This window comes from Acidovorax sp. Leaf73 (assembly GCF_916855635.1).
Lineage (GTDB): Bacteria > Pseudomonadota > Gammaproteobacteria > Burkholderiales > Burkholderiaceae_C > Acidovorax > Acidovorax facilis.
In genome coordinates this window covers 1-56,125 of record NZ_CAKASI010000002.1, presented here as the reverse complement: position 1 = coordinate 56,125, position 56,125 = coordinate 1, and the positions used below count along the sequence as shown (strand labels likewise).

Annotated in this window: 52 protein-coding genes and 1 rRNA gene (1 of these 53 cut by a window edge); 15 read left to right on the top strand and 38 right to left on the bottom strand. The window is 65.5% G+C overall.

Going from position 1 to position 56,125, the window contains the following annotated elements; all coding sequences use genetic code 11:
* Positions 1-2,551 carry the 5' portion of an excinuclease ABC subunit UvrA gene (uvrA, locus tag LPA35_RS06680; protein ID WP_228896067.1) on the bottom strand. The gene continues 3,323 nt to the left of window position 1, outside the view, so the window shows 2,551 of its 5,874 coding nt (coding positions 1-2,551); its start codon is at positions 2,549-2,551; the stop codon falls past the left edge of the window.
* A 183-nt stretch (positions 2,552-2,734) separates the two neighbouring features.
* On the opposite strand from uvrA, the gene LPA35_RS06675 reads away from it, so the two are divergent.
* Entirely contained in the window at positions 2,735-3,850 is a 1,116-nt protein-coding gene (locus LPA35_RS06675) for an ABC transporter substrate-binding protein (RefSeq protein WP_121421238.1), read from the top strand.
* Positions 3,851-4,022: 172 nt separating this feature from the next.
* The gene (locus LPA35_RS06670; RefSeq protein WP_370641374.1) at positions 4,023-5,144 is read left to right on the top strand and encodes an ABC transporter substrate-binding protein; all 1,122 of its coding nucleotides are present in this window, start codon (positions 4,023-4,025) and stop codon (positions 5,142-5,144) included.
* A 164-nt stretch (positions 5,145-5,308) separates the two neighbouring features.
* On the opposite strand, the gene LPA35_RS06665 is transcribed toward LPA35_RS06670, so the two are convergent.
* Positions 5,309-5,500 carry a hypothetical protein gene (locus LPA35_RS06665; RefSeq protein ID WP_055393051.1) on the bottom strand — a complete coding sequence of 64 codons (192 nt, stop codon included), beginning with the start codon at positions 5,498-5,500 and terminating at the stop codon, positions 5,309-5,311.
* Between the two features lie 304 nt (positions 5,501-5,804).
* The gene (locus LPA35_RS06660) at positions 5,805-7,466 is read right to left on the bottom strand and encodes an MFS transporter (RefSeq protein WP_228896065.1); all 1,662 of its coding nucleotides are present in this window, start codon (positions 7,464-7,466) and stop codon (positions 5,805-5,807) included.
* Positions 7,467-7,777: 311 nt separating this feature from the next.
* Here LPA35_RS06660 and LPA35_RS06655 point away from each other — a divergent pair, with 311 nt between their 5' ends.
* Complete coding sequence (locus tag LPA35_RS06655) at positions 7,778-8,269, top strand: hypothetical protein (protein WP_228896064.1); 492 nt, start codon at positions 7,778-7,780, stop codon at positions 8,267-8,269.
* Between the two features lie 99 nt (positions 8,270-8,368).
* On the opposite strand, the gene LPA35_RS06650 is transcribed toward LPA35_RS06655, so the two are convergent.
* Genes LPA35_RS06650 through LPA35_RS06635 form a run of 4 tightly spaced genes read right to left on the bottom strand, consistent with a single transcriptional unit; the run spans position 8,369 to position 11,690 of the window.
* On the bottom strand, positions 8,369-10,486 hold the full coding sequence (locus LPA35_RS06650; RefSeq protein WP_228896062.1) for a sodium:solute symporter family protein: 2,118 nt from the start codon (positions 10,484-10,486) through the stop codon (positions 8,369-8,371).
* Positions 10,483-10,743, bottom strand: coding sequence for a DUF4212 domain-containing protein (locus tag LPA35_RS06645; RefSeq protein WP_228896060.1), 261 nt, complete (start codon positions 10,741-10,743; stop codon positions 10,483-10,485). Before LPA35_RS06645 ends, LPA35_RS06650 begins: the two co-directional genes overlap by 4 nt.
* 48 nt (positions 10,744-10,791) lie before the next feature.
* Entirely contained in the window at positions 10,792-11,403 is a 612-nt protein-coding gene (locus LPA35_RS06640) for a tetratricopeptide repeat protein (protein ID WP_228896057.1), read from the bottom strand.
* Positions 11,394-11,690: a hypothetical protein gene (locus LPA35_RS06635; protein WP_228896056.1), complete on the bottom strand. Its 297-nt coding sequence runs from the start codon at positions 11,688-11,690 to the stop codon at positions 11,394-11,396. Before LPA35_RS06635 ends, LPA35_RS06640 begins: the two co-directional genes overlap by 10 nt.
* 263 nt (positions 11,691-11,953) lie before the next feature.
* On the opposite strand from LPA35_RS06635, the gene LPA35_RS06630 reads away from it, so the two are divergent.
* Both LPA35_RS06630 and LPA35_RS06625 read left to right on the top strand, forming a co-directional pair.
* A complete protein-coding gene (locus tag LPA35_RS06630) occupies positions 11,954-13,873 on the top strand; it encodes a DUF294 nucleotidyltransferase-like domain-containing protein (protein WP_228896053.1) in 1,920 nt (639 codons plus the stop codon).
* Positions 13,874-13,878: 5 nt separating this feature from the next.
* Positions 13,879-14,544 carry a 3'-5' exonuclease gene (locus LPA35_RS06625; RefSeq protein WP_228896051.1) on the top strand — a complete coding sequence of 222 codons (666 nt, stop codon included), beginning with the start codon at positions 13,879-13,881 and terminating at the stop codon, positions 14,542-14,544.
* 4 nt (positions 14,545-14,548) lie between these two features.
* On the opposite strand, the gene LPA35_RS06620 is transcribed toward LPA35_RS06625, so the two are convergent.
* The 5 genes from LPA35_RS06620 to LPA35_RS06600 all read right to left on the bottom strand — a co-directional run bounded on the left by LPA35_RS06620 (position 14,549) and on the right by LPA35_RS06600 (position 18,092).
* Complete coding sequence (locus LPA35_RS06620; protein WP_228896049.1) at positions 14,549-15,211, bottom strand: 2-hydroxychromene-2-carboxylate isomerase; 663 nt, start codon at positions 15,209-15,211, stop codon at positions 14,549-14,551.
* 3 nt (positions 15,212-15,214) lie between these two features.
* Positions 15,215-15,487, bottom strand: coding sequence for a DUF1289 domain-containing protein (locus LPA35_RS06615; protein WP_228896048.1), 273 nt, complete (start codon positions 15,485-15,487; stop codon positions 15,215-15,217).
* Positions 15,484-16,002, bottom strand: coding sequence for a YbaK/EbsC family protein (locus LPA35_RS06610; protein ID WP_055393041.1), 519 nt, complete (start codon positions 16,000-16,002; stop codon positions 15,484-15,486). The genes LPA35_RS06615 and LPA35_RS06610 overlap by 4 nt, the downstream gene beginning before the upstream one ends.
* A gap of 165 nt (positions 16,003-16,167) precedes the next feature.
* The gene (locus tag LPA35_RS06605) at positions 16,168-17,076 is read right to left on the bottom strand and encodes a hydroxymethylglutaryl-CoA lyase (protein WP_121421245.1); all 909 of its coding nucleotides are present in this window, start codon (positions 17,074-17,076) and stop codon (positions 16,168-16,170) included.
* Between the two features lie 98 nt (positions 17,077-17,174).
* Positions 17,175-18,092 (bottom strand): LysR family transcriptional regulator, encoded by a 918-nt coding sequence (locus tag LPA35_RS06600; RefSeq protein ID WP_228896047.1) that lies wholly within the window; start codon positions 18,090-18,092, stop codon positions 17,175-17,177.
* A gap of 110 nt (positions 18,093-18,202) precedes the next feature.
* Here LPA35_RS06600 and LPA35_RS06595 point away from each other — a divergent pair, with 110 nt between their 5' ends.
* The 3 genes from LPA35_RS06595 (at position 18,203) to LPA35_RS06585 (ending at position 21,166) form a co-directional block, all read left to right on the top strand.
* Positions 18,203-19,201, top strand: a complete 999-nt coding sequence (locus LPA35_RS06595) for a 3-hydroxyacyl-CoA dehydrogenase family protein (protein ID WP_228896046.1) — start codon at positions 18,203-18,205, stop codon at positions 19,199-19,201.
* Positions 19,198-20,055: a 3-keto-5-aminohexanoate cleavage protein gene (locus LPA35_RS06590; protein ID WP_228896045.1), complete on the top strand. Its 858-nt coding sequence runs from the start codon at positions 19,198-19,200 to the stop codon at positions 20,053-20,055. The genes LPA35_RS06595 and LPA35_RS06590 overlap by 4 nt, the downstream gene beginning before the upstream one ends.
* Positions 20,056-20,137: 82 nt before the next feature.
* Positions 20,138-21,166 (top strand): tripartite tricarboxylate transporter substrate binding protein, encoded by a 1,029-nt coding sequence (locus LPA35_RS06585; protein WP_228896044.1) that lies wholly within the window; start codon positions 20,138-20,140, stop codon positions 21,164-21,166.
* Positions 21,167-21,199: 33 nt separating this feature from the next.
* On the opposite strand, the gene LPA35_RS06580 is transcribed toward LPA35_RS06585, so the two are convergent.
* From LPA35_RS06580 to LPA35_RS06545, 8 genes are all read right to left on the bottom strand, one after another.
* Positions 21,200-21,658 carry a DUF3592 domain-containing protein gene (locus LPA35_RS06580; RefSeq protein WP_228896042.1) on the bottom strand — a complete coding sequence of 153 codons (459 nt, stop codon included), beginning with the start codon at positions 21,656-21,658 and terminating at the stop codon, positions 21,200-21,202.
* A 42-nt stretch (positions 21,659-21,700) separates the two neighbouring features.
* A complete protein-coding gene (locus LPA35_RS06575) occupies positions 21,701-22,621 on the bottom strand; it encodes a glyoxylate/hydroxypyruvate reductase A (protein ID WP_228896040.1) in 921 nt (306 codons plus the stop codon).
* Positions 22,622-22,691: 70 nt separating this feature from the next.
* The gene (locus LPA35_RS06570) at positions 22,692-24,719 is read right to left on the bottom strand and encodes an acetyl/propionyl/methylcrotonyl-CoA carboxylase subunit alpha (RefSeq protein ID WP_228896038.1); all 2,028 of its coding nucleotides are present in this window, start codon (positions 24,717-24,719) and stop codon (positions 22,692-22,694) included.
* Between the two features lie 2 nt (positions 24,720-24,721).
* Entirely contained in the window at positions 24,722-25,441 is a 720-nt protein-coding gene (locus tag LPA35_RS06565) for a DUF4126 domain-containing protein (RefSeq protein ID WP_228896036.1), read from the bottom strand.
* 16 nt (positions 25,442-25,457) lie between these two features.
* Complete coding sequence (locus LPA35_RS06560) at positions 25,458-26,240, bottom strand: enoyl-CoA hydratase/isomerase family protein (RefSeq protein WP_121421253.1); 783 nt, start codon at positions 26,238-26,240, stop codon at positions 25,458-25,460.
* Positions 26,237-26,746 (bottom strand): DinB family protein, encoded by a 510-nt coding sequence (locus LPA35_RS06555; protein WP_228896034.1) that lies wholly within the window; start codon positions 26,744-26,746, stop codon positions 26,237-26,239. The genes LPA35_RS06560 and LPA35_RS06555 overlap by 4 nt, the downstream gene beginning before the upstream one ends.
* Before the next feature lie 17 nt (positions 26,747-26,763).
* Entirely contained in the window at positions 26,764-28,371 is a 1,608-nt protein-coding gene (locus LPA35_RS06550) for a carboxyl transferase domain-containing protein (protein ID WP_228896032.1), read from the bottom strand.
* Positions 28,372-28,384: 13 nt separating this feature from the next.
* Positions 28,385-30,115: an AMP-binding protein gene (locus LPA35_RS06545; protein WP_228896030.1), complete on the bottom strand. Its 1,731-nt coding sequence runs from the start codon at positions 30,113-30,115 to the stop codon at positions 28,385-28,387.
* Between the two features lie 100 nt (positions 30,116-30,215).
* Between LPA35_RS06545 and LPA35_RS06540 the strand changes: the two genes are divergently transcribed.
* Positions 30,216-31,325, top strand: coding sequence for an AraC family transcriptional regulator (locus LPA35_RS06540; RefSeq protein ID WP_228896028.1), 1,110 nt, complete (start codon positions 30,216-30,218; stop codon positions 31,323-31,325).
* An 844-nt stretch (positions 31,326-32,169) separates the two neighbouring features.
* Positions 32,170-32,844, top strand: a complete 675-nt coding sequence (locus tag LPA35_RS06535; protein ID WP_228896026.1) for a glutathione S-transferase family protein — start codon at positions 32,170-32,172, stop codon at positions 32,842-32,844.
* A 32-nt stretch (positions 32,845-32,876) separates the two neighbouring features.
* Here LPA35_RS06535 and LPA35_RS06530 read toward each other — a convergent pair whose 3' ends face one another.
* The 4 genes from LPA35_RS06530 to LPA35_RS06515 form a co-directional block, all read right to left on the bottom strand.
* Positions 32,877-34,316, bottom strand: coding sequence for a patatin-like phospholipase family protein (locus LPA35_RS06530; RefSeq protein ID WP_228896024.1), 1,440 nt, complete (start codon positions 34,314-34,316; stop codon positions 32,877-32,879).
* A gap of 48 nt (positions 34,317-34,364) precedes the next feature.
* Positions 34,365-35,018, bottom strand: coding sequence for an HAD family phosphatase (locus LPA35_RS06525; protein ID WP_228896022.1), 654 nt, complete (start codon positions 35,016-35,018; stop codon positions 34,365-34,367).
* Between the two features lie 50 nt (positions 35,019-35,068).
* A complete protein-coding gene (locus tag LPA35_RS06520; protein WP_176887121.1) occupies positions 35,069-35,494 on the bottom strand; it encodes a YchJ family protein in 426 nt (141 codons plus the stop codon).
* Between the two features lie 165 nt (positions 35,495-35,659).
* Positions 35,660-36,358 (bottom strand): DUF4197 domain-containing protein, encoded by a 699-nt coding sequence (locus LPA35_RS06515; protein WP_228896020.1) that lies wholly within the window; start codon positions 36,356-36,358, stop codon positions 35,660-35,662.
* Between the two features lie 175 nt (positions 36,359-36,533).
* Here LPA35_RS06515 and LPA35_RS06510 point away from each other — a divergent pair, with 175 nt between their 5' ends.
* Positions 36,534-37,013: a DUF421 domain-containing protein gene (locus LPA35_RS06510; RefSeq protein ID WP_055393014.1), complete on the top strand. Its 480-nt coding sequence runs from the start codon at positions 36,534-36,536 to the stop codon at positions 37,011-37,013.
* A 73-nt stretch (positions 37,014-37,086) separates the two neighbouring features.
* Positions 37,087-37,449 (top strand): DUF2237 family protein, encoded by a 363-nt coding sequence (locus LPA35_RS06505; protein WP_055393012.1) that lies wholly within the window; start codon positions 37,087-37,089, stop codon positions 37,447-37,449.
* A gap of 2 nt (positions 37,450-37,451) precedes the next feature.
* Here LPA35_RS06505 and LPA35_RS06500 read toward each other — a convergent pair whose 3' ends face one another.
* Entirely contained in the window at positions 37,452-38,528 is a 1,077-nt protein-coding gene (locus tag LPA35_RS06500; protein WP_228896018.1) for a hypothetical protein, read from the bottom strand.
* A gap of 181 nt (positions 38,529-38,709) precedes the next feature.
* Here LPA35_RS06500 and LPA35_RS06495 point away from each other — a divergent pair, with 181 nt between their 5' ends.
* Complete coding sequence (locus tag LPA35_RS06495; RefSeq protein ID WP_228896016.1) at positions 38,710-39,360, top strand: response regulator transcription factor; 651 nt, start codon at positions 38,710-38,712, stop codon at positions 39,358-39,360.
* Entirely contained in the window at positions 39,360-41,921 is a 2,562-nt protein-coding gene (locus LPA35_RS06490) for an ATP-binding protein (protein WP_228896014.1), read from the top strand. Before LPA35_RS06495 ends, LPA35_RS06490 begins: the two co-directional genes overlap by 1 nt.
* 3 nt (positions 41,922-41,924) lie before the next feature.
* Here LPA35_RS06490 and LPA35_RS06485 read toward each other — a convergent pair whose 3' ends face one another.
* The 12 genes from LPA35_RS06485 to LPA35_RS06430 all read right to left on the bottom strand — a co-directional run bounded on the left by LPA35_RS06485 (position 41,925) and on the right by LPA35_RS06430 (position 54,502).
* Complete coding sequence (locus tag LPA35_RS06485; protein WP_228896012.1) at positions 41,925-43,706, bottom strand: hybrid sensor histidine kinase/response regulator; 1,782 nt, start codon at positions 43,704-43,706, stop codon at positions 41,925-41,927.
* Between the two features lie 208 nt (positions 43,707-43,914).
* Positions 43,915-45,045, bottom strand: a complete 1,131-nt coding sequence (locus tag LPA35_RS06480; protein ID WP_228896011.1) for an acyl-CoA dehydrogenase family protein — start codon at positions 45,043-45,045, stop codon at positions 43,915-43,917.
* A 140-nt stretch (positions 45,046-45,185) separates the two neighbouring features.
* Positions 45,186-45,905 (bottom strand): carbonic anhydrase, encoded by a 720-nt coding sequence (locus tag LPA35_RS06475; RefSeq protein WP_055393000.1) that lies wholly within the window; start codon positions 45,903-45,905, stop codon positions 45,186-45,188.
* 160 nt (positions 45,906-46,065) lie between these two features.
* Positions 46,066-46,734: an SDR family oxidoreductase gene (locus LPA35_RS06470; RefSeq protein ID WP_228896009.1), complete on the bottom strand. Its 669-nt coding sequence runs from the start codon at positions 46,732-46,734 to the stop codon at positions 46,066-46,068.
* An 87-nt stretch (positions 46,735-46,821) separates the two neighbouring features.
* Positions 46,822-47,454, bottom strand: coding sequence for a pyridoxamine 5'-phosphate oxidase family protein (locus LPA35_RS06465; RefSeq protein ID WP_176887129.1), 633 nt, complete (start codon positions 47,452-47,454; stop codon positions 46,822-46,824).
* 28 nt (positions 47,455-47,482) lie between these two features.
* Positions 47,483-48,535: a DUF695 domain-containing protein gene (locus LPA35_RS06460; RefSeq protein ID WP_228896007.1), complete on the bottom strand. Its 1,053-nt coding sequence runs from the start codon at positions 48,533-48,535 to the stop codon at positions 47,483-47,485.
* A 46-nt stretch (positions 48,536-48,581) separates the two neighbouring features.
* Positions 48,582-49,775: an acetyl-CoA C-acyltransferase gene (locus LPA35_RS06455; RefSeq protein ID WP_228896005.1), complete on the bottom strand. Its 1,194-nt coding sequence runs from the start codon at positions 49,773-49,775 to the stop codon at positions 48,582-48,584.
* Between the two features lie 61 nt (positions 49,776-49,836).
* A complete protein-coding gene (gene aceK / locus LPA35_RS06450; RefSeq protein WP_218301603.1) occupies positions 49,837-51,642 on the bottom strand; it encodes a bifunctional isocitrate dehydrogenase kinase/phosphatase in 1,806 nt (601 codons plus the stop codon).
* Positions 51,643-51,678: 36 nt separating this feature from the next.
* Positions 51,679-52,338, bottom strand: a complete 660-nt coding sequence (can, locus tag LPA35_RS06445) for a carbonate dehydratase (protein WP_121421267.1) — start codon at positions 52,336-52,338, stop codon at positions 51,679-51,681.
* Between the two features lie 33 nt (positions 52,339-52,371).
* Positions 52,372-53,562 (bottom strand): isovaleryl-CoA dehydrogenase, encoded by a 1,191-nt coding sequence (locus LPA35_RS06440; protein ID WP_228896000.1) that lies wholly within the window; start codon positions 53,560-53,562, stop codon positions 52,372-52,374.
* A gap of 40 nt (positions 53,563-53,602) precedes the next feature.
* The gene (locus LPA35_RS06435) at positions 53,603-54,064 is read right to left on the bottom strand and encodes a PaaI family thioesterase (RefSeq protein WP_228895997.1); all 462 of its coding nucleotides are present in this window, start codon (positions 54,062-54,064) and stop codon (positions 53,603-53,605) included.
* A gap of 42 nt (positions 54,065-54,106) precedes the next feature.
* On the bottom strand, positions 54,107-54,502 hold the full coding sequence (locus LPA35_RS06430; RefSeq protein WP_121421270.1) for a MerR family DNA-binding transcriptional regulator: 396 nt from the start codon (positions 54,500-54,502) through the stop codon (positions 54,107-54,109).
* Positions 54,503-54,627: 125 nt separating this feature from the next.
* On the opposite strand from LPA35_RS06430, the gene LPA35_RS06425 reads away from it, so the two are divergent.
* Positions 54,628-55,707 carry an MBL fold metallo-hydrolase gene (locus LPA35_RS06425; protein WP_228895994.1) on the top strand — a complete coding sequence of 360 codons (1,080 nt, stop codon included), beginning with the start codon at positions 54,628-54,630 and terminating at the stop codon, positions 55,705-55,707.
* A gap of 256 nt (positions 55,708-55,963) precedes the next feature.
* Here the strand turns inward: LPA35_RS06425 and rrf are convergent.
* Positions 55,964-56,076, bottom strand: a 5S ribosomal RNA gene (rrf, locus tag LPA35_RS06420).
* Positions 56,077-56,125 lie beyond the last annotated feature (49 nt).

Below are 56,125 nucleotides of genomic sequence, written 5' to 3'. Positions count from 1 at the left end.
ACGCCACGTATTCGAGCCCTACATCCACGATGGGCTGCAGCGCGCGGATCACATCGCGGTCATTGGCAAACAGGTCTGCTGCCTCGGCCACCGTGAGCGCCAACACGTCGGCCACATTCAACGTCCGACCACCGCGCTCGATGGTGATCTCCAGGATCTCGGGCCGGTAACGCTTGCCGTCGCAGTCCGGGCAGCGCAGGTACACGTCGCTCAGGAACTGCATCTCCACATGCTCGAAGCCCGAGCCGCCACAGGTCGGGCAGCGCCCATCGCCGCTGTTGAAGCTGAACTTGCTGGCCGTGTAGCTGCGCTGCTTCGACAGCGGCGCCACGGCAAACAGTTCGCGGATGCTGTCCCACGCGCCCACGTAGCTCACGGGGTTGGATCGAGCGGTTTTTCCGATGGGGGATTGATCGACAAACACAACATCCGACAAATGGTCGGCGCCCAGCATGCGGTCGTGCGCGCCCGGCGTGTCGGTGGCCTTGCCAAAGTGGCGCAGCAGCGCGGGGGCCAGCACGTCCTGGATCAGGCTCGACTTGCCCGAGCCACTGACGCCGGTCACGGTGACCAGGCGCTGCAGCGGGAACTCCACCGTTACATCCTGCAGGTTGTGCTCGCGCGCGCCTTCGAGGATGAGGCGCGGCGTGGATTCGGTGACCATGCGCTTGAAGCCAAAACCCACGTGCTTGCGCCCACCCAGGTAGGCGCCGGTCAGCGTGTCGGCGTTGCGCAAATCGGCCGTGGTGCCGTCAAACACGATCTGCCCGCCCAGGCGGCCCGGGCCAGGGCCCATGTCGATCATGCGGTCAGCCGCCAGCATCACGGCGGGGTCGTGCTCCACCACCACCAGCGTGTTGCCCGCATCGCGCAGGCGCAGCATGGCCTCGGTGATGCGGTGCATGTCGCGCGGGTGCAGGCCGATGCTGGGCTCGTCCAGCACGAACAGCGTGTTGACCAGGCTGGTACCCAGCGCCGTGGTGAGGTTGATGCGCTGCACCTCGCCGCCACTCAGTGTGCGGCTTTGCCGGTCGAGCGTGAGGTAGCCAATGCCCACGTCGCACAGGTATCGGAGGCGGGTGGTGATTTCTTCGTGCAGCAGCTTGAGCGCTTGCGCATCGCCGCCTTTGGCATCGTCGCCCACCGGCAACTGCATGCGATCAAAGAACCTTCGCAGGCGGTCGATAGGCAGCAGCATCAGGTCATGCAGGCACAGGCCGGGCAGCGCCTCGAGCTGCTCGCGCGACCATTGCACCCCCTCAGGCATGAACCGTTTGCCAGGCTCCAGCACCGCATCGGCATCCTCCTTGCGGCCGATGCGCCAGAGCAGGCTTTCGGTCTTGAGCCGCGCACCCGCGCAGGTGGGGCATGGCGTGTAGCTGCGGTACTTGGACAAGAGCACGCGGATGTGCATCTTGTAGGCCTTGCTCTCCAGGTACTCAAAAAAGCGCTTGATGCCGTACCACTGCTTGCTCCATTGCCCGTCCTTGTAGCCGGGGGCGCCGCCGATCACCCACTTTTTCTGGTCGTCGGTCAGCTTGTACCAGGGCGTGTCGCGCGGGATACCAGCCGTTTCGGCATGGCGCATGAGGTCGTCCTGCGCTTCTTTCCACGCGGGGGTCTGGATGGTCTTGATGGCGCCCGCGCGCAGCGTGAGCTTGTCGTTGGGGATGACGAGGCCGTAGTCCACGCCGATCACGCGGCCAAAGCCCCGGCAGCTGTCGCAGGCGCCCACGGCGGAGTTGAACGAGAAGGCCGACGGGATGGGGTCGCTGTAGCGCAGGTCGCTGTCGGGGCAGTGCAGGCCCGTCGAAAACCTCCACAGCTCTGGTTCGCTCTCGTCCAAGAGCCGATAGACATTCAAGCGCCCCGTGCCGCGCTTGAGCGCGACCTCGATGGCCTCGATCACCCGCGCCTTCTCGGCATTGCCCAGACGAAACCGGTCGGCCACCACATCCAGCACCTTGCGCGGGCCGGTGGGCGTAGCCACCTCGCGCTCGGCCTGCACCTTGGTGAAGCCACTGGCGGACAGCCACTGCTCCACCTGCTCCGCGCTGGTGTTGGCAGGCAACTCGACCGGGAAAGTCAACACGATGCGGGGGTCACTGGCGGCAGCGCAGCGCGCGGCCAGCTCCGCGTAGATGGTCTCGGGCGTGTCATGGCGCACCGGCTGCGCGGTCTGCTTGTCGAACAACCGGCCCGCACGGGCGAACAGCAGCTTCAGGTGGTCGTTCAGCTCCGTCATCGTGCCCACGGTGGAGCGGCTGGAGCGCACGGGGTTGGTCTGGTCGATGGCGATGGCCGGCGGCACGCCCTCGACCTTGTCCACAGCGGGCTTGTCCATGCGGTCGAGGAACTGGCGGGCGTAGGCGCTGAAGGTCTCCACGTAGCGGCGCTGGCCCTCGGCATAGAGCGTGTCAAACACCAGGCTGGATTTGCCCGAGCCGCTGGGCCCCGTGACCACCGTGAGTTCGCCGGTGCGGATGTCCAGATCCAGGTTCTTGAGGTTGTGCTGGCGTGCGCCGCGGATACGGATCAGTCCCTGGGTCATGGAGGCAGTCTTTTTCGAGGGTGAGGCGGAACATTCTAGGCACCGCAGTGGCGCCCGTCCGGCCTTGCCGCAATACCCTTTGATTGCGGGTCTGCTGACAGGTGCTGTCACAACATCGGGTTATGCCGGTTCGCAAACAGGGCACATTTGTCTAGAGTAGCCAGTCAATCCAAGGAGACGACCATGTACAAATGGACACAATGGGGAGCCGCAGTCGCTCTGGCCGCCGCGCTGTGCGGCGCTGGCCATGCCCAGATCCTGATCGGGCAAACCGCCGGCTTCTCCGGGCAGGTGGCGGCAGGCGTGAAGGAAACCACCGACGGCGCCCTGCTCTATATCGATGCGGTCAATGCCAAGGGCGGCGTCAACGGCCAGAAGATCGAACTGACCTCGCTGGACGACAAGTTCGACCCCAAGCTGGCCGCAGAAAACGCGCGCAAGCTGATCGAGGAAAACAATGTGTCAGCGCTGTTCCTCACACGCGGCACGCCCCACACCGAGGCCATCGTTCCCCTGCTGGAAAAGCACGGCGTGGCACTGGTCGGCCCTTCCACGGGCGCCATGGTGCTGCACCAGCCCGTGCGCAAATACATCTTCAACGTGCGCGCCACCTACCAGCGCGAGGCAGAAAAGGCCATGACCCACCTGGCCTCCATGGGCATTACCCGCATTGCCGTGGTGTATGCCGACGACAGCTTTGGCGCCGATGGCGTGGCGGGGGCACAAAAAGGCCTGGCGGCGGCCAAGCTCACACCCGTGGTGCTGGAGAAGTTTGACCGTGCCAAGCCTGATTTCGCCCCGGTTGCGGCCAAGGTGGCAAAGGCAGACACCCAGGCCGTGCTGATGATCGCCTCCGGCTCTGCCGTGGTCGATGGCAGCAATGCGCTGCGCGCCGCAGGCTCTGCCGCACAGATCGTGACGCTGTCCAACAATGCCTCGGGTGGCTTCATCAAGAGCCTGGGCAACAACGCGCGCGGCGTGATCGTGACCCAGGTGTACCCCAATGAGCGCGCGGTGACCTACGCCATGGTCAAGGAAGCCCAGGAGCTGGCCCGGGCCAAGGGCTTGCAGGAGATCAGCCCCGCCATGCTCGAAGGTTTTGCAGCCGCCAAGGTGCTGGTGGAAGGGCTCAAGCGCGCCGGCCCCAAGCCCAGCCGCGACAAGATCCACACGGCCCTGGAAGGCATCAAGAAATTCGACCTGGGCGGACTGGAGGTGAGCTACGGCCCAGACGACCACACGGGCCTGGACTTTGCCGACCTCTCCATCATCGGTACGGACGGCAGGTTCCGTCGCTAAGAGCCTGTTTACGATCTCGCAGGGGATCGCAAACAGGCTCTAGGAGCCATCTCCCGGATGGCCATAGGTTGCGCAGGCCCAACTCCGTCCGGGCCTACGTATTTCTACAGTTTATTTGTCACCGTTTGTATCTATATTGACGCCTCCAACAAACAGGCATCTTGGGACAAACATGAGATTGACACACTGGCTTCGCGGGGGCGCTACCCTGGCCGCCATCTTCGCAATGGTGGGCGCAGCCCACGGACAGATTCTCATTGGACAGACGGTGGGCATCACGGGCTCGGCAGCGGCCACGGTGGCCGAATCCATGCAGGGCGCGGCGCTCTACATTGATCACATCAACGCTCGGGGCGGTATCGCGGGGCAGAAGGTGGAGGTCATATCCCTGGACGACAAATTCGACCCCAAGCTGACCCTCGAAAACACCCGCGTTCTGATTGAGGAAAAAGGCGTGATCGGGCTGTTCATGACGCGGGGCACGCCACACACCCAGGGCATCATGCCGCTGCTGGAGCAGCACGGCGTGCCGCTGGTCGGCCCCTCCACCGGCGCCATGGTGCTCCACCAGCCGGTACACAGGTTCATCTTCAACGTGCGCGCGCCCTACCAGCGCGAGGTGGAAAAGGCCATCACCCACCTCAACACCCTGGGCATCAAGCGCATTGGCGTGGTGCATGTGGACGACACCTTTGGCGCAGATGGCCTGGCAGGGGCACAACTGGGCTTCAAGGCCAACCAGCTGGAAGCCCTCTTTGTCGAGAAATTTGACCGTGCCAAGCCCGACTACAGCGCGATTGCACCGCGTGTGGCGCAAAAGCAGCCCCAGGCCGTGGTCTTCATCGGCACGGGCGCGGCGGTGGTGGACGGCATCAAGGCGCTGCGCGCTGCAGGGGTCACGGGGCAGATCGTGACACTGTCCAACAATGCCTCGGGCGGCTTTGTCAAACTCCTGGGCGACCAGGCCCGGGGGGTTGTGGTCACGCAGGTCTTTCCCTCCGAGCGGTCGGTGAACTACCCGGTGGTCAAGGAAGCCATGGAGCTGGCCCGCGCCAAGAACATTTCCGATCTCACGCCCGCGATGGTGGAGGGCTTCGTCAGCGCCAAGGTGCTGCTGGAAGGTATCAAACGCGCGGGCCCCAAGCCGGACCGCGCCAAGCTGCACACAGGCCTGGAGAGCATCAAGAAGTGGGACCTGGGTGGCGTGGAGCTGAGCTACAGCCCCACGGACCACAGCGGTCTGGTGTTCGCCGACCTTTCCATCATCGGGAGTGACGGGCGCTTCAAGCGATGACACCCTAAGAAACTGAGGCGCTGTGCGGGCTCTTGCCCTGCGCCGCGCCAGGAGCGGTAGGGGCGTGGAGTGTGCAGCCCACCGTGACGGCCCCGCACAAAACAAAAGCCTGCGGCCTTTCGGCTGCAGGCTTTTTTTGATGACTTGGGATGGGACCCGGCGGCTTACTGCGCGCTGGCCGCAGATGCAGGTGCCGACGCAGGCGCCGCTGCGGGTGCACTGGCAGCGGGTTCGGGCGCATGCACGGCATCTGCGCCGTGTTTTTCACCACCCATGTCGGCCTTGTCGCCCGCCGTGATGATCACGTACATCGACAACGCAGCAAACAAGACGAAGCCAACAACAATCTTCCACATATCAATATCTCCTGGGATGGGTTTGTTCAATCAAGGGGCCTGGCTAGGGATGCTGTGCACGATTCGTCGCGCCGTATGCATCTGCGGCTCGGGCGGTCTGCCGCGTTGCAAAACCTCGCAACAGCTACGGCTATTGCTGCGTTTTGCGCCTTGCAGCCCATCCCGATCCGCAGCGCACACTTACCGCACGAATCATGCACAGCATCCCCAGGGTTATGGGTTGTACTGGTGCGCGGACAAGCCCCTTGATGGAACACAGGGCCCGACCCTTGCGGGGCGGGCCCTGTTCACCGGTCAGAACCGATCAGTCATTGGCGTAGATGTCCACGTCCTTGGTTTCCTTGATGAACAAGCCACCGATCACCACCGTGGCACCGGCAATGATGATGGGGTACCACAGGCCGTTGTACATGTTGCCGGTCTGGGCCACGATGGCGAACGCCGTGGTGGGCAGCAGACCGCCGAACCAGCCGTTACCGATGTGGTACGGCAGGGACATCGACGTGTAGCGGATGCGGGTGGGGAACATTTCGACCAGCATGGCGGCAATAGGGCCGTACACCATGGTCACCAGCAGCACCAGGTAGGTCAGGATCACGGTGACCATGACCTTGTCGATGCGGGCAGGATCTGCCTTGGTGGGGTAGCCCGCAGCCTTCAGGGCATCGGCCACAGCCTTCTTGAACTCGCCATCTTTCTTCTTGGCTTCGTCAGCGGGCAGGCCCTTGCTGGTGTACGAGGCGATGACCGTGTCACCGATCTTGATCGTGGCGGGCGTACCAGCGGCAGCGACGGCGTTGTCATAGCTCACCGAAGCGCCAGCCAGTACCTGCTTGGCGATGTCGCACGAGCTGGTGAACTTGGAAGTGCCGGTGGGGTTGAACTGGAACGAGCATTCCTTGGGGTCTGCCGTCACGATCACTTGGTTCTTGGCCTGGGCTTCAGCCAGGGCAGGGTTGGCCGCCTTGGTCAGTGCGCCGAACACAGGGAAGTACGTCAGCGCGGCCAGCAGACAGCCTGCCAGAATGATGGGCTTGCGGCCAATCTTGTCCGACAGCGAACCGAACACGATGAAGAACGGCGTGCCGATCAGCAGCGAGACGGCCACAAAGATGTTGGCGGTGGCGCCATCAACCTTCAGGGCTTGTGTCAGGAAGAACAGCGCATAGAACTGGCCCGAGTACCACACCACGGCCTGGCCGGCGGTCAAGCCTACCAGTGCCAGGATCACGATCTTCAGGTTCTTCCACTGGCCGAAAGACTCGGTCAGTGGGGCCTTGGAGGTCTTGCCCTCGGCCTTCATCTTCTGGAAGGCAGGCGATTCATTCATCGACAGACGGATCCAGACCGAGATGGCCAGCAACAGGATCGACACGATGAACGGAACACGCCAGCCCCAGTCCGCAAAGGCTTCTTCGCCCAGCATGGTACGGGTGCCCAGAATCACCATCAGCGACAGAAACAGACCCAGCGTGGCCGTGGTCTGGATCCAGGCGGTGTAGGCGCCGCGTTTGCCGTGCGGAGCATGCTCGGCCACATAGGTGGCTGCGCCGCCGTACTCACCACCCAGCGCCAAGCCTTGCAGCAGGCGCAGGATGATCAGTATGACGGGGGCCGCCACACCGATGGAGGCATAGGTCGGCAAGATACCCACGATGAAGGTGGACAGACCCATGATCAGGATGGTGACCAGGAACGTGTACTTGCGGCCGATCATGTCGCCCAGGCGGCCGAAGAAAATCGCGCCGAACGGACGGACGATGAAGCCCGCTGCGAAGGCCAGCAGCGCGAAGATGAACGCCGATCCGGCATCCAGCCCGCTGAAAAACTGCTTGGCGATGATGGCTGCGAGCGAGCCGTACAGGTAAAAGTCGTACCACTCGAAAACGGTGCCGAGCGACGATGCGAAGATGACCTTGCGCTCTTCGGGCGACATCGGCCGCGGTGCGGGATGGATGGTTGCCATGGTGTCTATGTCTCCTGGTGATTTTTAAGACCGCACAGTGGCGGGCAAGGTCATTCTTCGGGAAGGCACTGACTCTGCTCTGACGCCAAACCAACAGAGGCTTGCGTTAAACTGAACCGATACTTACAAAGTGCCTGCCGTCCTTATGAGCGGGCTTTCAAGCGCACTGGAGCGACTGGACCTTGGGCAGGGAAAACCCCGATCAGGGCCTGTGCGCCCATGCAGTCCACCGGACTCCGTGCACACCAAGCGCCTGAGCGTGCGCTGCCAGCCCGCTTGTGGAGACAACCGTCAACTTTTGCAGGGGCCCCATGCACGCGCACACCGTCCTAAAAAAGACAGATCAAGGGATCGAGGCGATCAAGCACCGCGACCGGGCACTCCCTCCCCGTGAACGTACCACCCTGATCCTGGTGGACGGCAGCAAACGGCTGCAGGACCTGGCCCAGGCCTGTGGCAGCCTCGATGAGGCCTTGCGCATTGGCCAGGCGCTGGTCGACCTGGGGCTGGCATCGGTGGTTTCCGGGGCTGTGGCGCCGCCCTCGCCCACGCACGCCACAACGGGCAACACCCCGGCCACCGCGGCCGCACCGGTTCAGGATCTGCGCACCAGCGCCCGGCGCGCCACCAAGGTCCTTGAAGACCTGCTGGGCCCGGCATGCGAGCCTCTGGCGCTGCAACTCGAAAAATGCAAATCGGTGGCCGAATTGGAGGCCAAGATCCAGGAGTTGCGCCCCGTGGTGGCCTCCATGCGCTCAGAGAAAAAGGCCGAGGAATTCGTGGCCGCAGCGCTAGGCCGCTGAACCCCAACAACACGCAAAGACCGGCCCATAAAAAAACCCCGCCACGGCCGTGGCGGGGTTTGTTATGAACGCTCAGGGCGCACGCAGGCGCCCGTCCCGTCAGTGTGCAGCACTCGCTGCAGAGGTCTTTCCATCCAGGCTGGGGTAGCGCACATGCTCCACCAGTTCCTGGATTTCCTTGCCCGGGGCCTTGGTGAGCAGCGAGACGATGATGATCACCGCAAAACCCAGCGGCACACCAAACAGGCCCGCCGAGATCGGGGCGATATCCCACCAGGTGTTGGCTTTGACGATTTCCGGCGTGATGGCGGTGCCATGCGTGAGCTTGTACAGCCATGGCTGGGTGGTCACCATGTAATAGAAGGTGATGCCCAGGCCGGCCAGCATCCCCAGGGATGCGCCCCACTTGTTGGCGCGTTTCCAGAAGATGCCCAGCGTGAGCGCCGGGAAGAACGCCGCAGCAGCAAACGAGAACGCCGCCGACACCAGGAACAGGATGTCCGCAGGTTTCTGCGCCGCCACATAGGCCGCCGCCAGGGCCACCAGCAGCAGCAGCAGCTTGGACACCATCACACGGCGTGCGGTTGAGGCATTGGGGTCCAGCACCTTGTAGTACAGGTCATGCGACAGCGCGTTGGCGATGGTCAGCAGCAGGCCGTCTGCGGTAGACAGCGCCGCTGCCAGCCCACCCGCCGCCACCATGCCCGACACCACGTACGGCAGGCCAGCAATTTCAGGCGTGGCCAGCACGATGATGTCGCCACCGATGGAGATCTCCGCCAGCTGCAGGATGCCGTCGTTGTTGATGTCCACCACCGACAGCAGCGATTTGTCGACAGCCGACCAGCGCGCGATCCACTCCGGAAGGCTGGCGAACGGTGTGTTCACCAGCACGGTGTAGACCTCGTACTTGGCCAGCACTGCCAGCGCAGGCGCCGTGAAGTACAGCAGGAAGATAAAGAACAGCGACCAGCTCACCGATTCCCGCGCCTCGCGCACCGAGGGCACGGTGTAGTAGCGCATGAGGATGTGCGGCAGCGCGGCCGTGCCGATCATCAGGCAGAACACCAGCGCGAGGAAGTTCTTGCGTGCAACGTTCTGCGCGGCCTCATCCTTGCCGGGGAACGGCTCGGCATGGCGGATGGGCGGCGCCGACTTTGCGGCATTCGAGGTGCGCGCCGCCGTGTACGCAGTGCGGGCGTCTGCTTCGTTCTTGGGCACTGCGGCCAGCGCGGCGGCAGCGGCGGCGATGTCGGGAGCGGGCGCATTGGCAGCCTTCAGGTCATCCAGCTTCTTCTGCGCTGCCGCCCGGTCGGCGGTCAGCGAAGCATTCACATCCTTGAGCTTTTCCACAGCCGCATCCGAACGGGCCTTGTAGATTCCACGCACCTCTATTTCTTTGGGGTCCTTGATCAGCTCGGCCTCTTTGGCAGTCACCTTTTCCAGGGTGTAGCCATACACCGCCTGCGGCACAGGCACGCCCGTGTGTTTGACCGAAAGCCACACCACGGGCAGCATGTACGCAATGATCAGGATGATGTACTGCGCCACCTGCGTCCAGGTCACGGCACGCATGCCACCGAGGAACGAGCAGACCAGGATACCGGCCAGGCCGGCAAAGATACCGATCTCGAAAGCCAGCCCCGTGAGGCGCGAAGTGATCAGGCCCACACCATAGATCTGTGCCACCACATAGGTGAACGAGCACAGGATGGCGGCCCCCACCCCGATCAGCCGGGGAAGGTTGCCCTCAAACCGCGCCCCCAGAAAGTCGGGAATGGTGAACTGGCCGAACTTGCGCAGGTAAGGGGCGAGGAACAGCGCCACTAGGCAGTAACCGCCCGTCCACCCCAGAATGAACGCCAGCCCACCATAACCTGACAGGTACAAGGTGCCCGCCATGCCAATGAAGGAGGCCGCCGACATCCAGTCCGCCCCTGTGGCCATGCCGTTGTAGATGGCCGGCACGCGGCGCCCGGCCACGTAATACTCCGCCGCGTCGTTGGTGCGGCTCATGATGCCGATACCCGCATACAGCAACACGGTGGCCGCCAGAAAAAGGTAGCCGATCCAGTTCTTGGGCAGGCCCATCTGTTCGAGCACCGCCAGCACCAACACAAAGCCGATGAAGCCACCGGTGTACCAGGTGTAGACCTTGTTCAGGCCCTTTTTGAAGTCGCCTTGCGACTGTCCGTCTCCGCCGAAGAGTCCCATCATTCTTCTCCTTCGGCAACGCCGTATTCGATGTCGAGCTTGTTCATGTGGCGGGCGTAGTACCAGATGATCAGGCAGTACACCACCAGAGCGCCCTGGGCAGCCACCCAGAACGAGAACGGCCAGCCGAAGAAGCTGAACGTGAGGTCGCGGGCGAAAAACACCACGACAAAAGTGACAAAGAACCATATGCCCAATAAAAGGGCCGTTATCTGCAGATTTTTGCGCCAGTATTCCTGGTGCTTGGCCGTCAGTTTCATTGCTTGCTCCTCCATGTCGTTAAAAGAACACTCACTCGGACTTCAGCGCTAAAAATCTGCACGCAAACCGGTCTCCCGCTCCAGTTGCGCGGCCACCTTGGGCTCGAATCCTTTCAAATGCCGTATTACGGCGCGTGCCTCCTCGGGCTGGTGCAGATCGACGTGCACACGCGCCATCTGATACCAGCCAAAGGGGCTCATGGGCTGCAGGCGGGTGTTGCGATCCAGGGCCTGCAAGGCCTCCTGAAGCCGCCCCTGCCGCACCAGCACCAAGCCCAAGCCGTACCAGGCCCGGTCCATTTTTTCGTCGATCTGCAGGGCCACCCGGAACCCCTCTTCGGCCAGTGCCAGCAGGTCCAGCTGCTCGGCCACATAGGCATGGTTGAAGTGGGCATTGCACACCTGGGGCTGCAAGGTCAATGCCTGGGCGTAGTACTGCAGAGCCTGTGTCTTGTGGTCGCTGAGCAGCGCGTCGTAAGCAAGGCTGTTGATCGCCAGAACGTCCTGGGGCCAGCGCTCCAGAATCCGCTCAAACACGGCCTTGGCCGCAGCCTTGCGGCCCACAAACAGCAAGGCTTTGGCACGCCAGACCAGCGCCTGACGCTCCAGCCGCTGCGACCAGCGGACGGGGGGAAGGGGAAGGCTCTGGGTCACTGGCATGCCTGTGCTCCCAGCTCCAGACAGAGGTCGATCTTGAGCTTGACGACCAACACCCAGGCCATGAGCAACCAGCTGGCGGTGGCCAGCGGGATGTGCTGGTCCAGCACCTGGCGCGGGCTGACCTTGCGCGTCAGCCACAGGCAGGGCTTGGCGGCCACGTCCAGCATCTGCCAGAACACATTGGTGTGCCGCTTCGCCCCCGCCAACAGTCCCAGCAGAAACCGTCCCACGATGAACATCAGGGACAACTCGATCAGGCTTTTCAGAATGACAACGGTCAGGAGCATGGTGAACTCGATGCCTCGCTGTAAGGAAAAGGAAAGGTGGACGCACTCTGCGCAGGGTGTCTGACCGCTGGCTGACACAGGGCTTATCGCTAACTTACAAATCCCGCAAAAACCCTGCATCTTTTTTTTGCGATGCGATAAATCGGCGGAATCTGAGACGCTCTTGCGGGAAAACACCAAGGGCTCCAAAACCCTTGATCGAGGTCAAGGCGATGCACATGGAAGGACTTCCCGCGTCGCCGGGCCGGGCATAGACTGCCGCCATGGAAAAGCCGCCCAGTCCGCCACCAGTTGCCAGCGCACAGGCGCCGCTACAGCCATCGCACCACCTGCTGGCCAACTTCCGCCAGGACCTCCGGCAGCACGCCCCTTTTGCCCAGATGCTGGATGCCGAGGTGGATGATTTCCTGTCGCATTGCGAGCAGCAGTATTTCGCCCCCGGCGAGCTGGTGATTGGCCCGGAGAGCGGAACGGTGCAGTCGCTGTATTACGTGCGCCAGGGCGCCGTCACGGGCACCCGGGGGCTGGCCGAGGCGGTGGGCGCTTTCGAGTACGAGGCGGGCGACCTGTTCCCCGTCAGCGCCGCCTGGGCAGGCCGTGCTGTTACGGCCACGTACCGCGCCAACACCGACACCTTTGTGCTGGTGCTGGCCGTAGCCCACATGCACCGGCTGGCCAGCCGCAGCACGGCGTTTGCGCAGTACCTGGGCCAGCGCACGGTGCAGTTCCTCGCGCTTTCGCGCCAGGCACTGCAAGCCGCCTATGCCACCCACGCCGCGGCCGAGCAGTCGCTCGAAACCCCCTTGGGCACACTCATCGGCAGGAAGCTGGTGGCCTGCGATGCCAGCACACCGCTGCACACCGCGCTGCAGACCATGCACCAGCAGCGCCTGGGCTCGATGCTGGTGGTGGATGGGGCCCAGCACCCTGTGGGCATCCTCACGCGGTATGACGTGCTGGGCCGCGTGGCGCTGGCCCAGCTGCCGCTGCACACGCCCATTGCGGAGGTCATGGTGCGGCCGGTGCGCACGCTCACCAGTGAACACTCGGCGCAAGACGCAGCGCTGCTGATGTCGCGCCACGGCATCCGCCACGTGCCGATCACCCGCGATGGAGTGGCGATTGGCATGGTGTCAGAGCGCGACCTGTTCGCCATGCAGCGGCAAAGCCTCAAAAGCGTGAGCACCGCGCTGCGCTCGGCCACCGACGTGGAGGCATTGCAGACCTCGGCCCAGGACATCCGCCGCCTGGCACGCAGCCTGCTCGCGCAGGGCGTGCATGCGCGGCAGCTCACCTCGATGATCAGCCACCTCAACGATGTGCTGACCGAACGACTGGTGCAGCTCAAGGCCGAAGAATTTGGCATCGATCTGAAATGGTTGTGCTGGCTGTGCCTGGGCTCCGAGGGGCGGGCGGAGCAGACCATTGCCACCGACCAGGACAACGCGATCATTCTGAACAACGACGTGTCCGACGAGTCGCGCGAAGCGATTCGGCACTTTGCGCATGCCGTCAACCTGGCGCTGGACGCCTGCGGCTACCCGCTGTGCCGGGGCGGCATCATGGCGGGCGAAAGCGCGTGCTGCCTCAAGCTCGACGAGTGGCGCGAGCGCTTCGGGCACTGGGTGGCGCAGGGCTCGCCGCAGGACCTGCTCAACGCCTCCATCTACTTTGACTTCCGGCCCCTGTGTGGCGATGTGGCGCTGGCCCAGGCGCTGCGCGCCGATGTGACGCTGGCCGCGCGCAACAGCCCGCGTTTTCTCAAGATGCTGGCCCACAACGCCCTGGGCCGCAGCGTGCCGCTGAACTGGCGCGGCGCCATAGACACCGACGAGCATGGCGCGCTGGACCTCAAGCTGCAGGGCACGGCGCTGTTTGTGGACGCTGCGCGCATCTACAGCCTGGCATTGGGAGTGCACGAGACCAACACGCGGCTGCGCCTGGAGGCCGCTGGCGCGCAGTGGCGCCTGCCCGAGACGGAAACCGGCGCCTGGGTGGGCGGCTTCGAGTTCTTGCAGATCTTGCGCCTGCGGGTGCAGCTGGAGGCCGGAGAGGCTGAAGCCGCTCCACCCAACCGCATTGTGGTGGCCGGGCTCAACGACATCGACCGGCGCATCCTGCGCGAATCCTTTCGCGTGGCGCGGCAGCTGCAGCAGCGGCTGCAGTTGGACTACGACCGGTAGCCGCCATGCGCTGGCTGGAGCCGATCAGGCGCGCCCTTGGGCATGCCCCCGCCTACACCGGCAACCGCTGGGTGATGCTGGACGTGGAGACCAGTGGCCTGGACATGCGCCATGACCGCCTGCTGGCCATTGCCGCGATTGCGCTGCGGGTGGACTGGCAGCGCCGCACGCTGAGCGTGGCGCTGGGCGACAGCTTTGAGGTGGTGGTGCAGCAGGACGAGGCGTCGAGCAAGGACAACATCCTGCTACACGGCATTGGCGCGCAGATGCAGCGCAACGGCATGCCCGCCGCCCAGGCGCTGCAGGCCTTTGAAAACTATGTGCAAGACAGCCCGCTGCTGGCCTTCCACGCGGCCTTTGACCGCAGCATGATCAACCGCCATGCACGCCAGCATCTGGGGCATGGCCTGCCCAACCCCTGGGTGGATGTGGACCACCTGTGCGCCGTCACCCACGAGCAGGTGCGCGCCCGCGCGCTGGACGACTGGATGGCGCACTTCGGCATCCGCTGCGCCGTGCGGCACCAGGCCGCCGCCGACACCCTGGTGGAATGCGACCTGCTGCAGCGCATCTGGCCCCGCGTGGCGGCGCAGTGCAGCAGCTGGGCCGACGTGCAGCGCCTGGCCGCCCAGCACCGGTGGCTGGCCCGCCACCGGGATGGCGGTGGATAAGGGCTCAACCCTGCTTGAGGCCCGAAGGCAACGCCTCGAACGCAGCCCAGCGCGCTTCGCCTTCGGCCCCGGCAAACCAGTCGTCGCCCTCCAGGTAGGCGCGCAGCATGGGCAGGCTGTCGAGCCCCCAGAAAACCTTGCCGTCCACCGCAAACGCAGGCACGCCAAACACGCCCGCTGCCTGCGCGGCCTCGGTGTTGGCGCGCAGCAGCGCCTTGGGGCCCTCGCTGTGCATGTCCTGCCCCGGGCGGATTTGTTCGGCCAGATCGGCCGCCAGCGCGGCCAGGCGCTCGGCGTCCAGCGCGTCGTGCCCGCCCTGCCACACATGGCGCAGCACGGTACCCGCCACATAGCGGTTGATGCAACCGTCGTCGCTGCAGGCCAGCGCCTGGCGCAGCAAGGGCAGCGGGTTGAACGGGTGGCGTGCTGGCATCTGCAGCGGCGTGCCCTGCGCGTGGCCCAGCCAGGTCACGTGGCGGTAGGTCCAGGCGCGCTTGGGCGCTATGCCCGCGGGCCCCGGGTTGGCGTGCTGCTGCAGCAACGCGCCCAGCAGCACCGGGCGGTATTCGACGCTGTAGCTCAGGTCCACCAGCGCCTCGGGCAGGCGCTCAAAGGCCAGCCAGGCGTAAGGCGAAATGAAGTCGAGGTAGAACGTGATGTGTTTCATGGCTCAGCCTTCTGCGCTTTCTGGCTGCACCGGCACGGCAATGCCCGCCCGGTCCAGCAACTGGCGCCAGATGCCCCGCCGCAGGTGCGAGTCGGCACGCGACCAGATGCGGATCTCGTCGAGGGAGCGAAAGCAGCCCTCGCAGTGGCTGCGGTCGGGCGACATACGGCAGACCGAGATGCAGGGCGAGGGCACGGCCTCGGTGCTTTCAGCATCAAAATGGCCACCAGCGCTTATCTGCAAAGCGCGAACAGCTAGCAATTCAATAGCATTCATGCCGCAGACTCAGGTGCAACCACCTGCACCACATCCACCACGGGTGCACCCGTCAGCCGCTGAAGATCGCTGGGGTGCAGCGCAAACACACCATGCGGATGCCCCGCCGCCGCCCACACCACCTCAAAGCGCAGCAGGTCCTGATCGATCAGCGTGACGGGCGGCGTGGCGTGCGCCACGGGCGACACACCGCCGATGGAAAAGCCCGTGCGGCTTTTCACGAAGTCGGCATCGGCGCGGCCGATCTTGCCGCCCACGTGGGCTTCCACCTTTTTCTCGTCCACCCGCCGGTCGCCCGAGGTGACCACCAGCACGGCCACATCATCGCTCTTGCGGCGAAAGATGATGCTCTTGGCAATCTGCCCCACGGCAATGCCCAGCGCATCGGCCGCCTGCTGCGCGGTGCGCGCTGCGTCGTCCAGCATCTGCGGCCGGTGGGGGTGGCCCAGGGATTCCAGCGCTGCAGCCACGCGCTGCACACCTTCGGGCAGATTTTTCAGTTCAGCTCCACACATCGTTTCTTACTCCGAAATCACAATCGTCCCAGGTATTTTGACCGCATGGCGCCAGCCCCGGCCGACGCGCCGGCAGCACAGGCCCTGCCGGACCAGCGGGTGCATCCCTTTCGCACTGGGAGCGATGCGGCTGAGATGCGTCAGCGTCTCAGCGGCAGTGGCCTATTACCCCGCACGTTTGGTCAATAGCGCGTTGGCAGCGCGGGAGTTGGGCTTGCGGCCCAGAAAGTCGCTAATGTAGGCACCCGCGTCGATGAGCTTGTCGAGGTCGATGCCCGTCTCGATGCCCATGCCCTGCAGCATGTACACCACGTCTTCGGTGGCCACGTTGCCGGTGGCGCCCTTGGCATAGGGACAGCCGCCCAGCCCGGCCACGGACGACTGGAAGTTCCACACGCCCAGCTCCAGCGCGGCCAGCGTGTTGGACAGCGCCTGCCCGTAGGTGTCATGAAAGTGGCCCGACACCTCGTCGATGCCAAAGTGCTGCAACGTGGCCTCCAGCGCCTTCTGCACCTTGCGCGGCGTGCCCACGCCGATGGTGTCGGCCACGTCCACACGCTGCACGCCAATGCCCTGGAGCAGGCCTGCCAAGTAAGCCACGCGTTCGGGTGCGATATCGCCTTCGTACGGGCAGCCCACGGTGCAGCTCATGGCGCCGCGCACACGGATGCCAGCGGCCCGTGCGGCCTCCACCACGGGGGCAAAACGCTCGATGCTCTCGGCAATGCTGCAGTTGATGTTGCGCTGGCTGAAGGCCTCGCTGGCCGAGCCGAAGACAACGATCTCGTCGGGTTTGTCCAGCACGGCAGCCTCAAAGCCCTTGAGGTTGGGCGTGAGCACCGAATACGCGACACCGCTCTGGCGGGTGATACCGGCCATCACCTCATGGTTGTCGGCCATCTGCGGCACCCACTTGGGACTGACGTAGCTGGTGACTTCGATCTCTTTCAGGCCCGCCTGCTGCAGGCGGTGCACCAGCTCGATCTTGACGGCGGCGGGCACCGGAGTTTTTTCGTTCTGCAGGCCGTCACGGGGGCCAACGTCGATGAGGTGGACGCGGGAGGGAATGCTCATGGGGCTACCAAGGGTGGATCAAGGAATGCCGCCATTGTCTCGCTACCGCCTCCACAGGGCCACCCCATATCGTGCCAGACCATTCGCCGGACGCGCCATCAGCCCGTACGGGTGCCATCACCCGCCACCTCTTGCCGCAGCAGGGCCACCATGGCCTGCGCCGCCAGCGACAGCGGCCGCCCCCGGAGCGTGATCAGCCCGATGGGCCGGTGCAGCACGGGCGCCTTGAGCGCTCGCGTGACCACCTCGGGCCTGCGCACCACCTGGGCGGCCAGTTCGGGCAGCGCGCTCACGCCCAGCCCCGCAGCCACCATGGCCGCGATGGTGGCCAGGTGTTCCACCTCATAGCGCGGCGCAAAACGGATGCGGTGGGTCAGCAAGGCTTCTTCCGCATACTGCCGCACGCTGGTACCTGCGGGCATGGAGATGTGCGGCAGCTCGGCCACATCCGCCCAGGCAATGGCGCTGCGCCCTCGGGCCAGCGGGTGCGTGCGCCCCATCAGCAGCACAAAGCGGTCGGACACCAGCGGGGTGTAGTCCAGGTCGGCATAGGCGGGGTTGGCAGCGGTGAGTGCAAAGTCCACGCGCCCGGCGCGCACCATGTCAAACGCCGGGCCGGCCAGGCTGTCGATCAGTTCCATCTGCACGCCAGGGTGCTGAGTGGCGAACCGGGCAAACGCGCGGGGCACGGCCCCGGCTGCCAGCGACGGCAGCGCCGCCAGCGCAATGCGGCCCACCTCCAGCTGCGCTACCTCCTGTACGCGGCGCACGGTCTCCTCCATTTGGTGGCGCAGAAACCGCGCCTGCTCGGCAAACACCTCGCCCGCCAGCGTGAGTTGCACGGTACGCGTGGTGCGCTCGAACAGGCGCACGTCCAGCATCTCCTCCAGCCGAGCCACCGTGCCCGACACCGCCGACTGCGACAAATGCATCTGCAAGGCCGTGCGCCGAAAGCTCAGCGTCTCGGCCAGGGAGAGGAACACATCCACCTCGCGGGCGGACCAATTGATCTTCATAGCCGATCAGTCTATCGAAAAAGACGTCTGGACCGCGCAATGCGAGCCCCCTAGACTGAATTCAACGCAAGCACACCGCTTGAGCAGGTTAAGAGCAACGAGGAGACACGATGGAGAACAGTTCGCCGCGCAACGCGCGCACCGTGGTGGTAGGCGGAGGCACCATGGGGGCCGACGTGGCCGTGGTCCTGGCCCGGGGCGGCGCGCAGGTCACGGTAGTGGACCCCCACGCCGCCCGTCGCGACCAGCTGCTGCCTCATATCGCCCAGGAGCTTGCCGCAGCTGGCCAAACCACCCACGCTGGCCCGGTACAGGTGTGCGCCAGCCTGCAGGATGTGGACTGGAGCGGCGTGGTGCTGGTGGTGGAATGCATCACCGAGCAACTGGCTGCCAAGCAAAAGCTGTTTGCCGAGCTTGAAACCGTGGCGCCCCCCAACGCCGTGCTGGCCAGCAACAGCTCGGGCTTTCCCATCAGTGCCATCGCCCAGGGGCTGGCCACGGCGCAGCGCATGCTGGGCCTGCACTTCTTCATGCCCGCCCACCTGGTGCCGCTGGTGGAGGTCGTGCTGGGCGGGTGCAGCGACCCCGCACTGGGCACCTGGCTGCACGCCTTCATGCGCGGCTGCGGCAGCGTGCCGGTGCTGGTCAAGAAAGACAAGCCGGGCTTTCTGGCCAACCGCATGCAGCATGCGCTCTCGCGCGAGGCCTTTGCACTCATCGACGAAGGCATTGCCTCGCCGGAGGACGTGGACGCCGCCGTGCGCTTTGGCTTCGGCTTCCGCTTTCTGGCGGCAGGCCCTGTGCTGCAGCGCGACCACGCAGGCATTGAGGTGCACACCGCCGCAGCCGCCACCATGTACCCCACGCTGTCGAACACCGACGTGCCCGCCCAGGCCCTGCGCGACAAGGTGGCCCAGGGCACCTTGGGCATGAAGACGGGCAAGGGCTTTTTCGACTGGCCCGAAGACCGCAAGCAGGCCGAGCGCGCGCGCTACGACACGCTGCTGCGCCAGGGCCTGGCCCTGCTTGCCAGCGAGCTGCCCACCATCGAGCCCCCCACCGCCACCTCACCGACGGACACCCCATCGACCGCCGGAGCCCGCGCATGAGTGCATCGCCCGCATCACCCACCATTGCCAGCCAGTGGGTTGACCCGCTGATCGTGACCGTGGCGCCCAACGGCGCCTACAAGCAGCCCGCCGACCACTCCGCCGTGCCCATCACACCGGCCACGCTGGCCACCACGGCCAAGGCCTGCCTGGACGCGGGAGCGGCCATGCTGCACATGCACATCCGCGACGCGCAAGGCCGCCACAGCCTCGATGTGGAGGGCTACCGCGAGGCGCAGCGCGTGGTGCGCCAGGCTGTGGGCGACGCGATGGTCATCCAGATCACCAGCGAAGCCGCAGGCGTTTACCAGGCCCCCGCGCAGATCGCCATGGTGGAGGCCCTGCAACCCGAGGCCGTGTCCATCGGACTGCGCGAAGTGGACAAGCCCGAGATCGGCGAAGCCGGACTGCAGCGCTTCTTCACCGGCCTGGCCCAGCGCCGCACCATGGTGCAGGTCATCCTGTACGACGTGGCCGACCTGCGCCGCTGGCAGGCACTGCGCGCCAGTGGCGTGGTGCCCAATGCGCCGTGGTTCCTGCTGTTTGTGCTGGGCCGCTACAGCGCGGGCCAGACCTCCAGCCCGCGCGACCTGCTGCCTTTTCTGAACTCCCATGACGGCAACGAGCCCTGGGCCGTGTGCGCCTTCGGGGCGGCAGAGAACGCCTGCGTGGCCGCCGCTGCCGTGTTTGGCGGCCACGCCCGCGTGGGGTTTGAAAACAACCTGCTGTGCAAGGACGGCAGCGTGGCCCCCGACAACACCGCGCTGGTGCGCCAGGCCGTCGAAGCCGCCGCCGCGCTGGGCCGCCCGCTGGCCACCGCCGCCGACATCCGGCAGCGCTTTGGCGCAGGCTGAGCGGCACCACTCCATCGCGCTCCCCATCCATTGACATCAACCCGCAGCAGACGGGTTTTATCCATCCCCACAGGAGACAGACATGCACCACCGCCACCTTTCCTTATCCACGCATCGCGGCGCCCGGCGCACCGTGCTGCACGCAGCCCTTGCCGTGCCCCTGGCCCTGGGCATCGCAGGTCACGCAGCGGCGCAAACAGCGGCCACCGCCTTCCCCAGCAAGACCATCCGCTTTGTGGTGCCCTACCCGCCCGGTGGTCCCACCGACCTGATGGCCCGCATGCTGCAGCCCGAGCTGCAAAGCCGCCTGGGTGTGACCGTGGTGGTGGACAACAAGGGCGGCGCCGGTGGCAACACGGGCAGCGCCGAGGTCGCCAAGCAGGCACCAGCGGACGGCCACACGCTGCTGCTGGCCGCCAGCGGCCCAATGGCGGTCAACCCCTCGCTGTACGCCAGCATGCCGTTCAACCCGCTGACCGATCTGGCGCCGGTGATCCAGCTGTCGGCATTCCCGCTGGTGCTGGAAGTGCATCCCTCGCTGGGCGTCAAGACGTTTGCCGAGTTCCTGGCCATGGCCAAGGCCGGCAAGCCGGTGCTGAGCTACGCGTCGGCCGGCAACGGCACCCCGCAGCACCTGGCGGGCGAGCTGTTCAACACCACTGCGGGCGTGAAGATGGGGCACATCCCCTACCGGGGTGCTGGCCCCGCGCTCAATGACCTGATCGGCGGACAGGTGAACGTGATGTTTGACATCGTCGGTAGCTCCCTGCCCCACATTCAGGCGGGCAAGCTCATCCCGCTGGCCGTCACATCCAGCGAACGTGCCAAGGTGCTGCCCAATGTGCCCACCATGGCGGAGGCCGGCATTGCGGGCTACCAGATCACCGGCTGGCATGGCATTGCGGTGCGCGCTGGCACCCCGCAAGCCACCGTCGACAAGCTCAACGCCACGGTGAATGCGATCTTCAAGGAACCCGCCTTCCGCGCCAAATGGGAAGCCATTGGCACGCCTGCGGTGGGGGGCACGGCGGCAGATTTCGGGGCGCTCATCAAGGCCGACGCGCAGCGCCTAGGCAAGCTGGTGCGCGATGCCGGCGTGACGGTGGATTGAAAAGGCACACCCTCTGTGCCCGCGCACAGAGGGCTATGCGACAGACCTGGGTCGCAAGCGCAGCAACAGCCAGCCCAGCGCCATGCCAATGGCACTGGACAGCAGCATCACCGTACCGGCCACGATCTTCACGGCGGTGGAGCTGCTGATCTCGGCCTGCGACGGGTCTTGGGCGGAGTAGCGCACCGAGACGGTCTCACCCACCTCGTGGATGGCCTGCTGCTGGCGTGCGACCGAGTCTGTGAACCGGAATGTCCGCCCATCGCCCGCCGCAAACTCCACAATGCTTTTCTTGGCAAGCCCCCGGCGGTGGGCCGCGCCCGTCATGATTTCTTCATGCGCTACCACCCGGCCCCGGGCGGTGTGCGTGTCGCCCAGCATGTTCATGCCAGAGGCCAACAACCACGCCGCGCCCAGCGCGGTCAAGGCGCTGGGCACCAGCAGGATCCAGCCCAAAAGACCAAAGAAGCGGCGGAAGGTGGAGGAGCTCATGCACGCCATTCTCCACGCTGGCGAGCGCGTGGACCGGCGGCCTCAGTAGCCGCGCGCGGGGTTCACGATGCCCGCCACCGTCTCGCCGTGCGCCAGCGCCACCATCTTGCGTGCGATCTGGGCAATGCTCTCGTCGCGCAGCGTGCGCGCCGAGGTGTGGGGCGTGACGGTGATGCGCGGGTGCGTCCAGAACGCATGGCCTGCGGGCAACGGCTCGGTACGGAACACATCGAGCGTGGCGCCTGCCACATGGCCGCTGTCAATGGCGGCCAGCAGGTCTTCGTCCACCAGGTGCGCACCGCGCGCCACATTGATCACGTAGGCATCCGGCTGCAGGCGAGCGAGCGTGCCCTTGTTGATGACGTTGGTCGTATCGGGCGTGAGCGGCAGCAGGTTGACCAGGACGCGGCTCGCGGCCAGAAAGTCATTGAATTGATCTGCGCCCGCAAAGCCGCGCACGCCGTCGATGGCCTTGGGGCTACGGCTCCAGCCGTTGATGGGAAAGTCAAACTGCGCCAGCGCCTTGGCAACCCGCTCGCCCAGCACGCCCAGGCCCATCACGCCGATGGGGTAGTCGCTGCGCAGGCGCGGCTTGCGGTAGCCCCAGCGGCCCGCCTGGGTGTCGGCCTCATAGCCGTCCAACTCGCGGAAGTGGCGGATGACCGCGTGGCACACGTACTCGGCCATCTGCACCGCCATGCCTGCGTCGTCCAGGCGTACCACCAGGGCCTTGGGAGGCAGCCGCAGCTTGAGGAGGGCATCCACCCCCGCGCCAATGTTGAACAGGGCTTTGAGCGCTGGCTGTTCGTCCATGAACTGCTGGGGTGGTGCCCAGACCACGGCGTAGTCGGCCTGCGGGGCGCCGGGTTGCCAAACAGAAATCTCAGCGCCGGGCAGCGCGGCGGCCAGGCCCTGCAGCCAGGGTTCGGCCTTGGTGTCGGTACAGCAAAAGGTGATATTCATGGAGCCCAAGCGTAGCCGCATTGGGCCCCCTGCGCTGTCACCTGCAGACGACTCGGGACACTGCGTGGGCTCAGGCCTTGTCGGCGGCTACCAGCTTGAGCAGCTCGGCTCCTTCGGTCACCTGGTCGCCGGGCGCATACAGCAGTTCCTGCACCACACCGTCCGCAGGGGCAGCAATGGTGTGTTCCATCTTCATGGCTTCCATCACTGCCAGCGGTTGACCCTTGGTCACGGCGTCGCCCGCCTTCACGACAAACGACACCACCTTGCCAGGCATCGGTGCTGTGAGGCGCCCGCCTTCAGCCGCAGCCTCGCCCGCGTGGGCCAGCAGGTCGATGGCAGTGATCTGCGTGGCGCCCAGCGGGGTGAATACGTGGTCCACCTCGCCCTGGGCATACACAGCCGCACGCGTGCGCTGACCTGCAAACTGCAATTCGATGCCCTGCCCCACAGCGCTGAACACCAACGGCCCGGCCACTGCGGCATCGCCTTCGCCGACAGCCAGATGCAGGCTGCCACCACGCTCGTAGGTCAGCAGCGCCTTGGCGTGCTCACCACCAAACTCGAACTCAAACCGGCGCTGCACCACGCCATGGGTGTGAAAACCATCGCGGCGGCTGAAGGGGTCCACGCCCTCGCTGGCGCGCTCGCGCAGCAGGGTCTGAGCCACGGCGGCAGCAGCCGCCAGGGGCAAGCCCACGGGCTCCTGGTGGAACAGCACCGCCTGCTCGCGCGGGATCAGCGCGGTGTCCAGCTTGGCGCTGGCAAATGCCTCGGTGCGGGCCACGCGGCGCAAAAACTGCACGTTGGTTGCCAGGCCCACGATGTGGGTCTGGGCCAGCGCCTCATCCAGCCGGGCCAGGGCTTGCGCACGCGTGTCGCCGTGCACGATGAGCTTGGCCACCATGGAGTCGTAGAACGGGCTGATCGCATCGCCCTGGCGCACGCCGGAATCCACGCGCACCGCGCCCCGTTCGAAGGTCACACACTCGGGCAGCGCGTACACGTTGAGCGCCCCGGTGGCGGGCAGGAAGTTGTTGTCGGGGTTCTCAGCGCAAATGCGCGCCTCGATGGCGTGACCTTGGATACGCAGGTCTTCCTGTTTGAGCGGCAAGGGCTCGCCTGAGGCCACGCGCAGTTGCCACTCCACGAGGTCGAGGCCCGTGATGGCCTCGGTCACGGGGTGCTCCACCTGCAGGCGGGTATTCATCTCCATGAAGTAGAACTTCATCTGCTCGGGCGCGTCGTAGCCGCCGGGCTGCTCGACGATGAATTCCACCGTGCCCGCGCCCACGTAGTTCACCGCCCGTGCTGCGGCCACGGCAGCCTCGCCCATGCGGGCGCGCAGCTCCGGCGTCATGCCGGGGGCGGGCGCTTCTTCCAGCACCTTCTGGTGGCGGCGCTGCACCGAGCAGTCGCGCTCAAACAGGTACACGCAGTTGCCGTGCGTGTCACCGAACACCTGGATTTCGATGTGGCGGGGGCGCTGCACGTACTTCTCTACCAGCACCGCGTCGTCGCCAAAGCTGTTGATGGCCTCGCGCTTGCAGGAGTCGAGCGCCGCCGCAAAATCCTCGGCCTTGTCCACGGCGCGCATGCCCTTGCCACCACCACCCGCGCTAGCCTTGATGAGCACCGGGTAGCCAATGCGGTCCGCCTCGCGTTGCAGCAGTGCCGGGGCCTGGTCAGCGCCGTGGTAGCCGGGCACCAGGGGCACCTGGGCCTGCTCCATCAGGCGCTTTGACTCGGCCTTCAGCCCCATGGCATTGATGGCGCTGGCGGGGGGGCCGATGAAGACAAGGCCTGCGTCGGCACAGGCCTTGGCAAAGTCTTCGTTCTCGCTCAGGAAACCGTAGCCAGGGTGGATAGCCTGCGCGCCCGTGGCCTTGGCGGCGTCGATGATGCGCTCCCAGCGCAGGTAGCTGTCCTTGGGCGCGCTGCCGCCGATGTGCACGGCCTCGTCGCACACGGCGACATGTTTGGCGTTAGCGTCGGCATCGGAATACACGGCAACGGTTTTCACGCCCAGGCGCTTGGCGGTGGCGGCCACACGGCAAGCGATCTCGCCTCGATTTGCGATGAGTATCTTGTTGAACATTTTTAAGCCACCTTGGCAGAACCAGAAAAGAATGAAGACAAGCGCCGCACCACGGCGCGCAGAAACTTGAACAGCACCACCAGCAGCAGTACGGACACCACCACCATCACGACCAACGCAACACCAAACGCCACCGGGTGCTGTGTGGCCAGCCACACCACGGCCACCACCAGGCCGTCTTCAAAGAACGACAGCCCCCAGTTGGAAAAAGGCTCGGGCGAGGTGTTCACCGCCGCCCGCGTGGTCATCTTGGTGGCCAGGGCCGTGGCAGAGAGCGAGCCGCCCAGTAGCCCCGCCACCACGGCGATGGTCGCGTTGTCGGCACCGAACACGCCATAGGCCAAGGCGGCGCCCGCAGGCACGCGAATGAAGGCGTGCACAGCATCCCAGGCGCTGTCCACCCAGGGCACCTTGTCAGCAAAAAACTCCACCATCAGCATGAAGCCGCTGACCATCAGCACCAGCGGGTGCTGCAGCATCGCCAGGCCGGGCGGCAGGGGCATCCAGCCCAGCACGTCCATCATGCCGACCAGGAACACCACGGCATACAACCGAAAGCCGCTGGCCCAGCCCAGCGCTGCGGCCAGCGCCAGCAGGCTGGGCATGTCGAGCTTCGCCGTTGCTGTGGCTGCCGCGTCGCCCACAGCGCGCGCGGTGCCGCCATCCACATGCAGCCCCAGCGTGTGGAGCCACTGCACGATGTTGAACCAGAGGGTGTCCATGGCCGTTAAGTAGCGATCAGCTCAGCCAGTTGGGCTTGCGCTTGTTCAGGAACGACTGCACACCTTCCTTGCCTTCGTCGCTGGCGCGGATGTCGGCAATGCCCTGCACGGTGGCGGCGATGAGGCCCGCGTTGATCTCCCGCTCTGCCACATCCATCACCAGCTTCTTGCACACGCGCACAGCGTTGGGGCTGGCGCTGGTCAGGGCCTTGAGCAGTTCGTCCACTTTGGTGTCGAGCTGGTCAGCGACCACGACCTCGTGCACAAAGCCAATGCGCAAGGCTTCGGCCGCGCCAAAACGCTCGGCCGTGAGGAAGTACCGGTGCGCAGCGCGTGCGCCCATGGCACGGATCACATACGGGCTGATGGTGGCGGGGATGAGCCCCAGCTTCACTTCGCTGAGGCAAAAGCCCGCCGTGTCCACGGCCACGGCCATGTCGCACGCGGCCACCAGGCCCATGCCGCCTGCATATACATCGCCCTGCACGCGTGCCACCGTGGGCTTGGGGCACTCATAGATCACCCGCAGCATCTCGGCCAGCTTTCCCGCGTCGGCGATGTTCTCGTCGCGCGTGTAGTCGGCCATGCGGCGCATCCAGTTGAGGTTGGCACCGGCGCAGAAGGCCGGGCCTTCCGCGGCCAGCACCACGGCGCGCACATCGGCACGCCCCCCCACATCGGTAAAGGCGGCGGAGATCTCGGCAATGACCTCATCGCTGAAGGCGTTGCGGATTTCGGGTTGCGTGAGCGTGATGCGCGCCACGGCGCCGGTTTGGGTGATGGACAGGTTCTGGCTCATGGCGTGGACGGTTTTTGCAGGAAGTAGACAAGGTCCAGCTCGGGGCAGGGCTGGCCCAGCGCGGTCAATGCGGCAGTGATCTGGCCCCGGTGGTGCGTGCCGTGGTTGAACACATGCGCCAGCGTGGCCGCAAACGGCAGCGATGCCGCTGTGCCGCGCATGGTGGTGTAGTCGAGCGTGCCGCTCCAGCGGTCCGGCTTGAACGAGGCTATCAGCGGTGCCCAGCGGGCCGCGCCCTCGCGCAGCCGGGCATCCAGCCGCGCACGGTCGCTCTCCAGCTCGGCGTCCAGCGCCACCTTGGGCGAAATGCCGTCGGCAAAGCGCACGAACCACAGATGGTGTTCGCCCACCAGCAGGTGGTTGAGCGTGCCGTGGATGCTTTTGAAGAACAGGCCCACGTCGCGCCGGTAGGCATCTTCCGGCAGCGCCCGCACGGCATCGAGCAGGCGCACCGTGGCCCACACGTTGTAGCGCGCCAGCTGGGTGAAGTGGGCAACAGCGTCCATGGCAGCTCCCGGTGGGGTCACATGCGGAACAGGCCGAACTTGGTATCTTCGATGGGCGCATTGCGCGTGGCCGCCAGGCCTAGCGCCAGCACGCGGCGCGTATCGGCGGGGTCGATCACGCCGTCGTCCCACAGGCGGGCGGTGGCGTAGTAGGGGTGGCCTTGGTCTTCGTACTGGCGGCGGATGGGGGCCTTGAAGGCTTCTTCTTCCTCCATGCTCCACTGCCCACCCTTGGCCTCGATGCCGTCGCGCTTCACCGTGGCCAGCACGCCCGCAGCCTGGTCGCCGCCCATGACGCTGATGCGCGCATTGGGCCACATCCACAGGAAGCGGGGGCTGTAGGCCCGGCCGCACATGCCGTAATTGCCCGCGCCAAAACTGCCGCCGATGATGATGGTGAACTTGGGCACGCTGGCCGTGGCCACGGCCGTCACCATCTTGGCGCCGTTGCGGGCGATGCCTTCGTTCTCGTACTTGCGGCCCACCATGAAGCCGGTGATGTTCTGCAGGAACACCAGCGGGATCTTGCGCTGGCAGCACAGCTCGATGAAGTGCGCGCCCTTGAGCGCCGACTCGCTGAACAGGATGCCGTTGTTGGCGATGATGCCGACCATCATCCCTTCAATGCGCGCAAAGCCCGTGACCAGCGTGGTGCCGTAGCGTGCCTTGAACTCGTCAAACTCGCTGCCATCGACAATGCGCGCAATGATTTCGCGCACATCAAACGGCTTGCGCGTGTCCACGGGGATCACGCCATACAGCTCTTCCGCTGCAAATTTAGGAGCTACGGGCGCTTGATCAGCAGCTGCTTCCGCCTTGTTTTTATTCAAATTACGGATGGCATTGCGTGCCAGCTGCAGCGCATGCATGTCGTTCTGCGCCAGGTGGTCGGCCACGCCCGACAGGCGCGTGTGCACGTCACCACCGCCCAGGTCTTCGGCCGTGACGACCTCACCCGTGGCAGCCTTGACCAGCGGTGGGCCGCCCAAAAAGATCGTGCCCTGGTTCTTCACGATGATGGATTCATCGCTCATGGCGGGCACGTACGCGCCGCCTGCCGTGCAACTGCCCATGACCACCGCGATCTGCGAAATGCCCATGGCGCTCATATTGGCCTGGTTGAAGAAGATACGGCCGAAGTGGTCGCGGTCAGGAAAGACTTCGTCCTGGTTGGGCAGGTTGGCGCCGCCCGAGTCCACCAGGTAGATGCAGGGCAGGTGGTTCTGCTGGGCCACCTCTTGTGCACGCAGGTGCTTCTTGACGGTGAGGGGGTAGTAGGTGCCGCCCTTCACCGTAGCGTCGTTGCACACGATCATGCAGTCCACACCACTCACGCGGCCAATGCCCGCGATGAGCCCCGCGCTGGGCGCATCGTTGTTGTACATGTTCAGCGCGGCCAGCGGCGCGAGTTCGAGGAACGGCGTGCCCGGGTCCAGCAGCATCTGCACGCGTTCGCGCGGCAGCAGCTTGCCGCGCGCGGTGTGCTTGGCGCGGGCCGCTTCGCCGCCGCCCTGGGCGACCTTGTCGAGCTGGGCGCGCAGGTCATCCACCAGTGTTCGCATGGCGGCGGCGTTGGCCAGAAAGTCCGCCGAGCGGGCGTTGAGTTGGGTGTCGAGAATGGTCATACGGTGTGGCTCTTCAAGCAGTCTTTTGTTCTTCCAGGCCCAGCAGATCCTTCATCTCGTCGCGGATCTTGAACTTCTGGATCTTGCCCGTCACCGTCATCGGAAAGCTGGTGACAAAGCGGATGTAGCGCGGCACCTTGTAGTGCGCGATCTGGCCCTTGCAGAAGGCGCGGATGTCGTCCTCGGTGGGCTGGGTGCCGGGCTTGGCAATGATCCAGGCGCAGAGTTCCTCGCCGTATTTCTGGTCGGGCACGCCCACCACCTGCACGTCCTGCACCTGCGGGTGGCGGTACAAAAACTCTTCAATCTCGCGCGGGTAGATGTTCTCGCCGCCACGGATCACCATGTCCTTGATGCGGCCAACGATGTTCACGTAGCCCTCGGCGTCCATGGTGGCGAGGTCACCGGTGTGCATCCAGCCGCCTTCGTCAATCGCCTCGCGGGTCTTGGCCGGGTCGCCCCAGTAGCCGTGCATGACGGAGTAGCCTTTGGTGCAGAACTCGCCCCGCTGGCCGATGGGCACCACCGCCCCGCTGTCGGGATCCACGATCTTGATCTCCAGGTGCGGCTGCACCTGGCCCACGGTGGAGACGCGCTTGTCCAGCGGCGTGTCGGTGCTGCTCTGGCAGCTCACGGGGCTGGTCTCGGTCATGCCGTAGGCAATGGTGATCTCGCGCAGGTTCATCTGCTCCACCACGCGCTTCATCACCTCGGTGGGGCAGGGCGAGCCGGCCATGATGCCGGTGCGCAGGGTGCTGAGGTTGAACTCGGCAAAACGCGGGTGGTCCAGCTCGGCGATGAACATGGTGGGCACGCCGTGCAGGCCGGTGCAGCGCTCGTCCTGTACCGTCTGCAGCACGGTCAGCGGGTCAAACCCGTCGTTGGGGTACACGATGGTGGCACCGTGCGTCAGGCAGGCCAGGTTGCCCAGCACCATGCCGAAGCAGTGGTACAGCGGCACGGGGATGCACAGGCGGTCTTCGGGCGTGAGCTTCATGCACTCGCCAATGAAGAAACCGTTGTTCAGGATGTTGCGGTGCGTGAGCGTGGCGCCCTTGGGGAAGCCGGTGGTGCCGCTGGTGAACTGGATGTTGATGGGGTCGGTGGCCTTCAACGTGGCTGCGATCTGCGCCAGGCGCGGGTCGGCTGCGTTGCCGCGTGCCAGCAGGTCGGTAAAACGCATCAGGCCCGGTTCATCGGCGCCCTGCCCCGCCTCATCGATCCACACTACGGTGTTCAGGTGGGGCAGCTTGACGGAGCCCAGCTGGCCGGGCTGCTGGTGCTGCCACTCGGGCGCCAGCTCGCGCAGCATGCCCAGGTAGTCGCTGGTCTTGAAGCGCGCCATGGTCACCAGCAGCTTGCAGCCCACCTTGTTGAGCGCGTATTCCACCTCGGACGTGCGGTAGGCCGGGTTGATGTTGACCAGCACCAGGCCCACCTGCGCGGTGGCCAGCTGCATCAGCACCCATTCGGCGTTGTTGTGCGACCAGATGCCCACGCGGTCGCCGGGCGTGAGCCCCATGCCCAGCAGCGCACTCGCCAGCCGGTGCGCCTCGGTCTGCAGCTGGGCGTAGGTGGTGCGGCGGCCCTGGTGCACGCTGACCAGCGCCTCGCGGTCGGGCTGGCGGGCCACCATATCGGCAAAAAAGGCGCCGATGGTCTGCTCGATCAGGGGAACGTCGGTGGCGCCACGGGCGTGGCTGTCCACCAGCGGTGCGAAGTTCGTTGCGGCTGCACTCGTCACGGGTTTGTCTCCTCGGCTCTGTCATGCGGCCTGCGCCGCAAGAACATGCGGGCGGGCGATCCGTAAGCATAGAAGCCTGAACCCCTGGCGGGTGGACACAATGGTTGCAAATCGTGCCACGGCTGGCACACTCTGTGGCGTGAAGACCACCGCCCCCGCCGACCATCGTTTCCCAACCACTCCATCTGCCCCTGCCGCAACGCCCATCGCCTTTGTGCGTGCCATTGTTCTGGCGTACGAGCAGCGCGGCCTGAGCCCGGAACGCGCCCTGTCCCAGGCACAGATTGCGCCGCAGCTGCTGCCCGACGACAGCGCCCGCATCACCGCCTGGCAGATGGAGCAGATCTCCGACGCCGCCATGCAAGAGTTGGACGACGAAGCCCTGGGCTGGTTCAGCCGCCGCCTGCCCTGGGGCAGCTACGGCATGCTGGCGCGTGCCAGCATCAGCTCGCCCACGCTGCAGGTGGCCCTGGCCCGCTGGTGCCGCCACCACGGCCTGCTGGCGGACGACATTGCCCTGCATCTCACCACCCAGGGCGACACTGCCACCCTGGCCATCACCGAGGCCCGCGACCTGGGCGCGCTGCGCGAGTTCTGCCTGGTATCCGTGCTGCGCAATGCGCATGGCCTGGCGTGCTGGATGGTGGACTCGCGCATTCCGCTCATTGCCGCAGAATTTGCCTTTGATGCGCCCCCGCACGCCGATGCGTATGCCGTGTTGTTCCGAGGCCCCGTCACCTTCAACGCGCCACGCACCGCCATCCACTTTGACGCCCGCTACCTGCACCTGCCCCTGCGCCGCGACGAGCAGGCCCTGCGCCAGATGCTGCAACACGCCCTGCCCCTGACTGTGCTGCACTACCGCCGGGACCGCCTGCTGGTGCAGCGCGTGCGCCAGCTGCTGGCCGCGCCCCTGCCCGGCCAGCCGGCCCATGCCCTGCCCCAGCACAGCGCCGAATCACTCGCCGCGCTGCTGCATGTGTCGCCACGCACCCTGCACCGGCAGTTGAAGGAAGAAGGCGCCACGCTGCAGGGGCTGAAAGACGAGGTTCGCCGCACCCGCGCAGTGGAGCTGCTACACCGCACGCAACGGCCGATCAAGCAGGTGGCCGAGGCAGCAGGGTTTGAGAACGAGAAGAGTTTTATTCGGGCGTTTAGGGGGTGGACGGGGCAGTCACCGGCGGAGTTTAGGAGGGCGGTGAACGTTTAACGGCGTCAGGTTTATCCCTTTCACCTTTGGTCTCACGAAATGCATTGTTGGATCTGCGGCAAACAAGCCAATTCAGCCGAGCACATGGTGAAAGCATCCGACTTTCGGACCGTGTTTGGCCACGTCACCCATAAATCTCCTGTGTATCGCCACTCGATTGGTGACATAAATCGACCTATTCGTGGTGCCGATGTGTCCCCCATCAAATTCGAGCCATCCCTGTGCCAGGAGTGCAACAACGCGCGGACGCAGCCTCACGATCGAGCATGGGCAAAATTCGTGGCTAATTTCCGCGCGCTTCGACCGCGTCCAAAGGCGGGAGAAACGGTACGAATGAGAAGAATCTACCCGACCTCACTACGAGAGTCATCTATAGCTCTACACCTGTACTTTCTGAAGCAGCTAGGCTGCCATTCTGTCCAGAACAACGTGCCGCTGCCAATTCATCAGTTTGCTACATGCATACTTTCCGGCAACGCGCATCCCTGCGTGAAGTTGATCTTTGTGAGCGTCGCTCCTGGATCAAGTAAATACCAAATTCAGGTGGGCGAGATAAATGCTTTGAACCGTGGCGGGAAGACTGTCTCGGCAGTTTGGCACTACCGAATAGAGACACTAGGCGTTTTTGTGTCTTACGCAGAGCCTGGCCATCCACTACTAACAGATGTTCGCGGATGGCATCCAGAGGACATCGGTGTCACGAGGTTCGCATGAAGCACACCGTAAGATCGATTGATGCAGGTGCTGGTTCATTAACCCTACCAGCCTGCCGTCAACCCGGCCGCAGGCGTAGACCGTAAGCGGCGGAATCGGCACTTACTGCGAGACACGCAACCATCACCCCATGCTCCACCTCCACCACTGCATCAGCGCCCGCTCCTTCCGTCCCCTATGGATGCTCGAAGAGCTGCAACTGCCCTACCAGCTCCACATGCTGCCCTTCCCGCCCCGCGCCAAGGCCCGGTGGTTTCTGGAAGAGAACCCGCTGGGCACGGTGCCGCTGCTGGTGCAGGGCGATGTCCGCATGACCGAATCGGCGGCCATATGCCAGTACCTGGCCGCCACGCACCCCGACGCGGGGCTGGATGTGGCGCCCACGCACCCGGCGTATGGCGCGTACCTGAACTGGCTGCACATGAGCGATGCGACGCTGACCTTTCCGCAGACGCTGGTGCTGCGCTATGGCCGGTTTGAGACCGCAGAGCGCAAGCTGCCGCAGGTGGTGGAGGACTACAGCCGCTGGTTCCTGGCCCGGTTGCGCGCGGTAGAAACCGCGATGACCCACGGCCGCAGCGACTATCTGTGCGCGGGCCGCTTTACGGCGGCGGATGTGGCGGTGGGGTATGCGCTGCTGCTGGCGCAGCACCTGGGGCTGAACGAACAATTTGGCCCGGCCACGCAGGCCTACTGGCAGCGGCTGCAACAGCGACCCGGCTACCAGCGGGCGATGGCCGCACAGACGGAGGCCGCCCAAGACCAGGACGTGCCGACCACCCCGGCCCCCGACACCAAACCGTGATGCGGAGGTGGGGGCTAGCCGGGCTCACGTGGCTACTCGGACTTCGCTGGTGTAGATGCAGGTCCGGGCGTGGGTGAAGGTGTCGTCGGAGCCTGCCGCGCCAGCGACTGCACCAGTGCGCGGAACTCCGGCGAGTGGCGCAGCACGCTGCCACCCGCCTCGATGAGGTCTGTGACTTCTTCCGACGTGATGGAGAACGCCGTGGGCACTTGCAGCAGGCGGCGGCGCGCAACGTCGTCGTGGGCATCGCGCAGGTTGACAGAAATGACGTGGACCTCGGCACCGGGCGCAAAGGCATCGCTGCTGCCGGTGGGGCCGGCCGCCAGCGACTGGCGCCACTGCTGGGTGATGTCGCGCAAGAACTCCTGCGTCTCGCGCGTGGCGCGGGCGCCGGTGCCAAACAGCAGCGAGTCCACCACCTGGGCCATGTTGGGCACCTGGTCGCTCATGTCGATGTTCTCGGATGGGTCGCGCTCGGCGTTGACGGTGACGAGCACCAGCTTGCGGATGGTGCCGGGCGGGATGCCCACTTCGCTGAAGGTTTCGCGCAGTCCGCCACCGGCCAGGGCCCGGTCGAGCAGACGCTGCACGCCCAGGTTGTCGGCCAGGCCGCCATCCACCAAGTGGATGTAAGGGCGGCGCTGCGCGTCCAGATAGCTCAACTCATGCGCGCGGTACAGGCGCGCGCGGTAGTCGCCGCCCGCAGCCAGGGAGGCAGCGCGGGACACGGTCTGGTACTGAGGGCACTGGTCGGCGTAGTTCTTGAGGGTGACGGGGCTCAGCAGCAGCGGTACGGCGGACGATGCCGCCACCGCGAACGACAGCGGCACCTTGCGCAGGTCGGAGCAGATCAGCGCGAACTGGTCCCACGTGAATTCAAAGCCAGTGCCCAACGACATGTCGGTGGCGGTGATGAACAGCTGCGGGTGGCGCGGGCGCCGCGCCACATCGCCAAAGGTGCGCCCGCCATACAGCTCATCCAGCCGCCGCGCGAGCAGGTGCGTGCGGCCGAACCAGGGCGAGGTCAGGTCCACCAGGTTGCCGGGGCGCAGGGCTTGGGTGATGAGGCTGTTCTGGAAGTTCTGGCGCAGAAAGTCCTGCTCGAAGCGGGGTAGCCCCTCGATGCCGTGTGCTGCCAGGTAAGCGGCCACGATGCTGCCGCCCGAGACGCCGCTGATCACATCGGTGGCGTCGAGCAGCGTGGTGGGGCGGCCGTTCCAGTCAAAGCGCGTGGCCTGCATTTCGGTCAGCACGCCAAAGCCGAAGGCGGCCGCCCTTGCGCCGCCGCCCGACAGCGTGACGGCCACCAGGATGGTAGGGTCGCGCTCGGACTTGCGCTCGGGGATGGACTGGTCCTCGGGCTTCAGGGGTTCGTTGATCCAGGGCCGCACCGACGAGCAGCCCGCCAGCAGGGCCAGGGCCGCCACCACGGCGCATCGCCGCATCCACAGCTTCATGCGTTGTACCGGCATTGCGCTTCTCCCATGGTTACAGGGCTGTTGGGAATCTTCTTGCGTGTGTCAGCAGCCCAGCAGCGCAGGCAACTCGGCCATGCTGCGAAACACCTGCGCTGCGCCTGCGGCACGCAGGGGCTCGCCATCATCCAGCGGCGCATAGGCAAACACCGTGGCGCCTGCGGCCACGCCAGCGGTCACGCCCGTCACGGTGTCCTCCACCACGGCACAGCGCCCGGGCGCCACCTGCAGGGCCGCAGCCGCCGCCAGATAGACGTCGGGCGCGGGCTTGGTGGCGGGCATCTCGTGGCCGCTGAACACCCGCCCGGCAAAGTACGGCGTGAGCCCCACCTTGGCCAGCTGCATCTCGACCTTGTGCCGGTCGGCACCCGAGGCGCAGGCAATGCGCCCGCCATGGTGCGCGTGCACCCTTTCGATGGTGCTGTGGATGTGTTCGATGGCCGTGAGGCGCCGGTCCAGCTCGGCATTGCGCCGCGCATAGAAGTCGGCCATCCACGCATCGGTCAGCGGGCGGCCGGTGTGGGCCTCGATGCGGGCGGCCTCGCTGCGCACCGTTTTGCCGATAAAGATGCGCATGCATTCGTCGGCACTCAGGGCCCAGCCCGCTTCGTTGAGCATGTCGCGCAGCACGCCGTTGGTGATGGGTTCGCTGTCGACCAGCACACCATCGCAGTCAAACAAGATTGCTTCAAATTTCATAGCTGCTCGCGCTTATCGGTAAAGCGCTGGAGGTCATTTTTATTCAATTTTCAGGAGTGGATATCGCCATCCACATAGAACCAACACCCGTCTTCGCGCACGAAGCGGCTGGTCTCGTGCAGGCGCACGGCGCGGCCGCCCACGCGGTAGCGCGCGACAAACTCCACCTCGGCGCGGTCTTCGCCTGTGCTGCGGTGGCTGCGCACTTCCAGCCCCAGCCACTTCGTGCCGGGGTCGAAATCGAGGTCCGCTGGCCGGGTGCTGGGGTGCCAGGTGGCCTGCAGGTAGTCGCCACGTTCGAGGACAAAGGCGGTGTAGCGTGACCGCATGAGGCTCTCGGCGTCGGGCGCGGCTGCGTCGTCCCAGTGGTCGAGGTAGCGGCCGCAGCAGTCCCCATAGGACAAGGCCGCAGCCTTGGCGCTTTTGCCGGGTGCGGCTTGGGTACGGCCGCAGGGGCAGGGGTCGTTATGGTTCATGGACGGGTGCAGGAAGGCACGCAGGCGATGCGCGCGCCCCACCGATGGAAACGGGCGCTGCGCGAGGCGAGTGCACCCGTGGAACTGGCTTTGCCAGGCCACTGGGTGCGTCCCCCTCCCGCGCAGCGAGAGAGAGGGATGGCGCGAAGCGACTCAGGGGGAGCTTCATCTCAGCGCACCAAAGACCTTGCGGGCGATGGCGCTGCCTGCACCGGCCGGATTCTGACGGATGCGGCGCTCTTCCTCGCCGATCATGAAGTACAGGCCGTCGAGCGTCTTGCCGGTGACGTACTGCGCAAGGTTGGCCTCCTCGGGTTTGAGCAGGCCAAAGCTCGCTGCCTTGCCCGCAAAGGCGTTGTACTTCTGGGTCAGGCCGACTTTTTCGGTGGCCTGGTTCACCACGGGCAGGAAGCGTTCGGAGAGCGGCGTGCGCGTCTTGTCGGCAAAAAAGGCGGTGACCGAGGTGCTGCCGCCAGTCAGGATGTTCTTGGCATCGGTCACCGTCATCTTCTGCACGGCGCCCACCAGCAGGTCTTTGCCCATGGGCACGGCGGCTTCGGCGGCGCGGTTGATGGAGGTGACCAGCTCGTCGATGCGCCGCCCCTGGCCCAGCGACTTCATGACCTTGGCGGCGTCGTCCAGGGAGCCCGGCAGGCCGATGCGCACCTGGGGGTTGCCCAGAAACCCGTCAGGCCGCCCCAGCAGGGCGACCGCCGCCTGGGCGCCCTGGCCCAGCGCGGCTTTGAGGCCGCTGGCGGCATCGGCATTGGTAAGGTCACCCAGCGACAGGGCCCAGGCCCGCTGGACGGTGGCGCACAGCAGGGCAGCCACGAGGCTGGTTTGGTGGAATTGGCGGCGTTGCATGGTGCGGTACTTTCGGTGGGGGACGGCAGAAGATGCCCACTCGGCCACCACTGCAGTGAGTGGCGCACTGTGCCGGAGCCGTGCGGGGAATTGCCGGGATTTTCGCTCAGCGAATGAGGGGCAAGCCGCACGCCGTAGACTGCCCCCACCCAAGCATCCAACAAGGAACCTTGCAATGTGGCAAATGAGCGTGCCGTGGTGGGAGTTTGTGCTGCGCGGCGTGGTGGTGTACCTGTTCTTGCTGGTGTTCATGCGCCTGTCGGGCAAGCGGCAGACGGGGCAGTACGAGCCGTTTGACCTGATCCTGTTGCTGATCCTGTCGAACGCGGTGCAGAACTCGATGAACGCGGGCGACAACTCGCTGGTGGGCGGGCTGATCTCGGCCAGCACGCTCATGCTGCTGCATGTGGCGCTGGCGCGGTTGGCGTTCCACTTCCCGCGCATCGGGCGCTGGGTGGACGGCAAGGCCCAGGTGCTGATCCAGCAGGGCGAACTGAACCAGGCGCTGATGCGCAAGGAGCTGCTGACCCGCGACGACGTGGAGGCCGCACTGCGCGCAGGCGGCTGCCTGCACGCGCACGAAGTGGAACGCGCCACCATCGAGACCAACGGGCAGATCACCGTAGTGCTGCGCCGTCGTGGCGAGGTTGGCTGACCCGCCCCGCGCCCACGCCAACGGTCTGCCCCCTCACCGCCCCTCACAACCCACGCGACTTACGCGACCCGATATGACTGCACTGAACGTTCTGGGCACCTTGCTGATGCCCTGCTCCTACGACCCACTGACCGGCTACTACCGCGACGGCTGCTGCAACACCGACGAGCAAGACCACGGCACCCACGTGATCTGCGCACGCATGACACAGGCGTTTCTGGACTTCTCGCTGTCGCGGGGCAACGACCTCATCACCCCCCGGCCCGAGTCCCGCTTTGCAGGGCTGCAGCCCAACAACCGTTGGTGTCTGTGCGTCTTGCGCTGGAAGGAGGCCTACGAGGCGGGTGTGGCGCCTCCCGTGATCCTGGAATGCACACATGCGCGCGCGCTGGAGTTCGTGACGCTGGCGCAATTGCAAAGCACGGCGTTGTCCTAGGCTCAGTTTTGCGTGTAGCAGGTCTTGTTGGGCAGAACGGTGTCCACGTAGCTCTCCACACTGACCGCCGTTGGGAAGGCCGTGGGTATCTGGTCGCCAAAGATGCACAGGCGGCTCCCCTTGCGGGCCCAGACGGCACGCGATGTCAGGCCTGACGGCTGGGTCCACAAGCCCCAGAACGCGGTCAGCGTAGCCGTACTGCCGTTACGGTCGAACGCCACATTGCCCACACCGGTCAGAGGGCCTGCCACCGTGCCAGCGCCCGTGCAGTTGGCGTCAGCATAGGTGGCCACACCGATCTGTCCCGCCACGCGATTGTCCCCCTGGCGGGTGATGCGCCAGAGCGAGCGGCCCCAGGTGCCGGGCCGCACCACTACGCACAGCTCCTGCTTCCAGTCGCCTTCGGGCAAGGCCACCACCGTGCCGCAGCTCACCTCCACCGAGCCCACGTTGGCAGAGATCACGCTGCCGGAGCCATTGCGCACCGTGCAGCTCTGGCCGGAAGGCTGCGTGCGCACTGTGACCGCATAGCCCGTGCCGCCGGCCAGCGCAGTGCCGAACGTGAAGCCGCCGTTGCTGGAGACCGAGAGGTCATCGCCCCCGTTGTTCTGCAGCACCAGCGTGCCACCCGCCAGACCGGTCACTGAACCGCCAACCGTATAGGTGGCGGCCGCCAGGTTCTCACAGCGCACCTGCACGTTGCTGACGTTGGCGGTGGCGGTGCCCGTGCCCTGGGTCACCGTGCAACGCTGGCCGCTGGGCTGGGTTTTGACGGTGACGGCATAGGCAATGCCACTGTCCAGGCGCGTCACGAAGACGAAGTTGCCGTTGGCATTGATCGTCAGGTCGTCCTTGCCGGTGTTTTGCAGCGTCACCGTCTTGCCAGCGCCCAGGCCCGTGACCGCGCCGCCAATGCTGAACGCGCCTGCGGTAGGCGGCGGCGTGCCATTGTTGTCATCGTCACTACCGCCACAACCCACCAGCAAGGCGGCCGCCAAGCCCAGGGGTGCCCAGCGGAAGAGGGGCCGTACGGAGTGCCCAGTGCGCCCAGCACCCGTTGCGCTTGCTTGTCGTGTCATGAACAGAAACCTCTTGATCGTGAATGAAGGGCGGATTCTGTGCAGCACCTCCTGCGGTACGGAACCCTACCCTGGTAGGGTTTGCGCGCCGTCCATCCTGCTCAACACTTGGCAGAATTTGCCCTGCCTCCGCGCTGTCAGCGCGCCTGCGCCGCAAGGCGTAGCCACCCTCTCCCACTACATGGCCCCCACCTCCCCTTACGCGCTCATCCTGGACGACCATCCACTCGTGGCGCACGGCATGGCCGAGTTCCTGCGCGCACGCCTGCCACAGATGGAGGTGGTAGAGGCCGCAGGGGCGGACGATCTTCTGCGCTGGGTGGAAATGCGGGGCACACCGGCCATCGCGCTCATTGACTTCTGGCTGGCGGAAGGCGCTGCGGTGGGCCTGATCGCCCAGGTGCGCAGCCACTGCCCCGGGATGCCCATCGCCGTGATCAGCGGCGACGATGACCCCGCCGTGATGGAGCAGGCCCGGCAGGCAGGCGCACAAGGCTTCATCCACAAACAAGCAGCGCCTGAGACCTTTGGTCTGGCGGTGGAAGCCTTGCTGAGCGGGCTGGTCTGGTTTGAGCCGGGCCTGCAGGGCAGCCAGCCGCCGCGCAGCCGCGATCTGCCGGTGACCCCGGCCGAGCTGGGGTTGTCCACCCGCCAGGGCCAGATCCTCGCGCTGGTGCTGCAGGGGCTGCCCAACAAGCGCATCGCCTTGCAGCTGGACATTGCCGAGAGCACCGTGAAGGAGCACGTGACGGGCATCCTGGAGCGGCTGCGGGTGCGCACGCGGGTCGAGGCCATCACGCTGTTGCGCGGCCGGCGGCTGGAGCTGTCCTGATGCGCCTTGTCCGGGCCGTGGTGCTGGTCGCGGCCTTGTGCCTGCAGACGGCACTGCCCGCAGGGGCGCAGGTACCGAACCCGGACCTGGCAGAGCTGGACCGGCTGCAGACCCTGTCGCAACGCAACAGCGCCGAAGCCGTGCAGGCGCTGCAGGCCGCCGCCACCCGCTTTGCCAACGCGGCCGATGTCGCGACCCGGCGCACCTACCTGGCGGCGCTGACGGACGCAGCCTTCGAGACCGGGCAGGCTGCGGTGGTGACCGAGGGCATAGCGCAACTGAAAGCGCTTGCGGCTGCGCACAGCGATGCCTCGACGCAGGTGCTGGCCACCTGCTTCGAGGCCCGGCAATGGGCCGTGGCGGGCAAGACACGCGCCGGGCTGGACGCCCTGGCGCGCGAAGCGGGCGCGGCGGAGCAGGTGCCCGACCCCTGGGTGCGCTGGCTCTACCACCTGACGCTGGGTGCCCTGCACAGCAGCAACGGCCAGTTCGAAGCGGCGATGACCCACCTGCTGCGCAGCCTGGAACTCTCGCGCACGCTGCCGCGCCAAGCAGCCACATCCGAGCTGCGGTCGCGCACCCACCTGGAGCTGCTGCACTTCGACATGAAGAACCCCGACCGCGCGCTGCAGACCATTCGCGAGACGCTGCCGCTGGCCGAAAAGCTGGGCGCCCAGCAGGCGCTGGGCTGGCTGCACCTGCACCGTGGCAATGTGGAAAACGTGCAGGGCAACCTCGACACCGCCGTGGCCGCCTACCGGCAGTCCCTGCAGATCGCCCGCGCCGGCGGGCTCACCGGGCTCCAGGCCACGGCGCTGAACAATCTGGGCGACGTCCTGCTGCAGCGCAAGGCCTATGCCGCGGCCGAGCCCGTGATGCGCGAAGCCCTGGCAGCGTACCGCGACGCGCACGAGCTGAACGGGGCCGCAATGGCGCAGGCCAACCTGGGCTTTGCGCTGATGGGCCAGGGCCGCATTGCGGCTGGCGTGCATGAGGTGGAGGCGGGCATTCGGTTTGTGCATGAAGCAGGCTCCCTGCCCATGGAAGAGCAGCTGCTGGGCGAGCTCTCGCGCATGTACGAGCAAGCCGGCCTGTACCGCGAAGCCATGGCCACCACGCGCAAGCAGCAGGCGCTGGCCAAGGAGCTGTTCCACACCGAGCGCGACCAGGCCGTGGCCGCGCTGCAGCAGCGCTTTGACAGCGCTGAACGGCAGCGCCAGATCGAGCAGCTGGCGCAGGCCAATCGGGTGCAGGATGCCGAGCTGCGTGTGCGGCGCATGCAACAGATCGGTCTGGCCGCCACGGTGGCGCTGGCCCTGCTGGCGGCGGGCGCCAGCTTTTGGCAGTACCGTCGCACCCGCACGGCCAACGCGGCCTTGGCGGCAGCCCGGCGACAGGCCGAAGGCGCACTGGCCGAGAAGAACCTGTTCCTCGCCACCGCCAGCCACGACCTGCGCCAGCCCGTGCATGCCATGTCGCTGATGGTCGAGGCGATCAGCCTGCGCAACAGCGACCCGGTTCTTCGCCCCCTGGTTACCGACCTGCGCACCAGCATGCAGGCCATGAACCAGCTGTTCAACGCGCTGCTGGACCTGGCCCGCCTGGAATCCGGCCAGCCGCTGGGCACCAAGGGCGTGGTGGACCTGAGCGGGCTGCTCGTGGACGTGGTGCGCCTGTTCCGTGAGCAGGCCAGCCTCGGCGGGCTGGCCCTGCGGCTATGGGTGCCGCGTGGCGGAGCTACCGTGTGGGCAGAACCGGTGCTGCTGCGCCAGGCGCTGGCCAACCTGGTGCAGAACGCGATCCGCTACACGCCCCAAGGCAAGGTGCTGGTGAGCGTGCGGGCGCGCGGCAGCGACTGGCTGGTGGAAGTGCGGGACACCGGCGTCGGCATCACCGTGGCGGACCAGTACCGGGTGTTCAGCCCCTACTACCGAGGGGAGCGGGCGGACCAGATGAACGACGCCGGACACGGCCTGGGGCTGGCCGTTGTGGCGCGCTGCGCCGAACAGATGGGCGCCACCCACGGCCTGGTGTCGCAGGCGGGGCGGGGCTCATGCTTCTGGCTGCGGCTGCCGGCCCACACCGCTGCGGCTACTACGACGGCCGTGCCACCCGACCCGGTGGCCATACACCGCGACGAGACGGCAATGCGCCCGCTGCAAGGCCGCTGCCTGGTACTGGACGACGACCGCCAGGTGATCAAGGCCTGGCGCGCCATGCTGGAGGCCTGGGGCGTGACGGCGGCATACGCCACCACCACGGCCGAGGCGCATGCCCAGCTCGACGACGGGTTCGAGCCGGATGCCATCTTCTGCGACCAGCGGCTGCACACGGGCGAGAGCGGCTTTGACGTGCTGCGCGCCCTGCTGGCCCGCTGCCCCGCTGCACGCGGCGCCATGGTCAGCGGCGAGCACAACGCGCCCGCCTTGCAGGATGCCGAGGACGAGGGCTACCTGGTGCTGCGCAAGCCGGTGAGCCCCGTGGAGTTGCACGCGGTGCTGGCCCAGTGGCTGGGCCCGCAGAAAAATCAATCAAAACAACCTTCAGCGCTTTACCAATAAGCGCTAGCAGCTATCTTTTTTATAGTTTTCAGACGAATCAGGTAGCCACTGCCGCAGCAAGGCGTGCAGTTGTTCCGGCGCCACCGGCTTGCGCAGCACCAGGTAGCCCTCTTCTTCCGCCTGGCGCAGCGCGGGCGAATCCCATTCACCGCTGACCATGGCCAGCGCGGCGTCAGGGCACAGTGCCTGCAGGCGCTGGAGCAAGGCGAACCCACTCTCGCCGGAGCGCAAACGCTGGTCGCAGAAGATGGCCTGCGGCGTGAAGCCCTGTTCCAGCCAACCCAGTGCCTCGGCACCATCGGCCGCGCAGCGCACCTGCACGCCCCAGTCCTGCAGCAGTTGCTGCCAGCCTGCGGCCACCTGCGGGTCGTCCTCCACCACCAGGCAGCGGCCCTGCAGGCCGCCCTGGCGCGCCACGGTGGCGGGCGTTGGCGCAACGACCACTGCGCTGGACGTGGCAGGCGGCAGCCGCAGCCAGAACCGCGAGCCGCGCCCCAGGCGCGACACCAGGCCCAGGGGCGTATCCATCAGCTCGGCGCAGCGCGCCACCACAGCCAGGCCCAGGCCGTAGCCTGCATCGTCTGCCACGCGCACCGAGGCACTGCGGGTGAAGGGCGAGAAGATGCGCTCGCGCTCCTCGGCGGCAACGCCGGGGCCGGTGTCCCACACCTCCACCTGCCAGTGCCCGGCGCGGCGGCGCACAGCCAGCAGCACGCCGCCACGCTGCGTGTACCGCAGCGCGTTGTGCACCAGGTTCACCACGCACTGGCGCAGCAGCATCGGGTCGGCCTGCACCCGGGCGCTGGCCGGTGGCGGGCGCAGGCGCAGCACCAGGCCCCGGGTGCGCGCAGATTCCCCCAGCAGCGTGGCGACTTCGCGCAGCAGCGGCGCCAGGGCTACCGCCTGGGGCCTTGCCTGCACAGCCCCCGCTTCGATGCGCGACAGGTCCAGCAGCGCATTGCACATCCATTGCAGCGACTGCACGCCCTGGCGCAGGTTCTGCAGCGTGGCATCCAGCGCCGGGTCCCGGTTGCGCAGCGCGATGGATTCGGCCAGCAGCCCCACGGCATGCACGGGCTGGCGCAGGTCGTGGCTGGCGGTGGCGAGGAACTGGTTCTTCACGGCCAGCGCCTGCTCGGCCTCGCCCTTGGCGGCACGGAACCGCTCCGTCAGGTCTACATTGCTCAGAAAGAACTGATGGCTGATGCTCGCATTGCGAAAGAACACGCCAAACGCCAGATGCATGGGCAACAGGTACGGCCAGTGACCGGGAAACACATAGGGCACCGACAACAGGCTGACCGCGTAGCTGGTGAAAAAGAACCGCTTGAAAACCACCAGCGCCGCCGACTGGTGCGCGGCATGCGCCGACACCACCAGCGTGGAGCCACAGATGAACACCACGCGCAGTTCAAAGGGCGTGTCGGGCCCAGCGGAGGCCGCAGAACTCATCACCAACGCGCCGTACAACGCCGCCAGCGCTTGCACACGAGGCAACCAAACGGCCAGCAGCGTTGCCGCATCGTGGCTGTCGCGCTGCTTCAGGGCCCGCTGCCACAGGCCCCAGACGCCCCACACAGCCCCCACCAGCAACAACGACGCCCCCCACCACAGCGTGATGCCAGGGGGCCACAAGCCCAGCGAATACAGCCAGGCCAAGCCCGGCAGCCCCAGCAGCGGCATGACAGTGCAGCCGTCGCGCACCCGCATGAAGCTGTTGCCCAACAACTGCAGCTGGGCGGCGGGTGCCAGGGTGTCCCAGGAGAGCACGCGTTCGGAGTTCATCGGGCCGATGTTGGCATCTTCCCGTACCAAACACCCCCTACTTTGGGAGGGTTGCGTGTTGACGCCGGCGCGTGGCAGCGCTTGGGAGTACGTCGGGCAGCGACCAGGGCATGGCTGAGAGCGCATCTGCTGCGGCCCCACTCACAGCGCAACCGTCACCACCGCACGGAGGCAGCAGTCGCGGCGCCGACAATGGCGCCCAGCAGGCTCAGGCCAGCGCGCGCTGGATGATGATCTTCTGCACGTCGCTCGTGCCTTCGTATATCTGGCACACACGCACGTCGCGGTAGATGCGCTCCACCGGGAAGTCGTTCACCACGCCGTAGCCGCCCAGCGTCTGGATGGCGGCGCTGCACACGCGCTCGGCCATTTCGCTGGCAAACAGCTTGGCCATGGCGGCTTCCTTCAGGCACGGGCGGCCTGCGTCGCGCAGCGCGGCGGCGTGCCAGATGAGCTGGCGCGCGGCTTCGATCTGCGTGGCGCAGTCGGCCAGGCGAAAGCCCACGGCCTGGTGGTTGAAGATGGCGGTGCCAAAGCTCTCGCGCTCCTTCGAATACGCCAGCGCCGCATCAAACGCGCTGCGCGCCATGCCCACGCTCTGCGCGGCAATGCCGATGCGCCCGCCTTCGAGCGCGCCCAGGGCGATCTTGTAGCCCTCGCCCTCGGTGCCGATGAGGTTCTCGGCCGGGATGCGGCAGTTGTCGAAGTTGATCTGCGCCGTGTCGCTGCTGTGCTGGCCCAGCTTGTCTTCCAGCCGCGCGACCACATAGCCGGGGTTGTTGGTGGGCACGAGGAAGGCGCTCATGCCCTTCTTGCCCGCGCCCTTGTCGGTCACGGCGATGACGATGGCCACATGGCCGTTCTTGCCACTGGTGATGAACTGCTTGACGCCGTTGATCACATATTCGTCGCCCTGCCTTACGGCGGTGGTGCGCAGTGCGGAGGCGTCGGAACCCACATGCGGCTCGGTCAGGCAGAAGGCGCCCAGCATTTCGCCGCGCGCCAGCGGCGTGAGCCAGTCGCGCTTTTGCTGTGCATTGCCATAACGCATGAGGATGGCGTTGACGGGGCAGTTGGTCACGCTGATGGCCGTGCTGGTGCCACCATCACCGGCGGCGATTTCTTCCAGCACCAGCGCCAGGGTCACGTAGTCCAGGTTGGCACCGCCGAACTCTTCGGGCACGCAGATGCCGTAGGCACCCAGTGCAGCCAGGCCCTGGTGCGCCTCTTTGGGGAAGTGGTGTTCCTTGTCCCAGCGCGCGGCGTGGGGCCACAGCTGTTCTTGCGCAAAGTCGCGCACCGCGTCGCGGATCATTTCCTGGTCTTGGGTCAGCAGCATGTTGTCTCCTTGGGATCGTTCGGCGCCGGCAGGCTCTGGATGCCCAGGCACCTACCGGCGAGTCAACATGCAATTTTGCCCGCGTCTGCGGGCGCGCCCGCTAAGGGCGGGCGGACTACGTGCTCCTGCGTACCCGGGGGCTAGACCAGCGAGACCTTGCCGCTGGACAGCTCGTACACGCCCCCCACGGCGCGGATGGCGCCGCTGGCCATGCGCCCGGCCAGGAGGGGTTCGGAGGTGGTCAACCGGGCCACATTGAGCCGCACGTTCTGCTCGGTGGCGGCCACCAGCAAGTTGGCGGGCTGGCGGCGCTGCGCCGCCTCGACGGCCGGGCGGATGGCGTTGACCAGCCCCGGCAGATGGCCGGGCAGCTGGGTGCCCTCCTGCACCACCTTGATGGTGGCGGAAACAGCGCCGCAGTTGCTGTGCCCGAGCACGAGAATGAGCGGCACCTGCAGAACCTCGATCGCGTATTCCATGCTGGCCAGCGCATCGTCGTTCAGGAAGTTGCCCGCCAGCCGCACCACGAACAGATCGCCGGGCCCCTGGTCAAACGCCAGCTCGGGCGCAATGCGCGAATCCGCGCAGCTCAGGATGGCCGCAAAGGGCCGCTGCCCGGTGGTGCGCGCCACCCGGCCCACCGAAAAGTCGCGCTGCGTGGAACGGCCCGCCACGTAGCGGGCATTGCCCTGCACCAGCCGCGCAAGCGCTGCGTCGGGGCCGATGCGGTTGTCGGGCAAAGGGGTGTCTGCAGCCAGCACGCGAGCGCTGGAGGCCAGGGCAGCCAAGGCTGCGGCACCGCCCAGAAGGCGGCGGCGGGACGGCGCAAGCGCCGCCGGGGTAGCAAGACAATCACACATTTTTGGACTCCCGGTTGGGTTGCATGGAGCTGGCCCTCTCTTTCGCCAGCCCGCGCAGGAAGCCGTTTTCAGGCAGCCAGCGCCACGCAATTTTGCGGATCCACTCCACCGGGCGCCAGTCCAAATCTTGCATCGATCCGGCAGCCTGATAGCCGCCAGGCTACCAGTGCGTGGCGCGGCGCCCGTCGTGGTGCAGCAGGCGGCCCTTGTCGGCGGCCGTGACGCCCGCCACGGTGGCGCGCAGGCCGCGCACGCTGTCCTGCACGGTCAGCGCAGCGCCTTCGCCGCCCATGTCGGTCTGCACCCAGCCGGGGTCGATGGTGATGAGGGTGGCGTTCGGGTAGTCGTGTTGGGCGGATGCGATGGCCATGTTCAGCGCTGCCTTGCTGGTGCGGTACAGCCAGGAGCCGCTGTTGGGAACGCTGCCAATCTGCGACATGGACGAGGACAAGAAAGCGAACACACCCTGCGCGTCGGCCACCAGGGGCGCGACCTGCGGCAGTGTCTGCATGGCGCCCAGCACGTTGGTGTGCATCACGGCATCGAAGTCCTGCTGGGTGGGCGGCGTGAGCGCATTGGGGCGGCGGATGACACCGGCCACATACCAGGCGGTCTCGATCTTTTCGCCGTCCAGTTGCCAGGCCAGCCCGCTGACGCTGGCAGGGTTGGCCACGTCCACGGTCAACACCTCGGCGCCCAGGGCCTGTACCCGCTCGCTGCCCGCATCGTCGCGCACGGTAGCGATGACGCGGCGGCCCGCCTCGGTGTACTGGCGCACGAGCTCCAGCCCAATGCCACGCGATGCGCCGATGACCAATATGGATTTCATAGAGGGAATATGAATGAAATTGGGCTCTAGCGCTTATCCATCAAGCGCTGAAAGCTATCAAAACAGAAGTATCCAACATCATTCCCCTCAAGCGTCGCCGAGTTGCTGCTCTTGCGCCAGTTGGGCGCGGTAGCGCTGCAGCATCGCCACTTGCGACTCGGGCTCGGTCGCAAGGCCCATCTGGTCGTGAATCATCTGGCCCATGGTGGGCAGTTGCGCGCGATCCACCTGCGCATCGGCGGACCACAGCCGCGAGCGCATGAAGGCCTTGGAGCAGTGCAGGTAGGCCTCGGCGACGCGCACTTCGATCACTATCTTTGGGCGCTGGCGCTCGGCCGTGAAGAAGTCGGTGTACAGCGCTTCGTCGCGCAGGCGTGCGGTGCCATTCACCCGCAGGGTTTCATCCACACCCGGGATCATGAACAGCAGGCCGATGCGCGGGTCACTCAGCAGGTTGGTCAGGGTGTCGAGCCGGTTGTTGCCGCCCGCATCGGGCAGCAGCAGGGTGTGGGGATCGGGTGACTTCACAAAGCCCGGCGCACCGCCGCGCGGCGAGGCATCGAGCAGCGCACCATGGGCGCCACCACTGGCCACCACGCAGAACGGCGACAGGGCAATGAAGCGCTGGCAGTGCCCATCCAGCTGCGGTTGTTGCTTGCGCAGGGCCCGCTCGCCGGGGGCTGCGTACAGGGTGCGCAATTGTTCGAGCGTTTCGATCATGGTGTGGCCTGCAAGGGGTTGAAAGAGTTCACGGGCAATGCACGGCAAACTCGAAATAGCCTGACCATGCGGGATCAAACGCAAAGGTCAGCTCCAGCGATTCGGCCTCGTCGCGCAGCAGCAAAGGTGCGAGCGTCTGCATGGCCAGCTGCTTGTCGCCCACGTAATACACGGCCTTGCGGCGCCCCGCGCGGGTCAGTGTGTAGGCCATGATGCCCAGCTGCGGCAGCGCGAGCAGCGTGGCTGCCTGGTCCTGCAGGTCTTGCACGGCGGCCAGCTGATCGCGGTTGCCCACGGCCAGGTCCAGGGTCAGCGCGTAGGCCAGATCGGCGCGCATGGCCACGGGGTTGGCACTGCGGTTGACCATGACAATGGCCTTGTCTTCAGCCTCGTCACCGCTGCCATCCTCATCGTCCTGCCCGCCAAACGACAAGGTCATGCCCGACCAGTCGTGCTCGCACGCAGGGAAGTCGCTGGTGCGGCCCAGGGTGTCCACCCAATAGCGGTCGAACACCGGCACAAACTGGCTCAGGGGCACCCAGGGTGCCAGCGGGTCGGAGGCTTCCTCCACAAAATCCACCGCGCCCACCTTGACGGCGAAGTCGTATTCGCCCAGAACATGGTCGAGCATGATGAACGCCATGTTGCGCGCGTGGTCCTGGTAGTCGCTGGGGATCTCGCGGCCAAAGCGGATCTCCAGCGCGGCCTGGCCATCGTCCTGTCCGCAGGCGACCAGCACCTCCGATGTGGACAGCTCAAAGCCCTCCATGCCGATGGGAAAGTCGGGCTGCGAGGTGCGCTCGCGAAACGCGCGCAACCGGTAGTTCTGCAGCGCGGGTGCGGCAGCCACCACCTCCATCAGCAACGGAAAGTTGTCGATGCTCCCGTGGGCGGTGACGATGAGATCCACCACCGCATCGCTGTCGCCGCCAGACATCTCCAGCGCCAGGCCGCTCAGGTGACGCTCGATGAGCACGTTGGCCGACTCGACCCGCTCGCGCAGAGGCTGGGCCTGGAGCGATGCCTGGGCATCGACAAATTCACGCCAGAAGGTGGTGATCTCGGGAGATGGTGCAGTCATCGCGGTCCTTGTGAAGAGATGGGAATCATCCCATCCCTCTCCATCGTCAGACCAGTTCGAGCGCCACGGCCGTGGCCTCTCCGCCGCCGATGCACAGCGTGGCCAGGCCCTTGGTCAGGCCGCGCGCCTTGAGCGCGTACATCAGCGTCACCATGATGCGTGCACCGCTGGCGCCGATGGGGTGGCCCAAAGCGCAGGCACCGCCGTTCACGTTGACCTTGTCGTGGGGCAGGTCGAGTTCCTTCATCAGCGCCATGGGCACCACCGCGAAGGCTTCATTGATCTCCCACAGCTGCACATCGCCAACCTGCCAGCCGGCCTTGGCCAGCGCCTTCTGCGTGGCCCCCAACGGGGCAGTGGCGAACCACTCGGGCTCTTGCGCATGCGTGGCGTGGCTCACGATGCGGGCCAGGGGCTTGCAACCCAGCTTCTTCGCGGTGGATTCGCGCATCATCACCAGCGCGGCGGCGCCATCGTTGATGCTGGAGCTGGACGCGGCGGTGATGGTGCCGTCCTTCTTGAAGGCGGGCTTGAGTGTGGCGATTTTTTCGAGCTTGACCTTGCCGGGGCCTTCGTCCACCGACACCACGGTCTCGCCCGCGCGGGTCTTGACGGTCACTGGGACGATCTCGGCCGCGAAAGCGCCGGACTCGGTGGCCGCCTTGGCGCGCTGCACGCTGGCGGTGGCAAACGCGTCCTGCTGCTCGCGGGTGAACTGGTACTTGGCGGCGCAGTCTTCGCCAAAGGTTCCCATGCTGCGGCCCGCTTCGTAAGCGTCTTCCAGGCCGTCGAGCATCATGTGATCAAAGATGCGGTCATGGCCCAGTCGGTAGCCGCCCCGGCCTTTTTGCAGCAGGTAGGGAGCGTTGGTCATGCTCTCCATGCCGCCTGCCACCATGACGTCGTGCGTGTCGGCCAGCAGCATGTCATGCGCCATCATCGCGGCCTTCATGCCCGATCCGCACATCTTGCTGAGCGTAACGGCGCCAGCGCCCTTGGGCAGGCCGCCCTTGAACGCCGCCTGGCGCGCGGGTGCCTGGCCCTGCCCAGCCATCAGGCAGTTGCCGAACAGCACTTCGCCCACGGCGTCAGGCGACACACCGGCACGCTCGATGGCGGCCTTGATGGCGGCGCCGCCCAGGTCGTGCGCGGCCAGGCTGGAAAAGTCGCCCTGCAGCGAGCCCATGGGGGTGCGTGCGGCGCCGACGATGACGATGGGGTCTTGGGTGGATGCAGACATGGTGATGGTCTCCTGTGAAATGGTTCGGATGAATAGCTTGGGAGGGGGTGAATGAAGGGGGCTACCGGCCTGCTGCGCCATGGGCAAAGCGCCGGTCTGTGTCGTAGGGAAAGACGTCAAACATGTGGCCCGCCCGGATGCGCTCCTGGTGCGACTGCCAGAAGGCAGCGTCGAGCAGATCGGCGTGGTGCTGCATGAACACCTCGCGCACGGCATCGTTGCCGAGCAGGAAGGGGCCGAAGGTTTCAGGGAACACATCGCGCGGGCCGACGCTGTACCAGACCTCGCCGCTCATTTCCTCTTCTTCATTGCGCGGCGTGGGCACGCGGCGGAAGTTGCAGTCGGTGAGGTATTCGATTTCGTCGTAGTCGTAGAACACAACCTTGCCGTTGCGCGTGACGCCAAAGTTCTTCCAGAGCATGTCGCCCGGGAAGATGTTGGCGGCCACGAGGTCCTTGATGGCGTTGCCGTATTCGATGACGCTGTGCTCCATCTGCTGGCGCGCTCGGGGGTCGGACAGGCCCGTGTCGAAGGCTTCCTGCAGATAGATGTTGAGCGGGATCATGCGCCGCTCGATATACAGGTGCTTGATGATCACCTCCGTCTGGCCGTCGCCATCACGGTCGCTGATTTCGAGCTGGCTGGGGGCGAACTTCTCGATCTCGGCAATCAGGGCATCGTCGAACCGGCTGCGCGGAAAGGCCACTTCGCTGTATTCGAGCGTGTCGGCCATGCGGCCCACGCGGTCGTGCTGCTTGACCAGCAGGTACTTGGCCTTGACCTGCTCGCGCGTGGTTTCCTTCTGATGCGGGAAGTAGTCCTTGATGAGCTTGAACACGAAGGGAAAGCTCGGCAGGTCGAACACCAGCATCACCATGCCCTTGATGCCGGGCGCGATGCGGAACTGGTCGCTGGAGTGCTTCAGGTGGTACAGAAAGTCGCGGTAGAACAGCGTCTTGCCCTGCTTGGCCAGGCCCAGGGCGTTGTAGATCTCGGCCCGCGGCTTGCGCGGCATGAGGCTGCGCAGGAACTGCACGTAGGCGCTGGGCACCTCCATGTCGACCATGAAGTAGGCGCGTGCGAAGCTGAACAGCATCTGCATGTCGTCTTCGCCAAACAGGGCCGCGTCGATAAACAGCCTGCCGTTATCGTCGTGCAGGATGGGCAGCGCAAACGGCACTTCGTTGAAGCCGTTGATGATCTTGCCCACGACATAGGCGCCTTTGTTGCGAAAGAACAGGCTGGTGAGCACCTGGATCTGGAAGTTGGCGCGCAGGCGCACTTTGTCGAGCCGGCCGCGCATGGCGCCCACCACGCAGGCGGTGTCTCGGCCCAAGTCCGCAAATTCACGCTGCAGCTGGAAGTTCTCGATGATGACCTGGAAGGTCTCGCCCAGCGTGTCTCGCGACGGGTAATAGGCGCGGTAGGTGGGGCGCGCTGCGGGCTCTTCGTTTTCGATGTATTCGGTACTGACCGCAGGCCGCACAAAGATGAAGTCGTTGTGGAAATGCGTGCGGTGCAGGATCTTGGTGGTGACCGAGTTGAAGAAGGTCTCGGCCAGTTCGGGCTGGTGGTGGTTGACCAAGAGGCCGATGTAGTGCAGCTTGACCTGGTGCCACACGTCCATGGGCTGTGCACCCGCCTCGAACTCTTTCTCTAACCTGCGCACACACTCTTTCACGCGCAGGTCGTAGAACTCGATACGCTCGCGCTGGGCCCGCTGCTGGCCGTGCCAGTCGCCGGTTTCAAAGCGGTGCTTGGCCCGCGCGGACTCGGTGCGGAACAACCGGTAGTGCCGGTTGAAGCCATCCATCATGGCCTTGGCAATGCCGTAGGCCTGGGGAGCGTCAAGCCGTTGTGGGAACATGGCGGGTGCTCAGCCGTTGAGGGGTGCGGTGGTTGGCTATTGCCTTTTGACGGCAGCCACACCAGCGATCGCGGCCTTGTACAGCGAGTCCAGGCCTTCGGTGCTGCCCACGGACATGTGCAGGTTGTTGATGAGACCATCCTTGAGACCATAACACCAGCCGTGCAGCGTCACCTTCTGGCCCCGGCCCCAGGCGTCGAGCATCACCGTGGTCTGGGCAATGTTGACGACCTGCTCGATGGCATTGAGTTCGCACAACACGTCATGGCGCCACTCTGGGGCGGTGGCGGCAATCAGGTCACGGTGGCGGTCGCGCACATCCTGCACATGGCGGATCCAGTTGTCGGCCAAGCCGACGCGCGTACCCTCCAACGCCGCCAGCACGCCACCACAGCCGTAGTGCCCCACCACCATCAGGTGCTCGATGTGCAACTGATCCACCGCGTACTGGATGGTGGACAGGCAGTTCAGGTCGGTAGGCACCACAACGTTGGCCACATTGCGGTGCACAAACACTTCACCGGGCTCCAGGCCGGTAATCTGGTTGGCAGGCACCCGGCTGTCGGAGCAACCGATCCACATGTACTTGGGCTTTTGCTGCGCCAGCAGGCTGGTGAAAAAGCCGGGCCGCTCGCGCTCCATCTGGGCCGCCCAGGCGCGGTTGTGAACAAACAGGTCTTCGATGGAGGAGGGCATGTTGTCCTTGGGTCTCAATGATTAGATAGAAGCTCAGCAGGTTTCGGCAAACAGCTCACGGCCGATCAGCATGCGACGAATTTCGCTCGTGCCCGCACCAATCTCATACAGCTTGGCATCGCGCCAGAGGCGGCCCAGCGGGTATTCGTTGATGTAGCCGTTGCCACCATAAATCTGCACGCCTTCGCCCGCCATCCAGGTGGCCTTCTCGGCACACCAGAGGATCACGCTGGCGCAATCCTTGCGCACTTGGCGCACATGGTCGGTGCCGAGCATATCGAGGTTCTTGGCCACCGTGTAGGCAAACGATCGCCCCGCCTGCAGCACGGTGTACATATCGGCCACCTTGCCCTGGATGAGCTGGAACTCGCCAATGCTCTGGCCGAACTGCTTGCGGTCGTGAATGTAAGGGATGACGTTGTCCATCACGGACTGCATGATGCCCAGCGGGCCGCCGGTCAACACCGCACGTTCGTAGTCCAGGCCACTCATGAGCACCTTCGCGCCCTGGTTCAGGCCACCCAGCACGTTCTCTGCGGGCACCTCGACGTCCTGGAACACCAACTCGCCCGTATGGCTGCCGCGCATGCCCAGCTTGTCGAGCTTCTGCGCGATCGAAAAGCCCTTCATTCCCTTCTCGATCAGGAAGGCGGTCACGCCGCGCGCGCCCAGTTCAGGCTCGGTCTTGGCATACACCACAAGGGTGTCTGCATCAGGGCCGTTGGTGATCCACATCTTGCTGCCATTGAGCAGGTAGTAGCCGCCCTTGTCCTCGGCCTTGAGCTTCATGCTGATCACATCCGAGCCCGCGCCGGGTTCGCTCATGGCCAGCGCGCCCACATGCTCGCCGCTAATGAGCTTGGGCAGGTACTTGGCCTTTTGTGCCTCATTACCGTTACGGTTGATCTGGTTCACGCACAGGTTGCTGTGCGCGCCGTAGGACAAGCCCACCGAGGCGCTGGCGCGCGAGATTTCTTCCATGGCCACCATGTGGGCCAGGTAGCCCATGGCTGCGCCGCCGTATTGCTCGGGCACCGTGATGCCGAGCACGCCCAAGTCGCCCATCTTGCGCCACAGGTCCATGGGGAACTGGTCATTGCGGTCAATCTCCGCCGCGCGGGGGGCGATCTCAGCCTGTGCGAAGTCGCGCACGGCGTCGCGCAGGGCGTCGATGTCCTCGCCCAGTTGGAAGTTCAGGCCGGGAAGGTTGGCAGGGATGCTCATGGGGTTGTCTCCTCAAAAAAGGTAATGGAATGGGCCGGATTCAGCCCTGGATGTTGTCGCGTCCTGTAACCGCCATGAGGGTGCACCCCATGGTGGCGATGAGTTTTTCTTGGCTGCCGTCGATGGCGAAAGCGCGGCCTTCGCACACGGTGATGGTGCGGCCGGGCTTCAGCACCCGCCCTTCCATGCGAAATCGCTCGCCCTTGGCGGGGGCCAGCAAATTGATCTTGAACTCGATGGTGAGCACGGCAGCGTCGGCCGCCATCAGGGTGAAACCGGCATATCCACACGCCGAATCCAGCGCTGTGGCCACCATGCCCGCATGGAGAAATCCGTGCTGCTGGGTCAGCCCGACCGCCCAAGGGAGTTTGATGTCCACAGCACCTGGCGCCACAAGGCCCAGCGAGGCGCCAAGGGTCTGCATGGCGCCCTGGCGCGCAAAACTGTCGCGCACGCGGTCGGCAAAGTCAGCGCAACGCGGCTCAAAAGGGGGCGTGCTCACAACAGTCTCCTGATTTACGTTTACGTAAACGTCAATTATGAATCAATTTTGCTTTTCTACCTTGGCCAGCAGCGAGCGCGCCTCTTCTTCGTGCTCGCGCACCTCTTCCAGGTTGGCCTGCAAATCGGCCATCTGCTCTTCGAGCTGCTTGCGATGGACCACCAACACGTCGAGGAATTTCCGCAGCTGAACGCCCGTATCACGGGGGCTGTCATAAAGGTCAATGATCTCCTTGGCTTCCGTCAGTGAAAGGCCCAGGCGCTTGGCCCGCAGCGTCAGGCGGAGCCGGGTGCGGTCGCGTGCGCTGTACACGCGGTTGCGCCCGGCAGATCCAGTGCGCTCAGGCTGCAGCAAGCCCATGTCTTCATAAAAACGGATCGCCCGGGTGGTGAGATCGAACTCTTTGGCAAGGTCGCTGATGGTGTAAGTATTGGCCATGGTGGGTGCTGCACACAGCAGTATCGGTTTCGCACAGGAGACAGTCCGGTGGCGGCAGCTCCCTACAATGCATCGAATGCATGACGTTTACGTTAACGTCAATGCTAACCCATCACACCTTCGCCATGAACCCACTCGAACACCAGATCCACTACCCGCTGGGCGACGCGCTCCCTTCCGAGGGCGGCTCCATCGAGATCGCGCCGGGAGCCCACTGGATTCGCATGGGTCTTCCCTTTGCACTGGATCACATCAATCTGTGGCTGCTGCGCGACCGACAACTAGGCGCTGGCGGTGTCATGCTGGACGGGTGGACCGTGGTGGACTGCTGCATCGACAGTGCTGCGACCCGTGCGCAGTGGGAGCAGATTTTTGTGAACTGCCTTGGTGGCTTGCCTATCTTGCGCGTCATCGTGACCCACATGCATCCAGACCATATCGGCTTGGCCCATTGGCTGTGCGAGCGATGGGATGTACGCTTGTGGATCAGTGCTACCGACTACAACGTGGCTCGGGTCGCTGTCTATGACCCGCAAGGGTTTGGCGGAGAAGGGGGGGCGGACTTTTACGCGCTGCACGGTGCGCAAGACCCGTCCTTTTTAGCCCATGTAAGTGGGCGCGCATCGTATTTCCCGACCCTCGTGCCCGCACTGCCACCCCGCTTTCGCCGAATCATGGATGGAGACACGCTGGACATCGGGGGCCGAGCCTGGCGTTGCATCAGCGGCTATGGACACGCGCCCGAGCACATGGCGCTGTTTTGTGCTGAGTTGACCACCTTGATCAGCGGGGACATGGTGCTACCGCGCATCTCGACCAATGTCAGCGTCCATGCTAGCGAGCCCGAAGCCAATCCACTGCAGTTGTTCTTGACTTCGCTGTTGCGATATCTGGACCTGCCGGAAAGCACATTAGTGCTCCCATCGCATGGCAAGCCGTTCATAGGCTTGGCCACGCGCATTGCCCAGCTGCAAAACCACCACCGGGAACGGCTCTCGGAGATCTTGCAAGCAGCCCATGATCGTGCCTTGAGCGCTGCAGATACTTTGCCGATTCTGTTTCAACGCAAGCTGGATACCCATCAGATGACTTTTGCCATGGGTGAGGCCCTGGCGCACCTACACCATCTGTGGATGGAGGGGAAGTTGGAGCGCTTTCTCGACCAAGCCGGGGTGCAGAGATTTCGAGCACCGAACGGTGGATAAACGCATCCAATCCGAGAACGACATGTGCTCATTGGGTAGCCAACGAATGCCGAGCCCAACCCCGCATTAATGCTGATCAAGGCCTGCAAGGCTTGTGAGACGCTGTGCACGCCTGGTCGGCGCAAGTAATCTGAGATGGGCTAGGCGGGCTGTTGAACCCGAGCGCATTGAGCAGTCCGCTGCACTTGATGCGTTTTGGGAGGCCCAAAGCAAAAAACCCCAGTCAAATATGACTGGGGTTTTCTGGGCTGTAAGAGCCTGACGATGACCTACTTTCACACGGGAACCCGCACTATCATCGGCGCAAAGTCGTTTCACTGTCCTGTTCGGGATGGGAAGGAGTGGTACCAACTTGCTATGGTCATCAGGCATAACTTGGTGCTGGGCTGTTCGAGGAACAGCTCGGCGAATTCATAGA

Bases quoted from the DNA above. Each gene is read 5' to 3' on its own strand.
- LPA35_RS06630 (WP_228896053.1), top strand. From the start codon at position 11,954: ATGGAAAAGCCGCCCAGTCCGCCACCAGTTGCCAGCGCACAGGCGCCG.
- LPA35_RS06580 (WP_228896042.1), bottom strand. From the start codon at position 21,658: ATGAGCTCCTCCACCTTCCGCCGCTTCTTTGGTCTTTTGGGCTGGATC.
- LPA35_RS06590 (WP_228896045.1), top strand. From the start codon at position 19,198: ATGAGTGCATCGCCCGCATCACCCACCATTGCCAGCCAGTGGGTTGAC.
- LPA35_RS06660 (WP_228896065.1), bottom strand. From the start codon at position 7,466: ATGGCAACCATCCATCCCGCACCGCGGCCGATGTCGCCCGAAGAGCGC.
- LPA35_RS06605 (WP_121421245.1), bottom strand. From the start codon at position 17,076: ATGAGCATTCCCTCCCGCGTCCACCTCATCGACGTTGGCCCCCGTGAC.
- LPA35_RS06550 (WP_228896032.1), bottom strand. From the start codon at position 28,371: ATGACCATTCTCGACACCCAACTCAACGCCCGCTCGGCGGACTTTCTG.
- LPA35_RS06665 (WP_055393051.1), bottom strand. From the start codon at position 5,500: ATGTGGAAGATTGTTGTTGGCTTCGTCTTGTTTGCTGCGTTGTCGATG.
- LPA35_RS06465 (WP_176887129.1), bottom strand. From the start codon at position 47,454: ATGATCGAAACGCTCGAACAATTGCGCACCCTGTACGCAGCCCCCGGC.
- LPA35_RS06635 (WP_228896056.1), bottom strand. From the start codon at position 11,690: ATGCTCCTGACCGTTGTCATTCTGAAAAGCCTGATCGAGTTGTCCCTG.
- LPA35_RS06555 (WP_228896034.1), bottom strand. From the start codon at position 26,746: ATGGACGCTGTTGCCCACTTCACCCAGCTGGCGCGCTACAACGTGTGG.
- LPA35_RS06515 (WP_228896020.1), bottom strand. From the start codon at position 36,358: ATGCAACGCCGCCAATTCCACCAAACCAGCCTCGTGGCTGCCCTGCTG.
- aceK (WP_218301603.1), bottom strand. From the start codon at position 51,642: ATGTTCCCACAACGGCTTGACGCTCCCCAGGCCTACGGCATTGCCAAG.
- LPA35_RS06505 (WP_055393012.1), top strand. From the start codon at position 37,087: ATGACTGCACTGAACGTTCTGGGCACCTTGCTGATGCCCTGCTCCTAC.
- LPA35_RS06520 (WP_176887121.1), bottom strand. From the start codon at position 35,494: ATGAACCATAACGACCCCTGCCCCTGCGGCCGTACCCAAGCCGCACCC.
- LPA35_RS06430 (WP_121421270.1), bottom strand. From the start codon at position 54,502: ATGGCCAATACTTACACCATCAGCGACCTTGCCAAAGAGTTCGATCTC.
- LPA35_RS06480 (WP_228896011.1), bottom strand. From the start codon at position 45,045: ATGCTGCTGACCCAAGACCAGGAAATGATCCGCGACGCGGTGCGCGAC.
- LPA35_RS06455 (WP_228896005.1), bottom strand. From the start codon at position 49,775: ATGTCTGCATCCACCCAAGACCCCATCGTCATCGTCGGCGCCGCACGC.
- LPA35_RS06490 (WP_228896014.1), top strand. From the start codon at position 39,360: ATGCGCCTTGTCCGGGCCGTGGTGCTGGTCGCGGCCTTGTGCCTGCAG.
- LPA35_RS06655 (WP_228896064.1), top strand. From the start codon at position 7,778: ATGCACGCGCACACCGTCCTAAAAAAGACAGATCAAGGGATCGAGGCG.
- LPA35_RS06565 (WP_228896036.1), bottom strand. From the start codon at position 25,441: ATGGACACCCTCTGGTTCAACATCGTGCAGTGGCTCCACACGCTGGGG.
- LPA35_RS06525 (WP_228896022.1), bottom strand. From the start codon at position 35,018: ATGAAATTTGAAGCAATCTTGTTTGACTGCGATGGTGTGCTGGTCGAC.
- LPA35_RS06485 (WP_228896012.1), bottom strand. From the start codon at position 43,706: ATGAACTCCGAACGCGTGCTCTCCTGGGACACCCTGGCACCCGCCGCC.
- LPA35_RS06585 (WP_228896044.1), top strand. From the start codon at position 20,138: ATGCACCACCGCCACCTTTCCTTATCCACGCATCGCGGCGCCCGGCGC.
- LPA35_RS06670 (WP_370641374.1), top strand. From the start codon at position 4,023: ATGAGATTGACACACTGGCTTCGCGGGGGCGCTACCCTGGCCGCCATC.
- LPA35_RS06610 (WP_055393041.1), bottom strand. From the start codon at position 16,002: ATGTGTGGAGCTGAACTGAAAAATCTGCCCGAAGGTGTGCAGCGCGTG.
- LPA35_RS06540 (WP_228896028.1), top strand. From the start codon at position 30,216: ATGGTTGCAAATCGTGCCACGGCTGGCACACTCTGTGGCGTGAAGACC.
- LPA35_RS06460 (WP_228896007.1), bottom strand. From the start codon at position 48,535: ATGACTGCACCATCTCCCGAGATCACCACCTTCTGGCGTGAATTTGTC.
- LPA35_RS06625 (WP_228896051.1), top strand. From the start codon at position 13,879: ATGCGCTGGCTGGAGCCGATCAGGCGCGCCCTTGGGCATGCCCCCGCC.
- LPA35_RS06615 (WP_228896048.1), bottom strand. From the start codon at position 15,487: ATGAATGCTATTGAATTGCTAGCTGTTCGCGCTTTGCAGATAAGCGCT.
- LPA35_RS06675 (WP_121421238.1), top strand. From the start codon at position 2,735: ATGTACAAATGGACACAATGGGGAGCCGCAGTCGCTCTGGCCGCCGCG.
- LPA35_RS06620 (WP_228896049.1), bottom strand. From the start codon at position 15,211: ATGAAACACATCACGTTCTACCTCGACTTCATTTCGCCTTACGCCTGG.
- LPA35_RS06425 (WP_228895994.1), top strand. From the start codon at position 54,628: ATGAACCCACTCGAACACCAGATCCACTACCCGCTGGGCGACGCGCTC.
- can (WP_121421267.1), bottom strand. From the start codon at position 52,338: ATGCCCTCCTCCATCGAAGACCTGTTTGTTCACAACCGCGCCTGGGCG.
- LPA35_RS06475 (WP_055393000.1), bottom strand. From the start codon at position 45,905: ATGTGTGATTGTCTTGCTACCCCGGCGGCGCTTGCGCCGTCCCGCCGC.
- LPA35_RS06500 (WP_228896018.1), bottom strand. From the start codon at position 38,528: ATGACACGACAAGCAAGCGCAACGGGTGCTGGGCGCACTGGGCACTCC.
- LPA35_RS06495 (WP_228896016.1), top strand. From the start codon at position 38,710: ATGGCCCCCACCTCCCCTTACGCGCTCATCCTGGACGACCATCCACTC.
- LPA35_RS06600 (WP_228896047.1), bottom strand. From the start codon at position 18,092: ATGAAGATCAATTGGTCCGCCCGCGAGGTGGATGTGTTCCTCTCCCTG.
- LPA35_RS06640 (WP_228896057.1), bottom strand. From the start codon at position 11,403: ATGCCAGTGACCCAGAGCCTTCCCCTTCCCCCCGTCCGCTGGTCGCAG.
- LPA35_RS06560 (WP_121421253.1), bottom strand. From the start codon at position 26,240: ATGAGCCAGAACCTGTCCATCACCCAAACCGGCGCCGTGGCGCGCATC.
- LPA35_RS06595 (WP_228896046.1), top strand. From the start codon at position 18,203: ATGGAGAACAGTTCGCCGCGCAACGCGCGCACCGTGGTGGTAGGCGGA.
- LPA35_RS06575 (WP_228896040.1), bottom strand. From the start codon at position 22,621: ATGAATATCACCTTTTGCTGTACCGACACCAAGGCCGAACCCTGGCTG.
- LPA35_RS06470 (WP_228896009.1), bottom strand. From the start codon at position 46,734: ATGAAATCCATATTGGTCATCGGCGCATCGCGTGGCATTGGGCTGGAG.
- LPA35_RS06650 (WP_228896062.1), bottom strand. From the start codon at position 10,486: ATGATGGGACTCTTCGGCGGAGACGGACAGTCGCAAGGCGACTTCAAA.
- LPA35_RS06535 (WP_228896026.1), top strand. From the start codon at position 32,170: ATGCTCCACCTCCACCACTGCATCAGCGCCCGCTCCTTCCGTCCCCTA.
- LPA35_RS06510 (WP_055393014.1), top strand. From the start codon at position 36,534: ATGTGGCAAATGAGCGTGCCGTGGTGGGAGTTTGTGCTGCGCGGCGTG.
- LPA35_RS06570 (WP_228896038.1), bottom strand. From the start codon at position 24,719: ATGTTCAACAAGATACTCATCGCAAATCGAGGCGAGATCGCTTGCCGT.
- LPA35_RS06645 (WP_228896060.1), bottom strand. From the start codon at position 10,743: ATGAAACTGACGGCCAAGCACCAGGAATACTGGCGCAAAAATCTGCAG.
- LPA35_RS06440 (WP_228896000.1), bottom strand. From the start codon at position 53,562: ATGAGCATCCCTGCCAACCTTCCCGGCCTGAACTTCCAACTGGGCGAG.
- LPA35_RS06530 (WP_228896024.1), bottom strand. From the start codon at position 34,316: ATGCCGGTACAACGCATGAAGCTGTGGATGCGGCGATGCGCCGTGGTG.